The 45,673-nt window shown below is 66.7% G+C and carries 42 protein-coding genes and 1 pseudogene (1 of these 43 only partly in view); 18 read left to right on the top strand and 25 right to left on the bottom strand.

The features are described 5' to 3' along the window. On the bottom strand, nt 1-830 hold an 830-nt coding region (locus DI526_RS03175), incomplete at its 3' end, for an AraC family transcriptional regulator ligand-binding domain-containing protein (protein ID WP_304273941.1). 134 nt (nt 831-964) lie between these two features. On the opposite strand from DI526_RS03175, the gene DI526_RS03170 reads away from it, so the two are divergent. Together DI526_RS03170 and DI526_RS03165 are read left to right on the top strand one after the other, a co-directional pair. Then, nucleotides 965-1,495: a 2,4'-dihydroxyacetophenone dioxygenase family protein gene (locus DI526_RS03170; RefSeq protein ID WP_304273939.1), complete on the top strand. Its 531-nt coding sequence runs from the start codon at nt 965-967 to the stop codon at nt 1,493-1,495. Continuing rightward, nucleotides 1,492-2,265 carry an SDR family NAD(P)-dependent oxidoreductase gene (locus tag DI526_RS03165; protein ID WP_304273937.1) on the top strand — a complete coding sequence of 258 codons (774 nt, stop codon included), beginning with the start codon at nt 1,492-1,494 and terminating at the stop codon, nt 2,263-2,265. Before DI526_RS03170 ends, DI526_RS03165 begins: the two co-directional genes overlap by 4 nt. Nucleotides 2,266-2,384: 119 nt before the next feature. Here DI526_RS03165 and DI526_RS03160 read toward each other — a convergent pair whose 3' ends face one another. Both DI526_RS03160 and DI526_RS03155 read right to left on the bottom strand, forming a co-directional pair. Further along, on the bottom strand, nt 2,385-3,971 hold the full coding sequence (locus DI526_RS03160) for an AMP-binding protein (protein WP_304273935.1): 1,587 nt from the start codon (nt 3,969-3,971) through the stop codon (nt 2,385-2,387). A 301-nt stretch (nt 3,972-4,272) separates the two neighbouring features. Further along, nucleotides 4,273-5,073, bottom strand: coding sequence for a TetR/AcrR family transcriptional regulator (locus DI526_RS03155; RefSeq protein ID WP_304273933.1), 801 nt, complete (start codon nt 5,071-5,073; stop codon nt 4,273-4,275). 162 nt (nt 5,074-5,235) lie between these two features. Here DI526_RS03155 and DI526_RS03150 point away from each other — a divergent pair, with 162 nt between their 5' ends. From DI526_RS03150 to DI526_RS03135, 4 genes are all read left to right on the top strand, one after another. Further along, a complete protein-coding gene (locus DI526_RS03150) occupies nt 5,236-6,303 on the top strand; it encodes an efflux RND transporter periplasmic adaptor subunit (RefSeq protein ID WP_304273931.1) in 1,068 nt (355 codons plus the stop codon). Continuing rightward, on the top strand, nt 6,300-9,392 hold the full coding sequence (locus DI526_RS03145; RefSeq protein ID WP_304273930.1) for an efflux RND transporter permease subunit: 3,093 nt from the start codon (nt 6,300-6,302) through the stop codon (nt 9,390-9,392). The genes DI526_RS03150 and DI526_RS03145 overlap by 4 nt, the downstream gene beginning before the upstream one ends. Next, entirely contained in the window at nt 9,385-10,749 is a 1,365-nt protein-coding gene (locus DI526_RS03140) for a TolC family protein (protein ID WP_304273929.1), read from the top strand. Before DI526_RS03145 ends, DI526_RS03140 begins: the two co-directional genes overlap by 8 nt. Nucleotides 10,750-11,175: 426 nt before the next feature. Beyond that, the gene (locus DI526_RS03135) at nt 11,176-13,986 is read left to right on the top strand and encodes a TonB-dependent receptor (protein WP_304273927.1); all 2,811 of its coding nucleotides are present in this window, start codon (nt 11,176-11,178) and stop codon (nt 13,984-13,986) included. Between the two features lie 61 nt (nt 13,987-14,047). Here DI526_RS03135 and DI526_RS03130 read toward each other — a convergent pair whose 3' ends face one another. Next, a complete protein-coding gene (locus DI526_RS03130) occupies nt 14,048-14,572 on the bottom strand; it encodes a TetR/AcrR family transcriptional regulator (protein WP_304273925.1) in 525 nt (174 codons plus the stop codon). A gap of 404 nt (nt 14,573-14,976) precedes the next feature. Here DI526_RS03130 and DI526_RS03125 point away from each other — a divergent pair, with 404 nt between their 5' ends. After that, nucleotides 14,977-15,900 carry a fatty acid desaturase gene (locus DI526_RS03125; RefSeq protein WP_304273923.1) on the top strand — a complete coding sequence of 308 codons (924 nt, stop codon included), beginning with the start codon at nt 14,977-14,979 and terminating at the stop codon, nt 15,898-15,900. 39 nt (nt 15,901-15,939) lie between these two features. On the opposite strand, the gene DI526_RS03120 is transcribed toward DI526_RS03125, so the two are convergent. After that, a complete protein-coding gene (locus DI526_RS03120) occupies nt 15,940-16,563 on the bottom strand; it encodes a TetR/AcrR family transcriptional regulator (RefSeq protein ID WP_304273921.1) in 624 nt (207 codons plus the stop codon). 100 nt (nt 16,564-16,663) lie between these two features. On the opposite strand from DI526_RS03120, the gene DI526_RS03115 reads away from it, so the two are divergent. After that, entirely contained in the window at nt 16,664-17,188 is a 525-nt protein-coding gene (locus tag DI526_RS03115; protein WP_304273919.1) for a helix-turn-helix domain-containing protein, read from the top strand. 35 nt (nt 17,189-17,223) lie between these two features. Here the strand turns inward: DI526_RS03115 and DI526_RS03110 are convergent, their stop codons facing one another. Then, a complete protein-coding gene (locus tag DI526_RS03110) occupies nt 17,224-17,448 on the bottom strand; it encodes a hypothetical protein (RefSeq protein ID WP_304273917.1) in 225 nt (74 codons plus the stop codon). Further along, nucleotides 17,445-19,694 (bottom strand): molybdopterin-dependent oxidoreductase, encoded by a 2,250-nt coding sequence (locus DI526_RS03105; RefSeq protein ID WP_304273916.1) that lies wholly within the window; start codon nt 19,692-19,694, stop codon nt 17,445-17,447. Before DI526_RS03105 ends, DI526_RS03110 begins: the two co-directional genes overlap by 4 nt. Before the next feature lie 374 nt (nt 19,695-20,068). Between DI526_RS03105 and DI526_RS03100 the strand changes: the two genes are divergently transcribed. Further along, nucleotides 20,069-20,593 carry a TetR family transcriptional regulator C-terminal domain-containing protein gene (locus tag DI526_RS03100; RefSeq protein WP_304273915.1) on the top strand — a complete coding sequence of 175 codons (525 nt, stop codon included), beginning with the start codon at nt 20,069-20,071 and terminating at the stop codon, nt 20,591-20,593. A 7-nt stretch (nt 20,594-20,600) separates the two neighbouring features. Here the strand turns inward: DI526_RS03100 and DI526_RS03095 are convergent, their stop codons facing one another. Together DI526_RS03095 and DI526_RS03090 are read right to left on the bottom strand one after the other, a co-directional pair. Then, on the bottom strand, nt 20,601-21,083 hold the full coding sequence (locus DI526_RS03095; RefSeq protein WP_304273913.1) for a PaaI family thioesterase: 483 nt from the start codon (nt 21,081-21,083) through the stop codon (nt 20,601-20,603). A gap of 73 nt (nt 21,084-21,156) precedes the next feature. Then, entirely contained in the window at nt 21,157-21,786 is a 630-nt protein-coding gene (locus tag DI526_RS03090) for a cysteine hydrolase family protein (RefSeq protein ID WP_304273911.1), read from the bottom strand. 120 nt (nt 21,787-21,906) lie between these two features. On the opposite strand from DI526_RS03090, the gene DI526_RS03085 reads away from it, so the two are divergent. Both DI526_RS03085 and DI526_RS03080 read left to right on the top strand, forming a co-directional pair. Then, entirely contained in the window at nt 21,907-22,416 is a 510-nt protein-coding gene (locus DI526_RS03085; RefSeq protein WP_304273909.1) for a helix-turn-helix domain-containing protein, read from the top strand. Between the two features lie 44 nt (nt 22,417-22,460). Continuing rightward, nucleotides 22,461-22,940: a nitrate reductase associated protein gene (locus tag DI526_RS03080; RefSeq protein ID WP_304273907.1), complete on the top strand. Its 480-nt coding sequence runs from the start codon at nt 22,461-22,463 to the stop codon at nt 22,938-22,940. Nucleotides 22,941-23,080: 140 nt separating this feature from the next. Here the strand turns inward: DI526_RS03080 and DI526_RS03075 are convergent, their stop codons facing one another. After that, nucleotides 23,081-24,259: a hypothetical protein gene (locus tag DI526_RS03075; RefSeq protein ID WP_304273905.1), complete on the bottom strand. Its 1,179-nt coding sequence runs from the start codon at nt 24,257-24,259 to the stop codon at nt 23,081-23,083. A gap of 239 nt (nt 24,260-24,498) precedes the next feature. Between DI526_RS03075 and DI526_RS03070 the strand changes: the two genes are divergently transcribed. The 6 genes from DI526_RS03070 to DI526_RS03045 all read left to right on the top strand — a co-directional run bounded on the left by DI526_RS03070 (nt 24,499) and on the right by DI526_RS03045 (nt 32,046). Next, entirely contained in the window at nt 24,499-25,266 is a 768-nt protein-coding gene (locus DI526_RS03070; RefSeq protein WP_304273904.1) for an ImuA family protein, read from the top strand. After that, nucleotides 25,178-26,713, top strand: coding sequence for a DNA polymerase Y family protein (locus DI526_RS03065; protein WP_304273902.1), 1,536 nt, complete (start codon nt 25,178-25,180; stop codon nt 26,711-26,713). The genes DI526_RS03070 and DI526_RS03065 overlap by 89 nt, the downstream gene beginning before the upstream one ends. After that, the gene (locus DI526_RS03060) at nt 26,710-29,874 is read left to right on the top strand and encodes an error-prone DNA polymerase (RefSeq protein ID WP_304273900.1); all 3,165 of its coding nucleotides are present in this window, start codon (nt 26,710-26,712) and stop codon (nt 29,872-29,874) included. The genes DI526_RS03065 and DI526_RS03060 overlap by 4 nt, the downstream gene beginning before the upstream one ends. Nucleotides 29,875-29,881: 7 nt before the next feature. Beyond that, nucleotides 29,882-30,487: an alpha-ketoglutarate-dependent dioxygenase AlkB gene (locus DI526_RS03055; RefSeq protein WP_304273898.1), complete on the top strand. Its 606-nt coding sequence runs from the start codon at nt 29,882-29,884 to the stop codon at nt 30,485-30,487. An 83-nt stretch (nt 30,488-30,570) separates the two neighbouring features. After that, on the top strand, nt 30,571-31,329 hold the full coding sequence (locus DI526_RS03050; RefSeq protein WP_304273897.1) for an exodeoxyribonuclease III: 759 nt from the start codon (nt 30,571-30,573) through the stop codon (nt 31,327-31,329). A gap of 294 nt (nt 31,330-31,623) precedes the next feature. Beyond that, nucleotides 31,624-32,046 carry a helix-turn-helix domain-containing protein gene (locus DI526_RS03045; protein WP_304273895.1) on the top strand — a complete coding sequence of 141 codons (423 nt, stop codon included), beginning with the start codon at nt 31,624-31,626 and terminating at the stop codon, nt 32,044-32,046. On the opposite strand, the gene DI526_RS03040 is transcribed toward DI526_RS03045, so the two are convergent. The 11 genes from DI526_RS03040 to trbB all read right to left on the bottom strand — a co-directional run bounded on the left by DI526_RS03040 (nt 32,043) and on the right by trbB (nt 41,148). Next, on the bottom strand, nt 32,043-32,270 hold the full coding sequence (locus DI526_RS03040) for a DUF2274 domain-containing protein (RefSeq protein ID WP_304273893.1): 228 nt from the start codon (nt 32,268-32,270) through the stop codon (nt 32,043-32,045). The genes DI526_RS03045 and DI526_RS03040 overlap by 4 nt on opposite strands. After that, complete coding sequence (locus DI526_RS03035; RefSeq protein WP_304273891.1) at nt 32,267-33,439, bottom strand: TrbI/VirB10 family protein; 1,173 nt, start codon at nt 33,437-33,439, stop codon at nt 32,267-32,269. The genes DI526_RS03040 and DI526_RS03035 overlap by 4 nt, the downstream gene beginning before the upstream one ends. After that, nucleotides 33,436-34,230 carry a P-type conjugative transfer protein TrbG gene (gene trbG / locus DI526_RS03030; protein ID WP_304273889.1) on the bottom strand — a complete coding sequence of 265 codons (795 nt, stop codon included), beginning with the start codon at nt 34,228-34,230 and terminating at the stop codon, nt 33,436-33,438. Before trbG ends, DI526_RS03035 begins: the two co-directional genes overlap by 4 nt. Continuing rightward, complete coding sequence (gene trbF / locus DI526_RS03025) at nt 34,227-34,913, bottom strand: conjugal transfer protein TrbF (protein WP_304273887.1); 687 nt, start codon at nt 34,911-34,913, stop codon at nt 34,227-34,229. Before trbF ends, trbG begins: the two co-directional genes overlap by 4 nt. Nucleotide 34,914: 1 nt before the next feature. Next, on the bottom strand, nt 34,915-36,183 hold the full coding sequence (gene trbL / locus DI526_RS03020) for a P-type conjugative transfer protein TrbL (RefSeq protein WP_304273885.1): 1,269 nt from the start codon (nt 36,181-36,183) through the stop codon (nt 34,915-34,917). After that, entirely contained in the window at nt 36,180-36,416 is a 237-nt protein-coding gene (gene trbK-alt, locus DI526_RS03015) for a putative entry exclusion protein TrbK-alt (RefSeq protein WP_304273884.1), read from the bottom strand. The genes trbL and trbK-alt overlap by 4 nt, the downstream gene beginning before the upstream one ends. Further along, nucleotides 36,413-37,126, bottom strand: coding sequence for a P-type conjugative transfer protein TrbJ (gene trbJ, locus DI526_RS03010; RefSeq protein ID WP_304273882.1), 714 nt, complete (start codon nt 37,124-37,126; stop codon nt 36,413-36,415). Before trbJ ends, trbK-alt begins: the two co-directional genes overlap by 4 nt. After that, nucleotides 37,123-39,564: a conjugal transfer protein TrbE gene (gene trbE / locus DI526_RS03005; RefSeq protein ID WP_304273880.1), complete on the bottom strand. Its 2,442-nt coding sequence runs from the start codon at nt 39,562-39,564 to the stop codon at nt 37,123-37,125. Before trbE ends, trbJ begins: the two co-directional genes overlap by 4 nt. 3 nt (nt 39,565-39,567) lie before the next feature. Further along, nucleotides 39,568-39,834, bottom strand: coding sequence for a VirB3 family type IV secretion system protein (locus DI526_RS03000; protein ID WP_304273878.1), 267 nt, complete (start codon nt 39,832-39,834; stop codon nt 39,568-39,570). Beyond that, on the bottom strand, nt 39,834-40,154 hold the full coding sequence (locus tag DI526_RS02995) for a TrbC/VirB2 family protein (protein ID WP_304273950.1): 321 nt from the start codon (nt 40,152-40,154) through the stop codon (nt 39,834-39,836). Before DI526_RS02995 ends, DI526_RS03000 begins: the two co-directional genes overlap by 1 nt. Nucleotides 40,155-40,239: 85 nt before the next feature. Continuing rightward, nucleotides 40,240-41,148 (bottom strand): P-type conjugative transfer ATPase TrbB, encoded by a 909-nt coding sequence (gene trbB / locus DI526_RS02990; RefSeq protein ID WP_304273948.1) that lies wholly within the window; start codon nt 41,146-41,148, stop codon nt 40,240-40,242. Nucleotides 41,149-41,217: 69 nt separating this feature from the next. On the opposite strand from trbB, the gene DI526_RS02985 reads away from it, so the two are divergent. Beyond that, nucleotides 41,218-41,481: a hypothetical protein gene (locus tag DI526_RS02985; RefSeq protein ID WP_304273876.1), complete on the top strand. Its 264-nt coding sequence runs from the start codon at nt 41,218-41,220 to the stop codon at nt 41,479-41,481. A gap of 184 nt (nt 41,482-41,665) precedes the next feature. Here DI526_RS02985 and DI526_RS02980 read toward each other — a convergent pair. The 4 genes and pseudogenes from DI526_RS02980 to DI526_RS02965 all read right to left on the bottom strand — a co-directional run. After that, nucleotides 41,666-42,533 (bottom strand): annotated as a pseudogene (locus tag DI526_RS02980) (heavy metal-binding domain-containing protein); the annotation flags it as partial. A gap of 144 nt (nt 42,534-42,677) precedes the next feature. Beyond that, nucleotides 42,678-44,444, bottom strand: coding sequence for an oleate hydratase (locus DI526_RS02975; protein ID WP_184721696.1), 1,767 nt, complete (start codon nt 44,442-44,444; stop codon nt 42,678-42,680). A gap of 39 nt (nt 44,445-44,483) precedes the next feature. Then, the gene (locus tag DI526_RS02970) at nt 44,484-45,335 is read right to left on the bottom strand and encodes a 3-hydroxyacyl-CoA dehydrogenase (RefSeq protein ID WP_184721698.1); all 852 of its coding nucleotides are present in this window, start codon (nt 45,333-45,335) and stop codon (nt 44,484-44,486) included. After that, nucleotides 45,328-45,673, bottom strand: the 3' portion of a protein-coding gene (locus DI526_RS02965) for a thioesterase family protein (protein WP_297515753.1). 158 nt of this gene lie beyond the right edge of the window; the window shows 346 of its 504 coding nt (coding positions 159-504); its start codon lies off the right edge, out of view; it ends in the stop codon at nt 45,328-45,330. The genes DI526_RS02970 and DI526_RS02965 overlap by 8 nt, the downstream gene beginning before the upstream one ends.

The following is a 45,673-nucleotide window of genomic DNA, read 5'->3' as shown; positions in this document are numbered from 1 at the left end:
GTATTCAAGATCGCCCTGAAGCTCGTGCGCTCGGCTTCCAGCTTCCGTTGCAGCGTTCGCGAGGGCAGCCCCAATTGGTCGCTGATCGCGATGATCGTTCCATCGGCAAGGTTTAGCTGAGAACGCATGGCCACTTCCACCCGCGCGGCGATAAGAGGCTTTCGCGCCTTGTCCGCCTCGAACAGCGCGCGCTCGGCCTCTGAGCGAGGCGGCGACGTTCCAATGCGCCATGGACGATCGAGGGTCTCTCGGTCGTAGAAGACGCCGTTGCGATCCTGCTCGAACATGAGGTTAAGACCAAAGACTTCCCTGTGCGCTGCAAGTTCGCGGGGCGCTGCGTGACGAAACATCGCCGCGGCCGGACGCCACCCTGCCTGGCATCGCTTGGCGACTGCCACCACGTTCCGGGTCAAGGTGAATTCGACCATCTGCACTTCGCTATCGCAGTGCCCCGCCCGCCCCTCGAACGACAACACAGCGCCTTCGCCCGTACGTTCCAGTCCCACCACCGCCGCTTCGCTGAAGGTCTCAAAATAGGTGGTCAGGTCGTGCAGCATCGCTTCGACTGTCCGCGCCGTCTCAAGAAGGACGCCCAGCGGTCCAAGAGGGTCCTCGCTCTCGCGCTCTGCCAGCTTGATGCCAAATACCCGGCAGTCACAGCTCGACGCGGCCAGCTCGAAGAAATCCGTCATCGAGTAGCCTAGAACGGGGATTCCGCTCTCGAACAACGCTGCGGGGGGAATGTTGGCCTGCCGGGCAATATCGAACGGATCTCCGCCTAGCTCGGCGATGAGATCAGCGGCGCCGGACAGCACCGCGCTGTTGAGCATTTCCCCCACGACCGCCCCCTAAAGCCGTCAGATGTTTGGCGCGAACTGTCAAACGCATCCTTGCCCATGTCTCTAATGTTTTTCCATCGCGATCAAGGTCGACGCCAGAGCCGGCCACGCGAGGGAGGATAAACGTGAACCAGGTCGCAGCGCCCCCAGTGGCGCCCCCAACCGTCTTTCCGGTCGGCTTTGCGCCAAGCGCCGAGACGCTCCACCTCGGCGGCGACGATTTGCCCTGGATCCCGGTCGGCGAGGGCGTCGACCTTCAGCTCCTGCACGTGGATCTGAACCAAGGACTGTGGATCAACCGCACGCGCCTCAAGCCCGGCACCGCCGTGCCGACCCATTTCCATGCCGGGATGGTGCTGGCGGTCACACTGCAGGGTCGCTGGTTCTATCAAGAAAGCCCGAACCAGGTGAACTCGACCGGATCGTATTTGTTCGAACCCGCAGGCTCGGTGCATACGCTGCAAGCCGCCGCCGACCAGTCCGAGGACACGATCGCCTGGTTTGCGATCTGGGGTCCCAACATCAACATCGACGGCGACAGGCAGGTGACCGCCGTAATCGACGCCCATGCGATCCTGACCCTCTATCGCGCGCAATGCGCGGGACGGGATCTTGACTGCAGCAAGCTGATCGTTGTCGGGGGACATGGCGCGTGAGGAAGCGTTCGATTTTCATTTCCGGCGGCGCCGGCGGCATCGGGCTGGTGACGGCCAAACTCTTCCTGTCCAAGGGCTGGCGTGTCGGAATCGGCGACATCAAGCCAGACGCCCTGGCGGCGGCCGCCGCTCAGGCCCATGTCGAGACCTTCGTGCATGATGTTCGCGACTATGACAGCTGGACCAAGGCTCTGGACGCCTTTTGCGCCCCGGATGACGGCGCGCTGGACGTGCTGGTCAACAACGCTGGCGTGTTGATCTTTGGATGGCTGGACGACCAGGATCCTGCTTCCTTCGCGCCGCTGATCGACATCAACGTCAAGGGCGTCGTCTACGGCTCCCATGCGGGCGTAAAGCACCTAGCCAAGACCAAGGATTCCACCCTGGTGAACCTGGGCTCCTCGGCCTCACTGCAATCTCCGCCGATCCAGGCATTGTATGCGGCGACCAAGTTCGCGGTCCGCGGCCTCTCCGAAGCCCTGCTCGTGGCCTATCGTCGCCATGGCGTGCGCGTGTCGCTGATCGAGCCCTACTGCGTGGACACGCCGATGCTTGATCACGACACGCCTGACGGCATCAACTATCGCGCGGCGGTCAGCGGTGGAGAGATCCTCGATCCGCAAGACGTCGCCGATCGTATTCTGGAATCGACCCAAAGCGACGACTTCCATTTCCCCGTCGGCGAGCTGCCTCGCGAACTGATTGACGAGATCAGGCCACGCTTCGAGGCGGATAAGGCCAAGTGGCTGCAGGTCTTCGGGATCGCCTGAGACGCCAGCCAGCTCAACTACTACCTCTGACTGGAGGACCGCCCCTTTGCGGTCCTCCTTTTCTTGTCGATCATCATCCTAAACCGGTCGCGCGGACGCGCCGGCTCAGCGCCGCCTCATCAGGCCAGCACGCTGGACTCGGCCACTAAGGCGGCGCGAAGTTCCGCCTTGGCGACCTTTTCCAGGGTTGAGCGCGGCAGGCTGTCGACCAGACGGATTTGGTGGGGGCGCTTGAACGTCGCCAGCGCACCTTGGCAGCTTTCGGCGATGCGCTCCGAGAGCCCGACCGCGTGGCCCGGTTGCGGGATCACAAACGCGACCGGCACCTCGTCGAGCATCGTGTGACGCATGGCGACCACGGCCACCTCAGCCACGCCGGAAACCGCGGCGATGACGTGTTCGATCTCCGACGCGGCGACGTTCTCACCTCCGACTTTCAGCATGTCCTTGCTGCGATCTGAGAAATAGAGGAACCCGTCCTGGCCCAGTCGAACCCTGTCGCCCGTGGCGAACAGGCCATCGGCCCTGAACGCCGCAGCAGTCGCGGCCGGATCGCCCGCGTACTCCAGAAAGAGGGACACCCCCCGCTCCCCGCCGACGAACAGGTCGCCCACCTGACCAGGCTGCACGGGCTGCCCGGCCTCGTCCAGCACGTGGATGGCGTAGCCCGGCGCCGGCCGCCCCATAGACATCGCGGCGTTCGCCTGGTTCATCGAACCGACCACGCCGTGGGTGATGGTTTCGGTCATACCCCACCAGCCAAGCGTTCTGACGCCGAAATGGGCGTCCCATGGCGCATCGCAGACACCGTTGCCCCATTGGCGATAGCTGTGGTTGTCCGGCACGGGCTGGGTCAGCAGCGCGCGGGCGCAGAACGGCACCATGGACGTCCAGGTCGCGCCGTGTTTGAGCGAGACAGGCCAGAACCGCGACGCCGAAAACCGCGGCGCCAGCACTACGGTCGCCCCGACCCATAGCGAGGCCAACACCGAATAGGACTGTGCGTTGGTGTGGAAGAGCGGCAGGTAGGTGAAATGGACGTCGTCAGCGCGCAGGTCTTCGTTTTGAGCACAGGCCCGCGCGCCCCACAGGGCGTTGCCGTGTGTCCAGACCACCGCCTTCGGCCGCGCGGTCGTTCCGGACGTGTATTGGATGCCAAATGGGGCCCAGGGATCGTGCGGTCGTGCCGGCAGGTTTCCGACGTCTCCATCGATGGCGGCGAAGGGCTCAAAGCCATCGACCCTTTTCGTCGGGGCGACGCCGCCGTCGGTGTCAGTGACGACGCGCCAAGCCAACTCTGGCGCAGCCTCGGCGACCAATCGAGCGAAGGCTGGTTGGGTCACGGCTGCGACGGCCTGACTATGCTTGGCGAAATAGGCCAGCTCGTCGCGCGCGGATTTGGTGTTGGTGGTCACGGCCACCGCGCCCGCATAGGCGCAGCCCATCCAGGCGATCACGAACTCAGGGCAGTTGTCCATGTGGATCAGGACCCGCTGACCAGGCTCCACGCCCCTAGCGTGCAGCCCCGCCGCGAAGCGACCAACGGCTTCGACGAAGGCGGCATAGCTCCAGCGTCGCCCCTCGCCTTCCAAAGGCTCCCAGATCAGGAACGGGTGGTCAGGGCGACTGGCCGCGCGCGCGTCCAGTATGGAGCGCATATCCATGCCGGCGAAGGGGTTGATCGGGCGTGTCGAGATGGGCGTCATGATGTTCCTCCGCGTCATGGCGCCCCTGACCCTGGGGCGTCCTTTCTCACGTCGACGATGGACGACGTGCTTGACGGCTCCCTTAGTGGCTAGGGTCGGCGGCGCCTGACATTTCGCGCCAAAGACTGGCAGCGTGGCGTCGCGCGGTCTCCGCCCTGGTTGGGTTGCGCGAAAAGCAGCCCTTCCGGATTGCGAAGGCCAGCGGACGGCCGAGCATGAGAACGCCCGTGCGCACGGGCATGCCTCACGCATTTCCACACGCCCCCCTTAATCCCCCGCCACGGCGCGCGGTTCTGCTAGCTTAGGCCGCCACCCGACCAGCCAGGATTTCATCACAGCACCTGGCCGACAGCGCATCGGCCTCGACGCTGCTGAGGCCTAAGCCCTGCAGTGTCATGGTCACGACTTGCTGGCTCAGAAAGATCGCCGCGGAGGCGTTGGGCTGGATGAGCAGGCGAAACATCAAAGCCCAACTGGCGCCCACGATCGCTACAGCGCCGTCCTCGCGCGTGGCGACCCGCAATCGACCCGAAGCGATGCCCGCGCCGACGTCCGGGGCGAACCCCGTCGAGTCAAAGGCGTCGGAAGCCAGGTCGAGGGGCGCGTTGTGGGACAAAAGCCGGCCCTCGACGGGATCCATCATGGCTAGCCGCGCATAGAAGCAGATGCCTCGGGCAATTCTCTCGGCGGGATCGGTCACGTCGATGTTGAGCGCCGCGACCCCCGCGTCGGCCCGCGCCAGGACCCTTCTCAGGACCTCCAGCGAAAGGGCCTCCTTGTCGGTGAAGTGATTATAGAAGGTGCCCTTGGCCAGTCCTGCGGCCTGGATGATGTCTTCGATGGTCACCGAATCTGGATGGGACTGGCTGAACAGACGAGCGGCTGTCTCGATCAGAAGCTCGCGCGTCTTGGCCCGACGCGCCGCCTGCGGCTTGCGGGTGGCCGCTTTGGGCTTCTGAGGCGTCCGGGGCGCTTCCTGCTCATCCATGGACACCTTTTCCCCCTGTTCGCGTTTCAACACCACGCCCTGATGAAGCCGTCTGCCCGAGGGGCGAGCAGGTGCCCGCCCGTCGAAACCTTGGCGCTCGCCAGATTGCGACATACTGACTTTATCGTCAGTTTAATCATAGCCGACCATATCGCACCGCAGCATTCTCTGCTACCACGCCTCATATCGCAGACTGCCTCGGCGCTTAAAATGACCAGCACGAATAGTTTTATCACGCCTTCAAATCCAAGGGCGGAGACGCGACTTGCCGGATCCGTGCTGGCCGTCGGCGCCGTGGTGATCCTGACGGGGTGTGGGCCGCAGAAAACGCCCGCCCCGCCCTATCGGACTGTGGAGGCGATCGTCGCCGCGCCCGCCACGGGCTCGCTGCGCAGCGTTTACTCAGGTCAGGTGGTCGCCCGCTATTCGATCCAGTATGGCTTCCGGGTGCCGGGCCAGATCGCCTCACGGCCTGTCGAGATCGGTCAGACGGTCGCCGCAGGACAGGTCTTGGCCAGCCTGGATCCAAAAGACCTGGCGGCCAATGCCCGAGGGGCCGCTGCGCAAACGTCGGCGGCTGACGCCCAAGCCAACGCGCAGTCGGCGGACCTTCAGCGGGCGCGAAGCCTTCTGGCCCAAGGCTTCATCTCCAAGGCGGAATTCGATCAGACCCAGGCGGCCGCCAAGGGCGCGCAGGCGCAGCTAAGGGCCGCCCAAGCCCAGCAGACCGGCGCCGGCCAACAGTTGTCCTATTCATCGCTCAGGGCCGTGCGAGCCGGTGTGGTGACCGCTGTCGCCGGCGAAGCCGGACAGGTCGTGGCCGCCGGACAGCCTGTTGTCACGGTCGACACCCCTGGAGAACTGGAAATCGCCGTCAGCGTGCCCGAGGGCGAGGTCTCGGCGTTCCGTGGCGCCAGCCTGGGCGTGCGACTGTGGAATTCGAGCCAAGTCTTTCCCGGCCAGGTGCGCACGCTCTCGGCCGCCGCCAACCCCCAGACCCGCACCTTCGATGCTAGGGTCGCCTTCAAGCCGCCGCCGGGCGTGGCCGCGATCGGCGGCACGGCCGAAGTGATCGTCCAGCAATCGGCCGCCGACGGGGCGACCCTCCGTGTCCCGTTGGCGGCGGTGACCGAGCGCGACGGCCATAGCGTCGTCTGGGTGATCTCGGGTCAGCCTCAACGCGTTCAGCCGCGGATCGTGACAATCAAGGCGATGCAGGACAACGCGGTGCTGCTGGCCGGCGGACTGGCGCCCGGTGAGCGCATCGTTAGCGCCGGCGCACACCTCATGCGACCTGGTCAGGCCGTGACGGCCGTATCCAGCAGCGCCGAGCGCGACCAATGAAAGGGCCCAATCTCTCGTCGTGGGCCCTGGCCCACGAGGCCATGATGCGGTTCCTGATCGCCGTAGCGGTGATCGGCGGTCTCTACGCCTACGCCGTGCTCGGGCGCCAAGAAGACCCTGACTACACCGTCAAGAACATGCTGGTCTCGGCCACCTGGCCGGGGGCCAACGGCCAGTCCGTCGCCGATCAGGTGGCCGAACCGATCGAGCGCGGGATCCAGACCCTGCCCGAAGTCGACTACATGCGCACCAACATCCAGGCCGGTCGCATGATCATCAATGTTCGCCTGCGTGACGACCTTCCGCCCTCGCAGGTCAACGGGGTCTGGACCCGCATTCGCCAGCGCGTCAGCGAGCGCGCCGCCCAATTGCCCGAGGGCGTCCAAGGCCCCCAGTACAATGACGATTTCGGCGACACATACGGCAATATCTACGCCCTCACGGGCGATGGCTTCACCCTGCCCCAGCTGAAGGCCTTCGCAGACCGCCTGCGCGATGACCTGCGTCGTCTTCCCGACGCCGGGCGCATCGAACTGGAGGGTGAGCCGCAGGAACGGATCTACATCGAGTACCAGTCGGCCAAGCTGGCGAGCCTGGGCGTGGATCCCCGCTCGATCATCCAGACGCTGCACGAAACCAACACCATCTCCTCGGCTGGCGAGGTCGACGCGGTTGGCGAGCGAATCCAAATCGACGTCACCGGCGCCTTCGACTCGGTGGAGAGCATTCGACAGCTTGGGATCACCGCCAACGGACGCTCCGTGCGCCTGGGCGATATCGCCACGGTGCGCCGAGCCTTGGTCGATCCGCCGACCTTCAAGATGCGCGTCAACGGCGCCGACGCGGTCGGGGTCATGGTCTCCTTGCGCAAGGGCGGCGACGTCACCCGACTAGGCCATCAAGCCCATGAGGTGATCGCCGCGTTCCGCGCTCGACTTCCGGCGGGGGTAAGCCTGCACGTGATCGCCGACCAGCCGGAAGTGGTGAAGGAGTCTATCGGCGAGTTCACCCGCTCCCTGGCCGAAGCCGTCGTGATCGTGCTGGTGGTCAGCTTCCTGTCCCTGGGCGTCAGGCCCGGCGTGGTGGTGGCCCTGTCCATACCGATCGTCCTGGCCGCCACTTTCGCCACCATGCTGATGCTGGGCATCCCCCTGCATCGGATCTCGTTGGGGGCGCTGATCATCGCGCTTGGCCTGTTGGTTGACGATGCGATCATTGTGATCGAACAGATCGACAGCCACCTGGCGTCAGGATGGGCCAAGATCAAGGCGGTGACGGCGGCCTACACGGTCACCGCGCAGCCCATGCTCATCGGAACACTGATCACGATGCTGGGCTTTCTGCCCATCGCCTTGGCCAACTCCGCGGCTGGCGAATACTCGCGCTCGATCTTCTACGTCGTGGCCATTTCGCTGCTGTTCTCCTGGATCGTGGCGGTGTTCGTGACGCCCTATCTCGCCAACAAGATGTTGCGCGAAACGCCGGCCAAGGCCTCGGCAGAGGGTGAGGCAAGGGGTCATCACAGCGCCCATGACGGCGCCTTCTATCGACGGTTCAGAGGCCTGGTGCGCTGGAGCCTGGACCGCCGTTGGGCGGTCATCGCTTCAGCCGCCGGCGCCTTCATCCTCTCGATCGGCGTCTTCGCCGTCGCCGTGCCCAAGCAGTTCTTCCCCGCTTCGGATCGCCCGGAGCTAATCGTTGACCTACGCGCTTCTCAGAACGCTTCGTTCGAGCAGACCTCAGCCGTCGCCCGCCGACTTGAAAAGGCCCTGGCCGGCGACCGGGACATCACGTCGATCGCGACCTATGTCGGCGGCGGCACGCCGAGGTTCTATCTGTCCCTGGACGTGCAAACCCCCAACCTTTCTCTGGCTCAGGTTGTGATCCAGACGACGGGCGGAAAGGGCCGCCAACGTGTGCATGATCGGATCGAGGCCCTGCTGGCCAGCCAGTTCCCCGAAGTGCGCGGGCGTATCAGCACCTTGGAAATGGGACCGGCGATCGGCCAGCCGTTCAAGATCCGCCTGACGGGCTCGGACTACGCCCAGCTCGCCCCGGCGGCGGAGCGGATCGAGGCGCTGATGCGCGCCAACGGACGCTTGAGCGACGTCAACACCGACTACGGCGATGCGCTCAAGACCGTGAAGGTCGATGTGGACCAGGACAAGGCCCGCGCCCTTGGCGTGACCTCTTTGAACATCGAGCAGGCCCTTCAGGCTGCGCTTGAGGGCGCGCCGATCACGCGATATCGCACCGGCGACAAGAGCCTTCCGGTCGTGGCCAGACTGGACGCGGCCGAACGCAATCGGCTCGATCGGCTAGCCCAAGTCAACGTCGCCACGGCGTCGGGCAGAATGGTCCCCCTCTCGCAGGTCGCCCGCCTCACCCCGGCCTTCCAAATGGCCGAGCTGAACCGGCGCTCGGGCATGCCGACGATCACCCTGCAGGCCGACACGGTCAAAGCCCAGCCTGCGGACGTGGCGGCAGGTATGAAGAAGGACCTGGATGCGATCAGCGCCAGCCTCCCGGCCGGCGCCACGTTGATGCTCGGCGGCTCGATCGAGGAAGGCGCGAACTCACAGGCCTCCGTCATGAGCAAGGCCCCCATCGCGCTGGTGCTGATCCTGTTGCTCTTGGTCATGCAGCTTCAGAGCCTCAAGAAGGTGGCGCTCGTGGTGCTGACAGGCCCACTGGCCCTCATCGGCATGGCCTTGATCCTCAGTATCTTCCAGATCCCGTTCGGGTTCGTGGCCATGCTGGGCGGGTTGTCGTTGTTTGGCATGGTGATCCGCAACTCGCTGTTCTTGGTGACGCAGATCGACCAGTTGGAGTCCGAGGGCGTGGCGCGGTTCGACGCCATCGTCGAGGCTACCGTTCAACGCTTGCGCCCGATCATGCTCACCGCCCTAGCCGCCATCCTGGCCATGATCCCGCTCACGCGGTCCGTCTTCTGGGGACCGATGGCCTGGGCGATCATGGGCGGCCTGATGGCGGCCACGCTGTTGACCCTGATATTCCTGCCTGCCGTTTATGCCGCCGCCTATGGCGTGCGCGAGGCGGCATCCTCGCCGGAGGCTTCTCATGCTTGATCACAGCCCTCGAGCCTTGGCGTCGTTGGCCGGGCTTGTCTTTGTCGGACTCTCCGCCGGACCAGCCCTGGCTCAGAATTTGACGCAGGCCTACGACCTGGCTCTCCGGCATGACCCCGATCACGCCGAAGCTCTGGCCAATCGGGACGCCGCAGCCGCCAACGGCGATCTGGCGCGCGCCCTCTGGCTTCCGAAAGCCCAGTTGCAGGCGTCATCCAGCTACAGTCGCGTCACCCTCCATCCGGACACGACGCCGGCTGGGCTTTCGAATGACGGCTCTGGCGGCGCGGTCTTGGTGGGCATCGAACAGCCGCTGATCGATGGCGAGGCGCGCGCCCAGTCCCGGCAATTGCGTGCTGGCGTCCAGGCTGGACTGGCGGTCTACGACGCACGTCGGCAGAAACTCGCCTTGGATGTCGCACAGGCGTATTTCGACCTGCTCAAAGCTCAAGATCTGGTGGCCAGTGTGTTGGCGCAACAGGCTCTGACCCAACGCGAACAGCAAGCCGCCCAGGCGCGCTTCGACGCTGGCCGGGCCAAGATCACCGATGTCTATGAAGCACGAGCGCGCGCCGACGCCCTGACTGCGCAATTGGTAGACGCGCGTGCGCAGCAGGATTTGGCCCAATCACGCCTGGCGGAATTCACCGGTTTGGATGATTTTGCGCCGCTGCGCCCCAGAACCGATCTAGCGGCGGCCGCCCCATCGGAGGCCTTGAGCCTGTGGCAGGCTCGCGCGGAAGACAACGCCCCCAGCATCGCCGCGCGCCGCGCGCAGCTCGCCGCCAGTCAAGCCAAGGCCGACCAATATCGTTGGTCGAGCCAGATCAAGATCTCGGCCACGGCCACGGCGGGCGAACTGTGGCGGGGCGGTTCAGATTCCGCCCTGCTCGGCGTCGCCCTGCCTGATCGCGCGGAAGGGTTCACGGCCGGCGTGCGCTTGAAGGCGCCGCTGTATACTGGAGGGTCATTGACGGCCCAGCGTAGCCAGGCCCAGGCCCAGGCCAGGGGGGCGGACGCTCAGTTGGCCGCCGCAAAGCGCGATCTTCGCCTGGACGTAGAGAAAGCCTGGCGCGCGCAGCGCAGCGGCGCCGATCAGATCCTGGCGCTACGCGCGGCCCTAGCCTCCGCCCAGTTGCAAGAGCAGGCCGCTGTCACGGGCCGCGAAGTCGGCGTTCGCACCCAAACTGACGTCCTGGCGTCTCAGGCCCAGAGCTTCGAGACCGATCGGCGGCTGCGCTCGGCCCTCTACGACTATGAGTACAGCCGCTTAGCTTTGTCGGTGGCGGCCGGATCGCTGGACGACAAAACCCTCGCCCAGGCCGACCAAGACCTGACCGAACCGGCCTCGCGTTAAGGCGACTACGTCCCTCCCACCGGCGTCAGCCGCCAGGACAAGCAGTCTCGCCTTCCGATCACTGCGCCGCCGCGTCCTGTCGGACGCGGCGGCCTCCTCACCACGATTCCACGGTTTGGAAACGGTCCGCCAACCGCACGCTCCGGCGGATCGGGCATGAGCGCGTCTCGGCGCCATGACGCCCGCAGCGCGTTCATCGCAAAGCCCAAGGCCCTCGACCGCAATACCGCACGTTCGAAAACTCAAGTGACTATGAATTTCGAACTTGCAAAAAATGGGACAAACGTCCAATTCAGAAAAACAACGATCTCTGACATCGCCCGGTGGTTCGCCGCACGCTGCGGGCGCTCGAAAAAGTGCGGTCACGACAAAAGACGCCTCAAGGCTCCGTGAACAGGAGCCATGGCGTCGAGGGAGGGAATCGAGATGATCCAACGCCTAAGCCTGCGTGGCCTTCTGGCTGTCACCGTGTCCGCCGCCGCGATAGCGGCCGCCACGCCCGCCTTGGCGCAAACCCAGCAGGACTCGGTCCTCGAGGAGCTGGTGGTCACCGCTCAGAAGAAGGAAGAGGCCCTTCAGGACGTGCCGATCGCGGTGTCGGCGTTCAGCCAGAACACGCTGGAGGCTCAGAAGATCGATGGCGGCCCCAACCTTCAGCAATCGATCCCCAATGTCAGCTTCGCCAAGGGCAACTTCACCAACAGCTTCAATTTCTCGATCCGCGGCATCGGCAACAAGTCTGTCGGCGTAGCGGGCGACGCCGGTGTGGGCGTCCACCTCAACAACGCGCCGATGCAGGCGGGAAACCTTTTTGAAGCCGAGTTCTTCGACGTCGAGCGCGTAGAGGTGCTGCGAGGCCCTCAGGGCACGCTCTATGGCCGCAACGCCACCGGCGGTGTGGTCAACATCATCACCGCCAAGCCGGTGGACACGTTCGAGGCCAAGATCCGGGCCGAGGTCGGCAACTACGGCGCCGAGAAGCTCAGGGGCATGATCAATGTGCCGCTGCTGGACGGCAAGCTGGCCATCCGCGCCGCCGGCAACTATCTCAAGCGCGACGGGACGGTGACCAACACCTACAACAATCGCAAGGTCGACGATCGCGAGCTTTATTCGACCCGCGTGTCGGTGATGTTCAACCCGATCGACACCCTGCGCACCAGCTTCATGTGGGAGCATTTCGACGAGGACGACCACCGCGCCCGGATCGGCAAGCAGCTGTGCACCAAGGATCTGGGTCCGGCGACGATCGGGGGCGTGGCCACCGGTTCGGCGCGTCCGTTCCTGACCCAGGGCTGCCTTCCCGGTTCGCTCTACAGCGCTGCGGCCTACGGGACGGTCAACACCTCCGGCACGCTCAACGGCATGCTGGGCAATCTCTTTGGCTTCACGAGCGGCGACGCCAACCAAGGCGACACCACAAGCCGCAACCTGCGTGAGATCGAAACGCTGTTCGACCCCATCTACCGCTCCAAGTCCGACGTCTACCAGTTCAATCTAAACTACGAACTGACCCCCGCCCTGACGTTCACAGCGATGACGTCCTACTCCCGCGTCAAGATTTCCAGCAGCATGGACTACAACCGCAATGTCACTGCGGTGAGGTTCAATTCTACGGCGCTGACGCCGGGCGGAGTCTTTACGGACCCTCAGCTAGGCACGCGCGACCGCATCGCGAACCTGGACATCTCCTCCGACGACGCCAAGCAATTCAGCCAGGAGATCCGGCTGCAGTCGAACTTCGACGGGCCGCTGAACTTCAACGTCGGCGGGATCTATTTCGACTACAAGACCGTCAACGACTACTTCGTGGTGGGCAACTCCCTGACCCTGGCGGCCTTGGCGCTCAACTACACCGCCACCGGCAATCCCAATTGCAGCCCGACGGCCCTGCCGGCCAGTTGCATCGGCATCGACACCAACCCCACCCCGACCGGCTCTGGCCACAACTACTTCGACAGCCACTCGCCCTATCATCTGCGGTCCAACGCCATCTTCGGCGAGCTCTACTGGCAAGCCAATGAGAAGCTGAAGTTCACGCTGGGACTGAGACAAACCCACGATGACAAGCGTCTGGAGGTCTTCGACACCGTCCTGCTGTCGCCCGGCCTGGGCCTGCAGGCCAGCACCACCAGTCCGGAGCTTCGCTCCAAGTTCAGCGAACTGACTGGGCGGTTCGGGGCCGACCTCAAACTCTCCGACGACAATCTCGTCTATGCGTTCTTCTCGAAGGGCTACAAGGGCGGCGGTTCAAACCAAGCCGCCGCGGCTGGCTCAGCCGGGATCAAGGCGAACTTCGACCCGGAGTTCGTCAACGCTTTCGAGCTGGGCTCGAAAAATACCCTCGCGGGCGGTCGCGTGATGCTCAACGCCACCGGGTTTTACTACGACTACCAGGGCTATCAGATCTCCAAGATCGTCAATCGCACGGCGGTCAACGAAAACGTCGACGCCAGCGTCTACGGCCTGGAGCTGGAAGGGCTGTGGTCACCGGTGCGCAACCTGAAGCTCAACGCCAATCTGGGCTATCTCAACACCAAGATCGGCAAGGGCGTCAGCTCGATCGACACTATCGATCGCACACAGGGCAATTCGGACTATGTGGTGGTCAAGGTGGGCCCTGGCCTGCCCAACGCCGCGGTTGGGTCCAATTGCGTGCTGACCTCGTCGGGCGCGGCCGCGGTGATCAGCGCCGGCGCGGGCGCCACCCTACCCTTCGCCTGTGGCGGGGCGGCGGTTTACCAGGCCTTCCTGTCGACACCGCTGGCGTCCGGTGGCGCAGGCCTGACACCCGCCGCGGCGGCTTATCTGGCCAACAACACGGGCCTCTACGCCTATGGGGCTGGCTATTCGCTGGAAGGCGTGGCGGCGGACCTCTCAGGCCATGAACTGCCCAATTCGCCCCATTGGACGACGTCCGTGGGCGCGCAATACACCTGGGATTTCGCTGGCGGCTGGTCGGCCACACTGCGCGGCGACTACTACCGCCAGTCCAAGCAATATGCGCGCATCTACAACAGCGACTACGACCGGCTGAAGCCCTGGAGCAACGCCAACGTCACTTTGAAGATCGAAAAGCCCGAGTGGGGCCTCCAGATCGACGCCTACGTCAAGAACATCAGCAACAAGACCCCGATCACGGACGCTTACACGACCGACGATTCCTCGGGGCTCTTTGCCAATCTGATCACGCTGGAGCCGCGCCTCTACGGCGTCAGCCTGACCAAGTCCTTCTGATTTAAGAGAGCCTACCTCGACTAGGGCGGCGGCTTTGTCGCCGCCCGTCTTTTATCCGCGCTCAGGACCCGTCTCGATATCGCCGCGCCAGGGCCGTGAGTTGCTCACGCATCACCACGTCGGCGTCGGCCGCGCCCAGCAAGGTCATGCGCACGGCGTGAAAGAACAAAGCGTCGATCATGCTGCCGGCCAGAGGCAGGATTTCGATCGCGTCACGCTGAGGATTGATCATCCTCAGCACCCTCACCGTGAGGGCTTCCAGATCGGCCACGACCTCTCGGACGATCTCATGGTAGGTCGGATCGAATAGCGACTGGTTGCGGATGTCGTACCAGAAGCGGTGCATGGTCGCGTCCTTGGTGGCGGCTTGGACCAGTATTTCGATAATCGCATCGACCGTACTGTTGGGAAGGATCGCTTCGGCCAGTTTGGCGCCGAATGTCTGCTTGAAATGCCGGACCGCGAAGATGATCAGGTCAGGCTTGTCGGCGAAATAGTAGTTCAGGCGGCTGACGTTCATGCCAGCCGCGGCGGCGATGTCGCGCATGGAGGTGTGGGCGTAACTGAGGCTAGCCAGCTGCTGCATCGCCTGCTCGGCCAGGCGCCGTTTGGCGTGTTCCCCCTTCGCAGTGCTGCCAGGCGGGGCCCGCCGTCTAGGCTCCGGCATCGTCACAGGTCCGTGTGCGCCGGGACGCCCCTGATCTTCCGGCACGAAGTCAAATTCGCTTTTCCCAAAACCATGCCTCCCCCCCCCCCCGGCGCCGCCGCAGTGGGTCCACACCCGTGACGGCAGGCTCTCTGCCAGGTCGGCATCATGGGCGCGCCGACCGATTTCGCGCAACGTGCAACTGCGCGGGCCGTCATGCGCCAGACGCGCTCGGCACGGAAAGATGACACCCGCGTCATTTATGTTGCCGACTTCAACTTTGGAAGTTACGAATAGGTCAAAGAACGCCAGTCAATGACGTCTCAAGGGAAGGATCCGACGCAATGGATGACGCTGGCGCGCTGCGCGAGTCTGCGGCTCAACGTCCAATTTCCCGGGCCGAGGAAAAGCAGATCGCGCGTGCGCTCTCGCCCGATGTCGCCTGGCCGACCCTGGCCTTGGCGCTCGCGCTCCCCGCCGCGCTCATCACCCTGATCACGCTGGGCGCGCGGCAGATCTGGCCCCTGTGGGCCTGCACGCCCCTTCTGACGCTATTCTCGTATGCGCACTACACCCTGGTGCATGAAAGCGTTCACGGAAATGTCGTGGCGCGAAATCCCCAGTGGGCCTGGATCAACACGGTGGTGGGTTGGATCGGCGCCACGGGCATGGGCCTGTCCTGGCCCTATCTGCAGAGGACCCATGTCCTGCACCATTCCCATACCAACAGCGACCGGGACCCGGACATCTTCGTCAAGGGATCTCTGGCGCAGCTCGTCATCAAGTGGGCGGTCAACATCACGCTGGGCCTGATACCGCTCAAGCTGCTGAAGTATCTGGCCCCGCGGATCTATGCGCGCGTGGATTATATTTTCACCGCCAGGGAGATGTTGCAGATTTCGGCGATCACGACGGCCCATCTAATCGCCATGACAGCGTTCGCCGTAAGCGGTCATTTCCTGGACTGGCTGATGCTGTGGTTCCTGCCGACCCGACTGGGGATCCTGATCCTCAACATCTTCTTCCAGTGGCTGCCCCACTATCCCTTCGATCGCACCGATCGCTACGGAAATACCCGTGTGAGCCTTTGGCTAGGCGGGACATGGCTCACGCTGCAGCAGAACCTTCACCTGATGCACCACCTATGGCCCAGCGTGCCGTTCTATAATTACGCGCGTCTGTTTCGCGCCTTGCGCCCGGTGCTGATCGCCGAGGGCTCGCGGATCGAAGGGCTGGGCGTTGGACCCTGGCAGAAATCGAAAGCCTGAGGACGCGGATGGCTCGAGCGTGGTCGCCCCCGGGTGACGTCATCGATCACGGCTTGAGGCGAGCAACGCGTTCACCAGGTCGTCGACGAGCCCCCCAGGATCAACCCGGGGCGCATCGGGTAAGATCAACGCCTGCTCGGCCAGGATCAGACCATGAAGCCCCGTCAGGAGCCGCATGGCCAAGCGCCGCCGCTGATCGTCGTCGAGATCGGGGTCAAATAGGGTGAGCAGGAGATCGAAGGCGGCCTTGGCGGCTCGGTGCAGATCGCAACCGACCGGAGCCTGCTGAATATAGGGCGCGACGAAGAGCAGCCGGTAGAATCCCGGTCGCCGCAGACCAAATTCCACGAAGGCGTGAGAGAAGGCGCTCATGGCCTGGGGCTTGGGCGCCTGATCGATGCAGGCGGCGATCGCCGTGGTCAGCTGCCCAATGCCTCTTGCGCAGGCGGCCGCCAGCAGCGCGTCCCGGTCGTCGAAGTGCGCATAGGGCGCCGTCGCGCTGACCCCGGCCGCGCGTGCGGCCGCCCTTAGGCTTACACTCTCGGGACCTGCGCGCTCGGCCAGCTCCATGGCGGTGTCGATCAGGGCTTCGCGAAGATCGCCGTGATGATAGCCGGACGGCTTGCCCAGCCGCCCTATCCGGCCGCCAAGACAGGGTCTCATGACGGGGCGCCCTCATGTCTTCTGGCGTGGACGAGCGGCGCTTTGACCCCTAGGACGGCCTTCTCTATCATCGGCGACAGGTTTTGACTGGGTTGGTGCTTTGAAGATCGAACGTCTGAGCGACCAGGTTTGCTCGATGGCGCGGGCCGTGGCCGTTGTCGGCGACCCTTGGACTTTGATGATCCTGCGCGAACTCTTCCTGGGAAGCCGTCGTTTCGAGACGATCCGCGAACAGACCGGCATCTCCCCGCAGTTGCTTTCGCGCCGCATGAAAGATCTGGTCGCAGAAGAGATCGTGCAGCGCGTCACCTACAGCGAGCGTCCGGTCCGGCACGAGTTTCGATTGACCGCCAAGGGCGCGGATCTTTGGCCGGTGCTGATCACTCTCAAGGCCTGGGGAGACCGGCATCTGTCGAGTCCACAGGACAACTACCTGCTGGAGCTCACCCACCGCGACTGCGGCCACCTGGCCAATCCGCACCTGGCCTGCCCCGCTTGCCACGCTCTGGTGAGCCCCATGGACATGGATGCGACGATGTCGCCGGCCATGATCGAAGACCGCCAGGCGCGGGGCGCAGCCAACAGCCAAACCCTGGCGCGAACCCGGCGCACCAAGGCCGGCTGAGGCTTGGGCGAGGCCTGCGCCAACGATCGCCAAGTTCATGGCGTCTCGCCACGCTCGTAACGCGCCAGCTCGGCGGGGTCATACCCCCGATCGTCGACAACCCGTTCTTCTTGCCCTGAGACGGGCTTGATCATCTTGTCGAGCATGAGCCTGGCAAGCTTGTCCAGGAGCGTGCGATTGCGTGTGGCGCGCGTGGCGAGCGCAAAGCCGAGTTCGGCGCCCTTGACCCGCTTTCGATAGGCCTTTTCCCGCTCGTTCATGCGGCGGTCTCGGCAGGGTCTAGCTTGTCGATCCGGCACGGAATCCCCTTGAGGTGGGGGATGCCTTGCTCGCGATCGAGATAATCCTCGTCGTCGGGGCAAAGCATCGCGTCCGAGTATTTCAGCGCACCGGACAATGTCTCGCCCCCTTGCGGCATCTCAGGCTTCCACCAGCCATGCGGGATGCGCACCAGGTCGTCGGGCATGGAGTCGCGCACGCCCACCTTCATGTGGATCTTGCCGGTCGGATTGGAGACCTGAACCCACTCGTCTTCAGCCACGCCCAAACTGGCGGCTAGCTTCGGGCTGACGAACAACACCGGTTCGGGACAACGCTCGCGGAGTTCGGGGATGTGACGTCCGCCCGTTTGAAAATACTCTCCCTCCCGCACGCCGGTGAACATCTTCAAGGGGTAGTCGTCGGTCATGTCCGGATCGAACCGGAAATAGGGCAAGGGGTCGAAACCCAGGCCCTCCAGGATCGAAGATTTCAGCTCCACCTTGCCGCTGGGCGTGGCGAACCCGGTTTTCTCGTACTTCCGAAAGGCCGGCTTGGGTGCGTAGATGTCGTAGGTCTCGGCGAACTCCTCAAATCCCATGCCGACCTTGTCCAGCCGCCAGTCGTAGAAGTCCTCAATGGTCTTCCACGGCACGACCTGCGGCATGTCCATGGCCGCGGCCAAGGTGCGCCAGAAATCGAACGTGCTGCGGCATTCCTCGGGCGGCTCCATCGCCTTCTGGGACGGCCGGTAGATCGACACCCAGCCATAGCCGTCCATCATCCACGGGCGTTCCAGCCAGCTGTCCGCCGGCATGACGTAGTCGGCCAATTGGGCGGTCGGCGTCATGAACTGTTCGTGGACGACGATCAGATCCTGATTGAGAAGCGCCCGGTGGATGAGCGGCATGTTGGCGAAGCTCATCAGGGTGTTGTTGCCCAGGGCGAAGAAGGCCTTGACCGGATAGGCCCCCTCCCCGGCCATGGCGCGGAAGGTGGCCGAGGGGTTGGCCATGAAACAGCCGGTGACCTGGTTGGCGTAGCGGTGTCCCCAGACCCGCTCGCAGGCGTCCAGCAGCGGCGCCTGCCCCCGGTAGGTGAAGGCCGGATGGGTGTCTGATCCGAGCTGCTTGGCCTTCTGCGCTTCATCCAGCACGTGATGCATCTCAATCTCGGATTCCGAGACGATCATCGGATTGAAGCCGTGCAGAACCTCGCCGCCCGGGACGTCGAGATTGCCGCAGATCGCGCGCAGGATCGATTGCAGCCGGATCGCCGAGGTGCTGTTGCGCTGCATGTCGGTGATCGGGGTCCAGGGAATGATCGAGGGCCCTTGAGCGTAGATCCGCGCCGCCGCCCGGATCATCTCGGCCTCGCACCCGGTGACCGCGGCGACCCGCTCGATCGGCCACTCCTGGACGCGCGCCTTGAGGTCCTCGAACCCAATGGTCCACTTGGCGACGAAGTCGTGATCGTAGAGGCCTTCGTCGAGAATGACCCGAAGCCAGCCAAACAGCATGACCGTATCGGTGCCCGCCTTCAGCGGCAGCCAGATGTCGGCCTGCTCGGCGTTCTCGCTGCGGCGAGGATCCAGAACGATCAACTTGGCGCCGCGCGCCTTGGCGCGCTGGATCTGGTTGTGAACCGGCACCCAGCTGTCGCGCTTGGGATTGTGACCGAACAACACGATGCAGTTGGTGCTGGAAAAATCCGCCATCGGGTACCAGCCGTAGGTCAGCCGGTTGATCGCCGCGGTGTTGCCCGCACAGAGCGCCACGCCGCTGATCCAGTTGGGCGATCCCACATGGTTCATCAGCCGCCGGCCAAGGCCGTGATCGGTCCCGGTATTCCACTGACTGGTCGAGACCGCCCACGCCTCGGGCCCATGCTGCGCGACGATCGCCTTCAGGCGCGCGGCAATATCGGCCATCGCTTCGTCCCAGCCGACCTCCTGCCACTGGCCCGAACCGCGCTCGCCCACGCGCTTGAGGGGGCGGCGGATGCGGTTGGGATGGGCGAACCCCTTGGGCGCGGCGATGCCCTTGATGCAGATATTGTCGCGGAAGATCGGATTGTCGGATGAGCGCACGCGCACGACCCGCCCGTCGACCACCTCGCTGACCACGCTGCAGGCGATATCGCATGTCGCGCAGAGGGTTTTTCTGGTCGTCACTCCCGCCTGTCGCGGCGTACGCGGCACGCCCTTCACGTCGGCCTGGTCCGCGTGCAGATCTGGCAACGCCGGCATCGGGAACTCCCTGCGTAATTATCGTTTTGGGGAGCTTACGGTGGGGGCGCCATGAGTCAATTCACAAACGGAAGTCAAGAAATCTCTGAGCTTTCATCGCCAAAATCATGACGGCATAAGGCTTGAACGTCGCGCCCGGGAAGGGCGGTGGCAAAGCGCTCAATTGACGCTTGAGGCGGTCCTGACACTTGGCCGGGACTAGCCTTCGACAAGCAGTGTGGGTTGAACTCTTTGCCGTGAACGGCTCTCACCAGCTTGACCAGGTACGCAGTCGACAAACCATGGACCTCCCCGCCACTGCCGCCCCGCGTCGACACCGGTCGCCTGAACAGCGGGCCGCCGAGCGCCTGCGCGTGGTTACGCGCGCTATCCCCATGATCGCGAGCTTCGGGCTGGCCCAGTTCGTCCTGGCCGACGCCTCCAGACGTGCGGGATTGCCGCGGTATCGCGCCAGCGCGCTCTTTCCCTCTCGCGCGGCCTTCCTTGTGGAGGTCGCCCGCACCATCGCCGAGAGCTTCCGCCAGGCGGTGGGTCCGGTCACCGGCGCTGCGGGCCTGCGCGCCTTCGTCGACCAATACTGCCGACAGTCCCGCGCCTATCCGGACGCCGCGCGCACCATGCACCTGATCCTCAACGAATGCGCCGTGGACAGCGTGCTGGGTGAAGCCATCAGAACGCTGTCGGACCGAAAGACGGCGATGCTGGAGGAGTTCTTTCGGGACGCAGCGAAGGAAAGCGGGCAACACACCGAAGCGCCCCAGGCCGACGCACTGCTGTTGCTGGCGACCTTGCGCGGCCTCGTCGCCCATTGGCTGGCGACCCGTGACGACGAGGCCCTGGAGGCGGCCCGAGGGCGGCTCCTGGACCGCCTGACGCTCGCCCCGCCCCTCGCCGCCTGACAGCCGCCTAGCCGATCGTCTTGAGCTGCTTGATCGTCGACGAAAAGGCCATCACCGGCTGGTCGTCGCAATAAATCGTGCCGCGCACGAAGCGCAGCGATCGGCCGCCCCCGGTGATCTCACCACGCGCGGTGAGCAGGCCGTCGATTCTGGCAGGACTCAGAAACTCACTGCTGAACGTCACGGTGAGACTGCGGAACTCCCGCTCCAAGCCCCGACCGATCATTGAAAGCGCGTAGTCGGCGAACGCCATGAGCGCCCCGCCATGAACGTTTCCATAGAGGTTGGCGTGATCTGGCCGCGGGCGAAAACCGCAAACCACCCGACCTTCCTCGAAGAAAACATAGAACGGACCGGCATAGTCTTCGAAGGCGATGGGCAGGAATCGATACCACCCCAGCCACTCGCTGTCGGTAGCGGCCTTGAACTCTTCGCTCGGCGCGTCTTGGCCACGGATCGAGGAGACGGCCTGAGCCGCGTTTGAAGTCATCCGATTTCTCGTCATGGGCGCGCTTGCGCGCCGGTCTTTAGGGGCAGTCCAGAGCGGGGTCTGGCGGAACAGGTCAGTCGGTCGACTTGAGGCCGGCGGCGAGGGCCTGAGTGGTCAAAATCGCATGCGCATAAGTCGGGCCATCGAGATCATGCGCGGCGTGCATCATTTCGGGGCTGAAGGCGGCGGTGGCGTCGCGCACGAGGGTCACGTGATAGCCCAGCTCCATGGCGTAGCGGGCGGTCGAGCCGATGCAGGTGTTGGCCAGAAGGCCCGCGAGGATGACATGGCTGATCCCGTGCTGCTTGAGCTGGAAGTCCAGGTCGGTGTTGGCGAAGCTGCTCTGGGCCCAATGTTCTTGGACAACGATCTCCCCCTCCCGGGGCGCAAGCTCGTCCCGCCAGTCTCCGCCCCAAGTTCCGCGCGCGAAGGTCTGGAACTTGGCGATGCTCTGCTGGGAAGGATTGGGATGGCTCCAGCCTTCGTAGTCGCCGGGCTCCCAGCGCCGGTGCGGCGCGTAGATCACCGTCAAGCCCGCATCCCGCGCGGCGGTCAGCAAGGCGCCGAGGTTTTCCAGCAGGTCGACGGACTCGGCGACAGGTCGCACCAGGGGCCACAGCTTGCCGCCCTCGGAGAGGAAGTCGTTGAAGACGTCGACCAAAATGAGCGCGGTGCGGGAAGGTACGTAGGCGCGGTCGGCCATGGCGAATTTCCGTCTCTGCAGATGGGCGCGACGCACCAATCCGGCGCCGTTTTGACGGCCGAGGCTATGACTATGAAAATCATAGTGTCAAATGAATATGAAAATCATAGTCTCTGATCCATGACGCCCCCGCTCGACACCACCCTGTGCCCGATCGACCGTTCAGCCGAGCTGATCGGCGACCGCTGCGCGATCCTCGTCCTGCGGGAACTTGCCCTCTGTCCGGCGCGCTTCGGCGAGCTTCAGGCCCAGACGGGGGTCAACGCCCAGCTGCTGTCGGACCGCCTAAAGCGCCTCCAGACCGGCGGGCTGATCGATCGGCGCGCCGACACGCATCACCGAAGCGGGTCCTATGGGCTGACACCCAAGGGCGCGGCCTTCATCCCAGTGCTCCTGGCCCTGCGCGCCTGGGGCGAAGCCTGGGTCAAGGACCCGTCCGAAGGCCTGGCGGTCGAGACGCGGCACACCGATTGCGGCGGTGAGGTCGACCTGGAGGGCCGATGCGGGCGCTGCCAGGCAGATGTCGACTGGCGCGCGCGGACAAGCTTGCCGACGGCGGCCTATGCGCAGGAGCGCGCCGCCCGGGCGACGCTCCCCGCCGGACGCCCCCGCCCCACCCCGACGCGCTAGCCGCTTATCCTTCCCATCCCAGATCGATCGTTCGGAGCCTATCGGTGCATAATCAGACCTTCGCGTTCGAGAGCGATTTCGTGGACACGTTGCGCTGCATTCCCATGGCTGTGCGCCTGAAACTGGACGAAGCGCGGATCAAGCTGACGCTTCGCCAGTGGAGCCAGTTGTCCACCCAAGCCCGTCGGGCTCTGCTCGACCAACCCTGTCGGACCCCCGCCGAGATCGTCGCCTATCAGGTCGAGCTGGGCCGCCATGTCGCCGAACAGAGCGATAGCCAGTTGCGGATCCTGCCAGACGACCAGGCCATCCCCCTGCCGCCTGTCGATGCCCCGCCCGAGCAAGTCGTCGCGTTCGCCGCCAGTAAGGCGGTAGCCCCGATCGCCCTAGAGGCTTGGGGCAACCTCTCGGACCTGCAGCGCTTCGCCCTAGTCAAACTCAGCCGGGACAACCACGACAACGTCAACTTCGTCCCGGCGCTGGCCGAGTTCGGCCTGCTGAGCCCTGCCGCCGCGCCCGGTTGATCAGCACGTCCGACCACACTCTACGCCCGCCGGACCCATTCCGCCCGCGCCAAGAAAAGACCGTGACCGGCGCCTTCCGCGCCTTGCGCCTGTCTCGACCGACACCGGCCAGACGGGCTCATCCACCTACCGGCCGCATGCTAGGCCACCATCCGGAAGCCGACCCCGCCCCTCTCAAGGGTGGTAAGGTATTTCCAGGGGCTGTCGGCCTCGCGCCGGACCACCTGGCGCCAGGACTTCAGCGTATGTACGGCCAGACCGATCGCGCAGCCCGCGGCCGCTCCGGCCAGGGTGTGCGCCGTCAAGGACCCCATCAGCACGCCGCTCGCGGCCGGCCCGCCGACCTCTGGGGTGAAGGCCTTCTCGGCGATCTTCTGCAACAGCGACTTGGGTTCGTTGATCGCCTCGTCGCCGAACACCGCCTTGGCCAGGGGCGTGAACCCCGCGCGGTCCTTTTGCCATTGGCCCAAGATCGCGTTGACCGTGTCGTCCAGGTACTCCTGCAGGATCCTGGGATCGCCGACCTGGGCCGGCAGTTCCTTGGCCTCGGCCTCCAGCGCCTGGCGAAATCGCGCGAAGGCGGCGCGCTCGTCGCGCAAGGCCACCAGGTCCTCGGGTCCCAGGCGGCTGACATCGCAGCGCTGGTAGACGATCACCTCGGCGATGCGCTGGGCGTTGACGGCGGGGTCAGGCAGACGATCCTCGGCCAACCGGTCGAGCAGGCCTTCGGCGCCGTCGGCGATCACCTGGCCATGAAGGTCAGGAAACTCGGTGACGACCGTCAGGCCCTCGTTCTGCGCCGCCGCGAACGCCAAGGTGGTCATGACCGCCGTGCCCAGGCGCGGGTGCAGCTCGATATAGGCGGGCCCATGTGGCCGCTCCGGCCGCCACGCCAAGTTTCGCTCCAGAAGGTAGTCCCGCAGTTGGGTCACCACCTTGTGGCGGTGGATCTGGAAGCCGGCGTTGGGCTGCAGCCTCTGGCCCCAAAGGTCGTGGCCAGCCGTCGCCGGATCGTAGCCCTCGTTAAAGGCTTCGCGCCCGAACCGCGATCGGAAGCCGACCTCATCGGCCTGGAAGCGCTTTTCGATGTTCCTGATCAAATCGTCCTGAGCGCGCCAGACGCGGCCAGCCATGAGATCGACCGGACGCAGGAGGGGGTGTCGCCCACCGGCCTCCCAACAGTAAGGCTCTATTTCGGGCGCGTCGGGCGGCGCGTCGAACTCCGGCGTCATGCGCGCTACGTGCGGAAAGAGCAGCAAGGTCTGCTTGAGCCACTCCACATCCCGCACGCGGATGTACGGATAGTTCAGCGCGTCCATCGTTCTGCCCCAACTCGTTGCCGCCACCTTAAGCGTGAGCACGAGCCAAGACCAACCCGAAGCTGCGACGCGAACGTCAGGATCGGACGTCCCCTTCGCCTCTCCAAAACTTCCTGAGTCCCGCCAAACCCTTACGCAACAGGCGTATCGCGTCGCCGCGCCGCTGCGTCGCACCGGCAAGGCCGTTGACTCCCCATCGCCAAAGGGAACAAAGGTGGAACAGATCACCTATCATCACCATGCTCTCGCCCACTTCCCCCACAGCGCTCGACGCGCTTCGCCGCAAGGTCCGCGCCCTGGAAAGCCAGGACCGCATCACCCGCGCGGTGCTGCCGTTCGGCATCGCGCCACTGGACGCGCGCCTGCCCGGCGGCGGCCTTGGCCTGGGCGCCCTGCATGAGGTCGCGGGCGGGGCGGATGAGGCGCTTCATGGCGCCTCGGCCGCACGGTTCGCCGCCGGGATCCTGGCCCGCGCGCAAGGCGAAGTCCTCTGGTGCCGGCGCCAGGCCGACCTCTTCGCTCCCTCCCTGGCCCAGGCCGGCCTGCCCCCAGAACGAGTGATCTTCGCCGACGCCGGCGACGAGGCCGGCGTCCTGGCGGCCATGGAGGAGGGTCTGCGCTGGCCAGGTCTGGCGGGGGTGGTCGGCGAGGTCGGCAGGCTTTCGATGACCGCCTCGCGCCGCCTGCAGCTGGCCGCCGAGAAGAGCGGCCAGATCGCCATCGCGGTCAGACGGTGGAAGCGGGTCGCCGACGCGGCCGATCTGGGCCAGCCGACGGCGGCGGAGACACGTTGGCGGGTCTCACCCCTGCCCTCCTCTCCGCTTCCGCCCCTCATTCCCGGCGTGGGTCGTCCTCGCTGGTTTCTCGAACTTCTCCGCTGCCGCGCCGGCGACGCCTTCGACATCGAGCTAGAAGCCTGTGACGCAAAGGGTCATCTCCGTCTTCCTGCCCCGCTGGCCCACCGACCGGCTAGCGCGCCTGCAGGGCAAGGCCGCGCCGTCGCCTGACACCCCGATCGTCATGGTCGGACGGGTGGGCAGACGTCGCGCGGTCGCGCACATGAATCTGGCCGCCGCCAGGGCCGGCTTGCGCCTGGGCCAGGCCGTCGCCCACGCCACCGCCCTTGTCCCGGGCCTTGCGCTGCATGACCTGGACGCCGCAGGCGACAACGCCGCCCTGCACCGGCTGGCGCTCTGGGCCCAGCGCCTCTACTCGCCCACCGTCGCGGCCGACCCGCCCGATGGCCTGGTGATCGACGCCACCGGCTGCGCCCACCTCTTCGGGGGCGAAGAAAAGATGCTGGTCGATATCCGGCGACGGCTGGAAGCGGTCGGCCTGTCGGCCAAGATCGCCATCGCCGACAGCTGGGGCGGCGCCCACGCCCTGGCCCGCTTTTCCCTGCGCCCGATCTTCGTGGTTACCCCCGGCGCCTTGGGCCGGGAGTTGAGCGACCTGCCGATCGCGGCCCTGCGCCTGCCGCCCGATCTCGTCCAAGCCCTGGCCAAGCCCGGCTTCGACACGATCGGCGAGCTGGAGGCCACGGCCAAGGGGCCGCTGGCCCATCGCTTTGGCCTGGAGCCGATCCGGCGCCTGGACCAGGCCTTCGCTCGCGAGCCAGAACCGATCGAGCCGGTGTTCGCCCGCCAGACCCTGCGGGTGGCCAAGATCTTCGCCGAGCCGATCGGCGCCCCCGAGACCATGGCCCGCTACCTGGGCGAACTGACTGTGGAGCTGTGCGCGGCCCTGGAGGCGGCCAGCCTCGGCGCCAAGGCGATCGACGCCTGGTTCTACCGTGTCGATGACCGCATCGAGTCCGCCCGCATCGGGCTTTCGGCGCCGGCGCGCGATGCGCCGCGGCTGGCCAAGCTGCTGTGCGAGAAGCTGGAGACCGTCGATCCGGGCTTTGGCGTCGACAAGATGGTTCTGGCCGCGCCGGGCGCCGAGCCCCTGGCCTACAAGCAAGGCGAGGCCCAGGCGGCGGGATTGGCCGGCCAGTCCGCCGCCGACCTTTCGGGCCTGATCGACACCCTGGCCGCGCGCCTGGGGCCCTCGTCCGTCTACCGCCTGACCAGCGCCGACAGCGACATCCCCGAGCGCAGCGTGCGCAGGGCCCCGGCGATCGAACGCCCGGCGGCCTTCTCCTGGCCGGTCGACTGGCCACGGCCCACGCGGTTTTTCCCGCGCCCAGAACCCATCGACACCGTCGCCCTCCTGCCCGACCAGCCGCCGGCCTCGTTCACCTGGCGAGGCGTGCGCCGCCGCGTGCGACGGGCCGACGGGCCCGAGCGGGTGTTCGGGGAATGGTGGAAGGCCGACCAGGAGCTGGCGCGCAGCCGGGACTATTTCCAGGTCGAGGACGAGGCCGGCGGGCGCTACTGGATCTATCGCGACGGCGACGGCGAGGACGCCGCCACCGGCAGCCAGCGCTGGTTCATGGCCGGGGTCTTCGGATGACCTCCGCCCAAGGCGCTCCGGAGGATCTCGGCGACTATGTCGAGCTGCAGTGCGCCTCGCACTTTTCGCTGCTCCGCGGGGCCTCCTCGCCGGGCGAGCTCTTCGACGAGGCCCAGCGCCTGGGCTACAAGGCCCTGGCGATCTGCGACCGCAACAGTGTCGCGGGCCTGGTGCGCGCCCACATCGCGGCCAAGGCGACCGGCGTGCGGCTGATCGTCGGCTGCGAGCTGGTGCTGCGCGACGGCATGACGGTCCTGGTCTATCCGACCGATCGGCCCGCCTACGGGCGGCTGTGCCGCCTGCTCTCCCTGGGCAAGGGCCGCGCGGGCAAGGGCCAGTGCGACCTGGACCTGGCCGACCTGGCCGCCCATGCCGAAGGCCTGATCGCGGTGCTGGTCCCCGACCAGCCCGACGACCTCTGCGCCCAGCAGCTGACCCGCCTGGCGGCGATCTTCGGTGCGGACGCCCATGTCGCCCTGACGCTTCGCAGGCGACCGGGCGATGCGCTGCGCCTGCATCAGCTTCAGGAGCTAGCTGAGGCGGCCGGTGTCACCCCGGTGGTCACCAACCGCGTTCTGTTCCATGACAAGGACCGGCGTCTGCTGCAGGACGTGGTCACCTGCATCCGCGAGAACACCACGATCGACGACGTGGGCTTTCGGCGCGACCGCCACGCTGACCGCTACCTCAAGCCGGCGGCCGAGATGCAGCGGCTCTTTCCCCGCCAGGCCGACGCCCTGGCCGCCTCGGTGGCGATCGCCCGGCGCTGCCGGTTCTCCCTCTCCGAGCTGAGCTATCAATATCCCCGCGAGGTCGTGGAGGCGGGCGAGACCGCCCAGCAGACCCTGGAGCGCCTGACCTGGGCGGGCGCGGACCAGCGCTTCCCCGACGGGCTCACCCCGGAGGTCCGGCGCATCCTCGACCACGAACTGACGCTGATCGGCCAGCTGGGTTATGCGCCCTACTTCCTGACCGTCCATTCGATCGTCCGCTACGCCAGGAGCCAGGACATCCTGTGCCAGGGCCGCGGCTCGGCGGCCAATTCGGCGGTCTGCTACGTGCTGGGCATCACCAGCATCGACCCCGAGCGCAACGACCTGCTCTTCGAGCGCTTCGTCAGCGCCGAGCGCGACGAGCCGCCCGACATCGATGTCGATTTCGAGCACGCCCGCCGCGAGAGCGTGATGCAGTGGATCTTCGAGACCTACGGGCGCCATCGCGCGGCGATCGTGGCGGTCGTCCAACGCTTTCGGCCGCGCGGCGCGGTGCGGGACGTGGGCAAGGTCCTGGGCCTGCCCGAGGACATGACCAAGGGCCTCTCAAGCCAGGTGTGGAGCTTTTCGCGCGAAGAGATCGAGGAGAAGCACGCCCGCGACATGGGGCTGGACCTTTCGGACCGCCGCCTGCGCTTGACCTTGGAGCTGGCCCAGCAGCTCCTCAACACCCCGCGCCATTTCTCCCAGCACCCGGGCGGCTTCGTCCTCACGCAGGAGCGGCTGGACGAGTTGGTGCCGATCGAACCGGCCCGCATGGACGGCCGCCAGATCATCGAATGGGACAAGGACGACATCGACGAGCTGAAGTTCATGAAGGTCGACGTCCTGGCGCTGGGGATGATGACCTGCCTCAAGCGGGGCCTGGACCTGCTCAAGGACCACAAGGGCGTGGCCCTGGACCTGGCGACCATCCCACCGGAGGATCCGCGCACCTATGCGATGATCCGCAAGGCCGACACCCTGGGCGTCTTCCAGATCGAGAGCCGCGCGCAGATGGCCATGCTGCCGCGCCTGAAGCCTCGATCCTTCTACGACCTCGTCATCGAGGTGGCGATCGTGCGCCCCGGTCCCATCCAGGGGGACATGGTCCACCCCTATCTGCGCCGCCGCGAGGGCAAGGAGCCCGTCAGCTACCCCAAGCCCGAGCTGGAAAAGGTGCTGGGCAAGACCCTGGGCGTGCCGCTCTTTCAGGAACAGGCCATGCGCGTGGCCATCGAGTGCGCCGGCTTCACGCCCGGGGAGGCCGACCAGCTGCGCCGGGCCATGGCCACCTTCAAGTTCACAGGTGGGGTCAGCCACTTCAAGACCAAACTGGTCGGCGGCATGGTCGCGCGCGGCTATCCGCAGGACTTCGCCGAGCAGACCTTCGCCCAGCTGGAGGGCTTTGGGTCCTACGGCTTCCCTGAAAGCCACGCGGCCAGCTTCGCGCTCCTGGCCTACGCCTCCTCCTGGCTCAAATGCCATCACCCCGAGGTCTTCTGCGCCGCGCTGCTCAACAGCCAGCCGATGGGTTTCTACCAGCCGGCCCAGATCGTCCGCGACGCCATCGAGCACGGCGTCGAGGTCCGGCCCATCTGCGTTAACGCCTCGCGCTGGGACTGCACGCTGGAGGAAGCCGCCGACGGCGCCCTGGCAGTGCGGCTGGGCCTGCGGATGGTCGGTAAGCTGGCGGAGTTGGACGCCGCGCGCCTGGTCCTAGCCCGCCATGAGGCGCCCTACCGCTCGATCGACGACCTCTGGCGGCGCGCCCAGGTCGGGACCGGGGCGCTGTCACGGCTGGCCGAGGCCGACGCCTTCGCTCCCAGCCTGAAGCTCGCTCGCCGCGAGGCCGGCTGGGCGATCAAGGGCCTGCGTGATGTGGCCCTGCCGCTCTTCGACCAGCCTGGCGCCAGCGACCTCAACGAGCCGCCGCCGGCCCTGAAGGCCATGACCGAAGGCCGCCAGATCGTCGAGGACTACAGCCATGTCGGCCTTTCCCTTCGTCGTCATCCCCTGGCCCTGCTGCGCGACGATCTCCACGCCCAGGGCTACGCACCCTGCCAGGCCGCGGCGCAGGGGCGGGACGGCCGGTTCATCAAGACCGCCGGCCTGGTGCTGGTGCGCCAGATGCCCGGGACGGCCAAGGGGGTGATGTTCATGACCCTGGAGGACGAAACCGGGGTCTCCAACCTGGTGATCTGGCGCACGCTTTACGAAAAGCAGCGCCGGGTCGCGCTCTCGGCCCATCTGCTGGGCGTGGAGGGCCGCATCCAGCGCGAAGGCGAGGTCGTCCACCTGGTGGCCTACAAGCTCCACGATCTCAGCGGCCTGCTCTCGACCCTGCAGGATCGCGGCGCCGACGCCGGCGATCTGGCCTGGGCCCGCCGCAGCCGCAACTTCTGCTAGGACCCCCATGAGCGACCAGCCCAGTCTCTTTGCCCTGACCGACGCGCCGCGCGCCGCGCCGGCCGCAGGATTGCCCGAAGGCTTGCTCTACCAGGCCGACGCGATCGGGCCTGCCCAGGAAGCGCAGGTCGCTCAAGCCATCGCCGCCCTGCCCTTCAAGCCGTTCCAGTTCCACGGCTATGAAGGCGCCCGTCGCGTGGTCTCATTCGGCTGGGCCTACGACTTCGCGCGGCAGGTGCTGGAGCCGGCCGAGCCGATACCCGCCTTCCTGATGCCCTTGCGAGACCGGGTCGCGGCCTTGGCCAAGGTCCCGCCCGAAGCCTTCCAGCAGGCCTTGGCCATCGAATACGCTCCGGGCGCGGGGATCGGTTGGCATCGCGATCGGCCGCAGTTCGACATCGTCGCCGGCGTCTCGCTGCTGTCGAGCTGTCCGTTTCGTTTCCGGCGCAAGGTTGGCGAGCGGTTCGAGCGGGCCACTTTGCGACCCGCGCCGCGCTCGGCCTATGTGCTGACCGGCCCCGCGCGCACGCAGTGGGAGCACTCGATCCCACCGGTGGAGGCCCTGCGCTATTCGGTGACATTCCGGACCGTCAGGCGTCCGCTCGGCCGCTAAAAGACGAGCGGCCCCAACCGTTCCGTCCCTAGTGGGAACGCAGTCTGCGGCGTGCAAGTTGTCGTGGCGTGCGGATCGCGACCTTGAACATCAACAACATCAGAAGCCGCTTCGACGCCCTGATCGAATGGCTGGACGACGCCCAGCCCGACGTCGTCTGCCTACAGGAGCTAAAGACCGAGCAAGGCCGCTTCCCGTTAGAGCCCTTGGAGCAGATGGGCTACCGCGCGGCCTGGAAGGGCCAGCGGACCTGGAACGGTGTGGCGATCCTGGCCCGCGACATGACGCCCGTGGTGACCCGCACCGCGCTTCCCGGCGAGCCTGATCGCTCCCAGAGCCGCTATATCGAGGCGGCGGTCGGCGGCGTGCTGATCGGATGCCTCTACCTGCCCAACGGCAACCCCGTCCCCGGCCCGAAGTTCGACTACAAGCTGGCCTGGTTCGAGGCCTTTATCGCCCATGCCCAGAGCCTGATGGTCAGCGGCGCTCCGGTCGTTCTGGCCGGCGACTACAACGTCGTGCCCACCGAAGCCGACATCTACCCCAACCATTCCTATGGCGGCGACGCGCTACTTCGCCCCGAGAGCCGCGCGGCTTTCAAGCGCCTGCTCGATCAGGGCTGGACCGACGCCCTCAAGGCCAAGCATCCGGACGTCACGCCATGGACCTACTGGTCCTATCTGCGCGAACGCTGGCCCAAGGACAAAGGTTTGCGCATCGACCACCTGCTGCTCCCCCCCGATCTGGCCGAAGACCTCATCGACGCCGGCGTCGACCGTTGGGTGCGCGGCCTGGACGGCGCGAGTGATCACGCCCCGGCCTGGATCGAGCTGCGTCTTTGATGCACCGCTGCGGCGGCGCCCCCAGAACGGCTTTGCGTCGGTCTTCGGCCACGCCTAGCCTCGCCAGGACCCAGGCCCTACAATCGGCGACATGCCACCACGTTCACGTCCGAGGGGCCGCCTTCTGACGCCCGCTGGATGGGCGGGTTTGGTCGCCCTAGCCCTCCTGGCGATCGGCCTGATCCTCACCGCCGCGCAATTGGCGATCCGGTAGCCGCCAGAAAATTCGACCGACGTACTACCCGGCACAGGGGGCCGGCGTGTCTGCACTCCACACATCGTGGAGCAAAGCCTTTGCCGTCCGGTCCCTCGCCGCACCCAGTCGACCAGCATGTCGGCGCCAAGATCCGACTGCGCCGCAAGGTGCTCGGCCTCAGCCAGGCCAAACTCGCCCAGGGTGTCGGGCTGACCTTTCAGCAAGTGCAAAAGTACGAGCGCGGCTCCAACCGCATCAGCGCCTCGATGCTCTACCGGGTCGCCGCGCTGCTGCACACCAGCCCCGCTTGGTTTTTCGAGGGTCTCCCCGCCACCGACGGCGACCAAGCGCCGACGATAGAACAACTGGAGAAGGCCAAGGCGATCACCGCCCTGTTGGCCAGCCCCGACGGGCTGGCTCTGGCCGTCCTGCTGTCCGGTCTGGATCGGCGTCGACGTCGCAGGGTCCTTGCTTTGATGACGGCGCTGGGCGAACCGACTCGGGAGGATCAGGCGGCTTAGGCGGCTTTGCCGCGCCGTCCGCGGACGAAGACCCGGTCGGTCGCCATGAACCGCTCGAGCATCCGGGTCGCCAGCTTGGCCGGCTCGCCCGGTTTGCCGCCCGTCTGGTCGGCCAGCATCTTGGCATAGGCCTGGAGATCGCGATGGACGCTGGCCGGCAGGTCCAGCGTCACCTTCACGGGCGTATCGTCCTCAAGGGCCCCCAGCTTCAGCTTGCCGCTCATGGCGCCTTCCTTTCATCGACATAGGGTTCAAGCACGAGGTCGCGGGTCAGGAGCACGCGCAAGGGCGCGCCCGGCCGGATCGTCAGTGTCGGCGCCAAGTTCAGGCTCTTGCCGACCATCTGCTGGCCCACCGAACTGGCGGTGTCGGCGCCGGCGCGGCGCAGGGCGCGGGCGAGGTCGGACTCCTCGCTGGAGGAGCCGGCCTCGGACCCGATCGCCAGCAGGGTCGAAAGCCCCGCCGCCGCCAGCACGCGCCCACCATGGCGGTCGACGCCGTCCTGTAGGCCGGCCATCCCTTGCGCGTCGGCGCCGGGCAGCTTGTCCAGCACGATGGACCGCCCCGACGGCAGGGTCAGGCGTGTCCAGACCACGGCCAAACGGCTCTGGCCGTTCTTGACCGCAGCGTCGTACTCGCCAATCAGCCGCGCGCCTTTGGGGATCAAAAGAAAGCCTCCGCCGAGGCTGTCGAACACGTCCTGGGTCACCTGCGCGATGGCCAGGCCCGGCGTGTCCGAACGCAAACCGGTGACCAAGGCCGCGGGGATCACCGCGCCGGCCTGGAGAACATAGGGCGAGGCCGGCGCTTGCAGACGCTCAACGCTGGTCAGGCGCGGATCGCCCCCATCCGGCTTGCTCTGCGCCAGCACCAGGGCCGGCGCAGCGCTCGACAAGATCGACGCTTCATCACCGGACGAGACCGCGGCGGTCACGAACAGGCCGCTCTGGATCGCGGCCTGATAGGCCTGCCGACGGGCCTGGATCCGCGGGTCGGGTGTCGCCGCCGGCTGCGGCGCAGCGACGGGCGGCGGATCGGCGCCAATCGGTGCGGACGCCGCGTCTTGCCGTGCCCGGGCCGCGCTCAGCATCGGGCGGCCAAGATCGCCCGGCAGCGGCGGTCCCAGCGCCGGCGTCCCAGCCGGGCCAACATAGCCGCGCGGCAAGGCGGTGACGGTCTCGGGCGGCTGGGCCATGGCGACCTTCGGCTCCTGGGGCGAGGCTTTGCGCTTTTCCATCAGCGACCAGCTTATCGCCCCAGCAACCCCCGCGATCAGGACGGCGCCGACGATGACCAAGGCGCGCCGGGAGACACGGGCGACGGGGCTCGGCGCGCCACGCAGGCGCAGGGTCTGGGCGATGGTCTTCTCGGCTTGATCGGCGTCTTGGCTCATCGGCCCGCCTCCTGGATCGGGGTTGTGCGGGCGATGCGCACGGCCAGGCCGGCCCGCTTGGCGCCCAGGCGCAGTTCGGCGCGCTCGAAGAGCCGATCGACGATGATCCGGCGGCCCTCGACGCGATAGTTGACCAGCTCGGCGGTCTTGCCGTCCGGACCGATGCGGTAGAGCGGCGGCAGGTCGTCCATGGCCACGGCCGGGCCGAAGTCGACAAACACGCGCTGGCCGTCGTCCGAAACGGCGACGGGACGCCAGTTGGGGTACGGACCGTTGATCTTGTAGGCGAGGTTCAGCGGCCGGTCCGGCTGCTCAGGCGGGACGATTGGCTCTGGGCCGGGCCCTCGGATCGCGGCGGCCGCCAGGACCGGCGGCGCCGCGTCGGCATAGCGCCAAGCCACTTGCGATAGCCAGGTCCGGGCCGAAGCCCGCAGCTCCAGGTGATAGGTGCGCCGATCGGTATTGATGATCAGGTTCGTGGCCAGGCCCGAGGCCGTCGGCTTGATCATCACATGCACGCGCCGCTGCGCGCCCTGGCCGCTGGTGGTGTCACCGATCACCCAGCGTGCGGTGTCGCCGGCCGCCACGGGCCCAGAGCCGACCAGGATCTCACCGGGCTCGAGCACGATGTCAGTGATGCGGCCCGGCGTGGCGATCACCGGATAGACCGTCTCGTCGCGGTAATCGAAGCGCTTGGCGCCGCCAGGAACCTGTAGTTGGACGGAGGGTTCGGCGGCGGCTATGCCCGGGCAGGCAAGAGCCAGGCACGCCATCAGGAGTGAGCGGGTCATGCGCCGAACTCCTTGGACCAGGCGATGCCGGAGACGTAGACGCCCAGCGGGTTGGCCCGCAGCCCCTCGGGCGTGCGCGGTGGAACGAGGTTGAGGGTCAGGATGGCGCTCCAGCGCTCGGTGGCGGCCAGCTGGCCGTCGGCATAGCGCTGCTCGGTCCAGGCCACCCGGAAACTGCCCGGCGTGGCGCGCACGACGCTGGAGACGCTGACCACCACCTGGGCGCGGCCGACCTGGGCGAAAGGATCGGCCCGGCGGGCATAGTCGGACAGGGCCGCAGCCCCGGCCGCATCAGTGAAGTCGTAGGCCCGCAACCAGGCCTGGCGCATCACCACCGGGTCGGTGGACACCGCGCGCACGTCGGTGATGAAGCGCGCCAAGGTCCAGGCGATCATCGGATCGGTCGGCCTGGCGCCTTGAATGGCCGGCGCAGCCACCCTCGGCTCGCCGAGCTTGTCGACCTCGACCACCCACGGCGTCACCGAACCTCGGGTCGCCAGCCAGGCCAGACTCCCGCACAGGGCCGTGTTGGCCATCAGCAGGCCCAGGGCCGCCAGGCGCCAGTTGGCGGCCTGAACGCGGGCCGAGCCGATCCGCTCGTCCCAGGCCTGACCGGCCCGCTGATAAGGCGTTTCCGGCGCGGGGGTCGCGCCATAGCGCGCCGCGCCCTTGAAAGGGTTCATCCTAGTCCTCCTTCAGGCTGGGGGCGGCGTCGCCGCCGGAGTGGTCGCCGCCGCCGGCGGCGTGGGCGGCGATCTCCGCGCCGCGGGTCAGGGCGTGGCGGTCGGCAAGGGCGTGGGCCCAAGCTGGGGCCATCGGTGCGCCGCCCCCGCCCTCCCCGCCGCCGCCCTCGTCGTCGCTGGCTTTCGGCGGCGGCATCGCGAAGCCTGCGCCGCCGCCACCGCCATTGCCGCCAGGCGGTGGGAGGCGCGGCGCCCCGGAGGGCCCGCCATCGGGCGGCGGCAGAGACCCACCGCCGGGCGGCGGAAGTCGACCGCCGCCCGCGGCGGCCGCGCCAGCCGCGCCGCTGCCGCCAACGCCGCCGAACGACACCCCCGAGACCGCGCCGGCCGCCATCTGGGCCGCGCCGGCCGCCGCCATGGCCATGCCGCCGACGACCAGGCCCGTGCCCACCGCAGCGCCCGCGCCGAGCTGCGGCGCGCCGGAGACGAGGCCCGATGCGACGCCGGGCCCGAAGATCGACAGACCAAGCAGGGTCAGGGCGGCCAGGGCCATGGCCAGGACCTCTTCCAAGGTCGGCTGGCCGGTGGCGGCGCTGGTGAACTGAGAAAACAGGGTCGACCCGATGCCGACGATCACCGCCAGCACCATGACCTTGACGCCCGAGGCCATGACGTTGCCCAGGACCTTCTCGGCCAGGAAGGCGGTGCGCCCAAAAAGGCCGAACGGCACCAGCACGAAGCCGCACAGGCTGACGAGCTTGAACTCGATCAAGACCACGAAGATCTGCACGGCGATGATGAAGAACGAGACGATCACCAGGATCGCAACGACCAGCAGGATCAGGATCTGGACGATGTTCTCGAAGAAGCCCGGGAAACCACCCAGGTCGCTAGCCGCCTGCAGGATCGGCTTGCAGGCTTCGATGCCCAGGGCCGCCAGCTTACCCGGCCGCAGGAAGTCCTCGGCCGAGGTCCCCACACCCCCCGCCTTCAGGCCAAGGCCCGAAAAACTCGCCAGCACGATGCCGGTCAAGGTGTGGAAGTTGCCGATCAGGAAAGCGAAGAACCCCACATAAAGGGTCTTCTTGACGAGCCTCGCCAGCACATCCTCGCCCTGGGACCAGGCCCAGAAGAGCGCGGCCAGGGTCACATCGATGGCCACCAGCGTCGTGGAGAGGAACGCCACCTCCCCGCCCAGCAGGCCAAAGCCGCTGTCGATGTAGCTGCCATAGACGTCGAAGAAGCGGTCGATGACGCCGGTGTCGTTCATGGCCTCCGCTCCCCGAAGAAGCGAGCGCGCGCGACGGCCCAGGCCCGCCGGCAGGCGTCGTCGTCCTGGGCCGCCTCGCCGAGATCCCGGCAGCGACCGAGCTGATCGTCACGTTCAGCGACCGCCGGGGCCGCCGATGGCGGCGGTGGCGGCTCATGTCGGCCGCGCACGGCGACGACGACGACGCCGATCAGGATCCAGGACGCCGCAGCCAGACCGATCGCCCACCTCATTGCGAGCCCGTCCCCATGAACTTGGCGAAGCGCGCCTTGGCGTCGGCGCGGGCGGCGGCTTGACCAGCGGCCTCCAGCGCCTGGGCTCGGCCTTGAGCGGCGGACAGAGCGATGAGGTCGGCGAGCATCTGCGATTGGAGGGCCAGGAGCTGGTTGCCGGCTTGGGCCGCCTGCAGCCCGCCGACCGCGCCTTGGCTGGCCCCGACCAGAGCGGTCAGCTGATCGCGGCTGGCGCCGAGACCCTCCACGACGCCGGCCTGAAGCTTCAGGGCGTCCTGAAAGCCGGCCATGGCCGTGGTCCAGCGGGCGTCGGCCCGGGCGGTCAGCGCCGCATCCGACGCCGACAGGGAGGCTGCGCCATAGTTGGTGGTGAACGCCTGCTGGATGGAGGCGACGTCGTAGGCCAGGGCCTGGGCCTGGCCCAAAAGCTGCCGCGTCCGGTCGACCTGAGCCTGAAGTGTGGCCAAGGTCGAGTACGGCAGGCTGGCCAGGGTCTTGGCCTGGCCGATCAACATCTGCGCCTCGTTTTGCAGCGACGCGATCTGGTTGTTGATCGTCTGCAGCGTGCGCGCGGCGGTCAGGACGTTCTGCACGTAGTTGGTGGGGTCGAAGACCACCCACTGCGCCTGGGCGGCGGGCGCCGTCAGGGCAATGGCCGCGGCGGGCGCGCAGAAGAGCGCCGCCGCCAGGCGGCGTCGGGATAAGGTCATGGCAGGCTCTCCGATGAAGAAGGCGAAGCGCCCGCCGCCCCCGAGGTCAGAAGATCGGCTGCCCAGGTCAGGCCGCGCAGCCGCAGCCACGCGGCCGCGAAGCCCATGCGCCCAGCGGCGGCGAGCACGGCGCTGATGGCCGCCTGGTCTGCCTTGGAAGACGCCGCGCAGAACGCCAGGGCCACGGGCCCCAGACCCAGGTCGAAGAGGCGGTCGCCCAGGCGCGATTGCAGGTAGTAGTCCCGCGTCGGGGTGGCCCGGGCGAGGATCTCGATCTGTCGATCATTGAGCCCGAACCGGCCGTAGGCAGCCGCCCCTTGGGGCTCCAGGGCGCGGGGGTTGGGCAGGAAGATCCGGGTCGGGCAGCTTTCGACGATGGAGGCGGCGATGGGGCTGTCGACCACGTCGGCCAGCGACTGGGTGGCGAAGATCACCGAGGCGTTCTTCTTCCTCAGGGTCTTGAGCCATTCGCGCAACTGCGCGCCGAAGGCTGGATCATCCAGGGCAAGCCATCCCTCATCGATGACGATCAGGGTCGGACGGCCATCCAGCCGACGGCCGATCCGGTGGAAGAGATAGGTCAGGACGGCGGGCGCCGCGGCGCTCCTGGCCAAGCCCTCCGTCTCGAACACCTGGACATCAGCCTGGCCCAAGGCTTCGCCCGCACCGTCCAGCAGCCGACCAAAAGGCCCGCCCAGGACGAAGGGCGCCAAGGCCGCTTTCAGAGGCTGACTGGCCAAGAGCGCCACCAGCCCCGTCAGCGTGCGTTCGCCGACCGGCGCGCTCGCAAGACTGCCCAGCGCGGCCCAGAGGTGGTCACGGACGGCCGGTGTGATCTCGACGCCTTCGCGGGCCAGGACGGCGGCCAGCCAGCCGGTCGCCCAGGCGCGCTCGTCCGGTTCGTCGATCCGCGCCAGCGGCTGGAGGGCCACCGCCCCGCCCTCGCCCGACAGGTCATGGAAGTCGCCGCCCATGCCGAGCGCTGCGGCCCGACTGGACGCGCCGAAGTCGAAGGCGAAGACCTGTGCGCCGGTGTAGCGGCGAAACTGCAGGGCCAGCAGCGCCAGGAGCACGCTCTTGCCCGCGCCGGTCGGCCCCACCACGAGGGTGTGGCCGACGTCGCCGACATGCAGACTGAGACGGAAGGGCGTCGAGCCGGCGGTGCGCGCCAGCAAGAGCGGCGGGCCGTGCAAATGCGCGTTGCGCTCGGGCCCGGCCCAGACCGCCGACATCGGCGCGATATGGGCCAGGTTCAGGGTCGAAAGCGGCGGCTGGCGGACATTGGCGTAGACGTGGCCGGGGATCGTCCCGAGCCAGGCCTCCACGGCGTTGACGCTCTCACGAATGACGGTGAAGTCGCGGCCCTGGATGACCTTCTCGACGAGGGCCAGCTTGGCCTCGGCGACGGCGGGATCGTCATCCCAGACCACCAGGCTCGTGGTGACATAGGCGTAGGCGACCGCATCGCCGCCGAGGTCCTGCAGGGCCAGGTCCGCCTCAAGCGCCTTGTTGGAGGCGTCATTGTCGACGAGAGGCGACGGCTCCTGGGTCAAGGCCTCGCGCAGCAGGACCAGGACGGACTTGCGCTTGGCGAACCACTGGCGACGGATCTTGCCCAGCAGGCCCACGGCGTCGGTCTTGTCCAGGCACAGGGCCCGGGTGCTCCAGCGATAGGCGATGCCGAGGCGATTGAGCTCGTCGAGCAGGCCCGGCGTCGTGGCGGCCGGGAACCCGGTCAGGGTCAGCACCCGCAGGTGCGCGCGGCCCAGGCGCGGCTCCAGGCCGCCGGCCAGCGGCTGGGTGGCCAGCAAGGCGTCCAACTGCATCGGGGTCTCGGGGGCGGCCACCCGCTGGCGCACCGTCGAGACGGCGCCGTGCAGCACGCTGAGGGTCTGGCCGTCGTCCAGCCAGGCGACCTTGGGCATCAGGCCGTCGAGCAGGGCCAGAAGGCGATCGGAGCGATCGATGAAGCCGGTCAGCGCGGCGCGCCAATCGAGACCGTCCCCTGCCCGCCCTTCGACGAACAGGCCTTCGATCCGGCCGCGACGCTCGGCCGGCGGCAAATAGGTCAGGGTCAAATAGTACCGGCTTTCGAAGTGCTCGCCGGTCTCGACGAAGGCGGCCTTGCGCTCGGCCTCGACCAGGGCCGAGACCGGGTCGGGGAAACGGCTTTCCGGGTAGGCGTCGGCGGGGTCGCGCCGGGCCTCGACGAAAAGCGCCCAGCCTGAGCCCAGCCGGCGCAGCGCCCCGTTCAGCCGGGCGGCGACGGCGGCGACCTCCGCGTCCGTGGCCGAGTCCAGGTCCGGCCCGCGAAACTCCGCGGTGCGTTGGAAACTGCCATCCTTGTTGAGCACCACGCCCGGCGCGACCAGGGCCGCCCAGGGCAGGAAGTCGAAGAGGCGCGCAGGGCGCCGGCGGTATTCCCGAAGATCGAGCATGGCTCAGACCTCCAGGTGGGCGGGCAGCCGCACGTGGCGGCGGCCGACATCGAAGATCTGGGGGTCGCGTCGAGCCGCCCACACAGCCAGGCCATGGCCGACCAGCCAGACGGCCAAGCCAACCACCCACAGCCGAAGACCCACCCCCAGGGCCGCGGCCAGCGTGCCGTTGACCAGGGCGATCGCGCGCGGAGCGCCGGCCAGCAGCATCGGCTCGGTGAGAGCCCGGTGAACGGGCGCGGGCAGCCCCATCGCGCGATCGCCGGCCATCAGACCAGCGCTCCGCCGCCGAAGCTGAAGAACGACAGGAAGAAGGAGCTGGCCGCGAAGGCGATCGACAGACCGAACACGATCTGGATCAGCTTGCGCGAGCCGCCGGAGGTCTCGCCGAACGCCAGGGTCAGGCCCGTGACGATGATGATGATGACGGCGATGATCTTGGCGACGGGTCCCTCGATCGACTCCAGGATCCGTTGCAGGGGCTCTTCCCAGGGCATGGAGGAGCCGGCGGCCTTGGCCGAGGAGGCGGCCAGGAGGGTGGCGATGGTCAGGGGCGCGGCGGCCCCGATGTGGCCCAGTCGGTCGAGCATGGAGCCCGACAGCAGGCGTGCGCGCAGGCGCGAGGGTTCTCGCGTGGACATCGAGTAAATCTCCGGGGGTTTAGGGGCTAAGATCTCAGGCGGGGCTGAGCTGGTAGGCGCCGTCGGCCCCGAGGCCGTCGAGGCGCGAAAGGTCCGCCAAGCGGCGCTGTCGGCCCCGCCCCTGCAGGACCGCGATAAGGTCGATGGTTTCGGCGATCAGGCCGCGCGGCACGATGACCACCGCTTCCTGGATCAACTGCTCCAAGCGCAGCAACGCGCCCAGGGCCGAACCGGCGTGAAGCGTCCCCACCCCGCCGGGGTGGCCCGTGCCCCAGGCCTTGATCAGGTCCAGGGCCTCGGCTCCACGCACCTCGCCGATGACGATCCGGTCGGGCCGCAGGCGCAGGGACGAGCGCACCAGGTCCGAAAGGCTGGCCACGCCGTCGCGCGTCCGCAGGGCGACCTGGTTTTCCGCCGCGCACTGTAGCTCGCGCAGGTCCTCGGCGATGATCACGCGATCACCGCTCTTGGCCACCTCGGCCAGGAGCGCATTGACCAGGGTGGTCTTGCCGCTGGAGGTGGCCCCCACGACCAAGATGTTGGCGCGGATGGCCACGGCGTCTCGCAGCACCCTGCCCTGCGCTTCGCTCATCACCCCGGCGCGCACGTAGTCGGCCAGGGTGAAGACCAGGCTGGCGGGCTTGCGGATCGAGAAGGTCGGGGCGGCCACCAGCGGCGGCAGCAGGCCTTCTATGCGCTCGCCGGTCCCCGGCAGTTCGGCCGACAGCCGCGGACGGCCCGCGTGGATCTCGGCGTCGACGTGGTGGGCGACCAGACGCAGGATGCGCTCGGCGTCGGCGGCGCCGACAGACAGCTCGGCATCGACGAGCCCGACATCGAACCGGTCGATCCACACCCGGCCATCGGGGTTGAGCATGACCTCGGCCACGCCCGGGTCCTCCAGCCGCGCCAGCAGCAGCGGCCCAAGCGCCGTGCGCAGCATCTGGCGGCTGCGCTCGCGTCCAAGATCGGTTTCGGAAAGGTCCACGGCGGGTCCCCGTTGCTTACGGGGATGAGTAAGAAGACCCTGTTCGACGCGATCTCAACAGCCAAATCGGCGCGTCGTACCCTGGCGTACAAAGACAGGGAAACGGCGGCCTCGCGCCAATTGCTGCCCTTGGCGCGCCTCCAGAAACACGACGTTCAATGGAGGCGTGGCGTGCTTTCTGGCCGCACTAAAGGTGATGAGCTGGCAGCCTTAAAGGTCAATCTGCTCGGACATCTCCAGCGCATCATCGACCTCGATGCCAAGGTATCGAAGGCACTGTCAGTCTAACGGCAAACCGTCTCCCCATCCCGGCCTCCTTGTCTCCTAGCTTGGAGACTGGGATTGAAAGCACTGTCGTTTAAGCGCCACCGCTTCCCTGCGGAGGTCATAAGACACGCCGTTTGGCTCTACTTCCGCTTCAACTTGTGACGCCGGCGCTGGCCGAGCCCTTGAGGCCGGTGAACTTGGTGTCGATGTCGTCTTCCGATCCGTCCTCGGCGATCCGGCGAGCGGTTTTCGGGGCCAGATCGACCAGAGCGCGGATCGCTCCTGAGGTCTGCTCCCGGCCCGCATTTCCAGGACTTGGCCCAGCAGGGCCAGGACGACAATCACTGCGGCCGCCTCGTAATAGACGGCGATCATGCCGTCGGTGGTCTGGAAGGCCGGCGGAAAAATCCGCGGCGCCAGCGTGGCGACGACGCTGTAGGTCCAGGCACGCCGGCGCCCATGGCGATCAGCGTGAACATGTTCGGGCTGCGGTTCACCAGCGAGACCCAGGCCCGCTCGAAAAACGGCCATCCCGCCCATAGGACGACTGGCGTCGCCAGGAGCAACTGGATCCAGACGGAGACCCCCATCGGCACAAGATGGTGCAGCCCGGGGAAGATGTGCCCCCCCATCTCGAGCAGAAACACAGGCAGCCCGAGCGCAAACCCGCCCCAGAAGCGCCGCGTCATGTCGATGAGTTCAGGGTTCGGTCCCGTGTCGGGCGCCGCCACCAACGGCTCCAACGCCATGCCGCAGATAGGGCAGCTTCCCGGCCCGTTCCGGCGGATTTCCGGATGCATGGGGCAGGTCCAGATCGCGCCCTGCGCACTTGACGCCTTCTCGGCGTCGGCGGGACCATGCGGGTGACAACTGGCGGCTGGCTGGTCACGCCCCGGATGAACAGGGTCTCCATGTGGCTTGGCGAACCCTGCATCATCGCCCTCGATACCCGCCGCCGCGCGATAGGATTCAGGGGCGGCATCGAACCGCGCCTTGCAGCCGGTCGAGCAGAAATAATAGCGCACGTCCTCATGGTCGCTTCGAAGGGTCGCGTCCGACGGCGTTATCATCATGCCGCAGACCGGATCACGAACGCGGTCTCGGCGCGGCGCCGCGTCGCCGTGCGCGCCCCCACTGGCCGCCGCGCTTTCGCCCGCCGTTCCTCGTTCGTGATCCCTGTCGGCCATTGGCGTTTCCCCTAAGGCCTGTTGTCCTGCCTATTCCGAAATCAGATGAAATTCGTCGAGAAGCGCGGCGATCTCTGTGCCTTCCAGTTTCTTCATCAGCAGCTTGCGCAGGAATGCAGGGCCCGGAACGTCAATGCCCTTACCGTCTCTCAACGGTCCGATCGCCGCCAACAGCGTGCGGATGTCATAGGTGGAGTTGAACACCTCCGGGACACCGCGCTCAACGTCCAGCAGGGTGTAGACCGCCTCCATGGGCGTACGCACCGAGTACTCGGTGGTGAAGATGCAGTCGCGCTGCTTGGACTCGGCGAACTGGCCGATGAAGGCGAAGTTGACCGCGCCTTTAGGCACCACGTCAGGCCGGTCGCCGGCTTGGCGCGGCATGAAGAAGGCGGTGATATAAGGCATCATCACCGGCACGGTCCTGGCGCCGGTCGCGGCCAACTCCGGGATGTCCTCGACCGGCACGCCGAGGTGATACAGCCATTCCTGGGTAATCTCCTCGCCGGTGCAGTCCTGCATCGGCTTCTTCACATAATCGCCAGGCTTGTCGACGAAGAGCGCATAGAACCAAGCGATCATCTGGTCCTTGGGCTGCTTCTTAAAGTGCGGTTGGCGGTGAACGGTCCAGCTGAGCAGCCAGCTGGAGTCCTTGACCGTCACAATCCCAGCCGAGACGATCTTGCCGGTGAACGGGTTGCGCTTGGTGATCTTCTCGACCTGCTGGGCGATGCGCGGGTCCAGCGCGGTGATCGACGCGGAGGCCCACTTGGTCTCGGGAATATGGGCGCCGAAAACGTCGGGGCGGCCGAAGGCGGGATCCTTGGCGGCGATGCGACGCCAAAGATCCCAAGCCGGCGCCGGGCCGTCCTTCAACTTGGCGGGCGTGTGGTGGTCGCCATTGTCGGAGTTCTCCGTCAGAGATCCGATGGTGATGAAGACCAGGTCGTCGGGACCAAGATCGACGCCGCCGGCCTGGCCCTTCTCCGTCCAGTGAATGCGCGTGGCCTGCTTGCGGTCGGCCTGGATATCGAAGTCGACATCGGTGACCTCGACACCGTAGCGGAACTGGACGCCGTGCTCCTTCAGCCATTTGACCAGCGGAAGGACCATAGATTCGTACTGATTGTAGCGATTGAACTTGAGCGAGGAGAAATCGGCGAGATGGCCGACATGGTGGATGAAGCGATGCAGATAAAGCTTCATCTCCAGCGCCGAGTGCCACTCCTCGAAGGCGAACATCGTGCGCCAGTAGAGCCAGAAGTTGCTCTTGAGGAAATCTTCGCCAAAGACCTCGTTGATCCGCTTGTTCTCCATCTCCTCGCGCGTCGCCAGGAAGACGGAGATGAGGTCCTTCTGCGCCCGATCGTTAAGCGTCAGCAGCGCCTTGTCGGGAACGTCCTGGCCCTGGTTCTGGGTGACGCGTTGCAACGAGACGTTCGGGTCGTCCTTGTTGAGCCGGTAGAACTCGTCCAGGACGCTGGCGTCCTCGATCTCCAGCGACGGAATCGAGCGATAAAGATCCCAGAGGCATTCGAAGTGCTCCTCCATCTCGCGCCCGCCGCGAATGACGAAGCCCTTTTCCGGCACGTCCAGGCCGTCGAGCGCGCCGCCCGGAATGTCGAGTTCCTCCAGGATGGTGATCCGCTCGCCCGCCACGCCGGCGTCGCGGATCAGAAAAGCCGCGCCGGCCAGTCCGGCCAGCCCTGCGCCCACGAACCAGGCTGACTTCTTGTCGGCGTCCTTGGCTTTGCGCGGACGGACAAAGGCCTCATAGTTTCCGCTGCTGTAGTGCATGGCGAAGTCCTTTCGGCTGAACTGAAAATCTTGTGGGGACTAGTATCGGTAGAAGCCTTCGCCGGCGGCGACGCCCAGCTTGCCCTTGTCGATGTAGTTTTCCTTCAGCCAGGCGGCGAGCGAGCGAGCATGCTCGTCGCCGTGGGAGAGGATGTTGTAGGGCGTGGAAAGACCGATGATGTCGTAGATCTGGAACGGGCCCATCGGCGCACCGGTGGCGATCCGCCAGACCTTGTCGATGTCGGGGGGACCGGCGTAGCCGCCGGCGGCAAGATCCGTCGCGGCGTTGAGAAACGGCACAAGCAACGAATTGAGGACGTAGCCGGCCTTTTCCTTGCGGAGGGGAATGGGCGCCATGCCGATGTCGGTGGCGAATTTGATCACCGCATCGAAGACGACCGGATCGGTGTCGGACGTGCCCATCACCTCGGCGGTGTTGAACTTCCAGATGCTGTTGGCGAAATGCAGGGCCAGGAACCGGTCTGGACGCCCCGTGAAATCCTTCAGGGCGCTGGGCAGCAAGGTCGAGGAATTGGTGGCGAAAATAGTCTTGTCCGACGCGACCCGAGCCAACGCCTCGTAGGTCTGCTGCTTGATCGCCAGAACCTCCGGCACAGCCTCGATCACCAGGTCCGCTTGTGCTACCGCGTCGGCCAGATCGGCCGACAGCCGGATTTGGCCGAGCGCCTGCGCCGCCTTACCGCCGGCGGCTTGCGGGATCTCCTTCTCATAGGTCGCGACCAGACCATCCAAACGCGAGCGGGCCTGGACCAGGGCCTCGTCGCTGATGTCATAGGCGACAACGTCAAAGCCGCGAAAAGCGGATTGGAAGGCGATTTGGCTGCCCAATACGCCCGTGCCCAGCACGGTGACCTTCTGGATATCAATCATCGCAAGCGCTCCCGGGTTCGGCGGCATCGTGGAGAAATGGGGCGGACACCTGGCGGGGGACGCGGACCAGTTTGCCTGTCGCCTTATCGATCAGCGCCCATTGGGACAGGGCCGCGACGAGACACCGGCCGCGCACGTCGATGAACTCGACGCGCCGGGCGTAGCGCGCGCCACGCGGCGGGCCATCGAGCCAAGTGACCGCAGTGACGTGCGCGCCGGCCAGGACGTTGCCGCGATAGTCGACCTCGTGCCGGAGCACCACGGCCGCATAGCGATCCGCATCCTCGGGTCGGGCTGCGGCGAACCAATGCGCCACCGAAGCCTCCTGAATCCAGACG

It is taken from the genome of Caulobacter segnis, from assembly GCF_003243465.1.
Taxonomy (GTDB): Bacteria; Pseudomonadota; Alphaproteobacteria; order Caulobacterales; family Caulobacteraceae; genus Caulobacter; species Caulobacter segnis_A.
Note: the sequence above shows the minus strand (reverse complement) of the source record. Positions and strands in the feature narration are given on the sequence as shown.

Excerpts from the sequence above, each read along its gene's own strand:
- DI526_RS03135 (WP_304273927.1), top strand. The coding sequence starts at position 11,176 with ATGATCCAACGCCTAAGCCTGCGTGGCCTTCTGGCTGTCACCGTGTCC.
- DI526_RS03125 (WP_304273923.1), top strand. The coding sequence starts at position 14,977 with ATGGATGACGCTGGCGCGCTGCGCGAGTCTGCGGCTCAACGTCCAATT.
- trbG (WP_304273889.1), bottom strand. The coding sequence starts at position 34,230 with ATGACCCGCTCACTCCTGATGGCGTGCCTGGCTCTTGCCTGCCCGGGC.
- DI526_RS03100 (WP_304273915.1), top strand. The coding sequence starts at position 20,069 with ATGATCGCGAGCTTCGGGCTGGCCCAGTTCGTCCTGGCCGACGCCTCC.
- DI526_RS02975 (WP_184721696.1), bottom strand. The coding sequence starts at position 44,444 with ATGCACTACAGCAGCGGAAACTATGAGGCCTTTGTCCGTCCGCGCAAA.
- DI526_RS03160 (WP_304273935.1), bottom strand. The coding sequence starts at position 3,971 with ATGACGCCCATCTCGACACGCCCGATCAACCCCTTCGCCGGCATGGAT.
- DI526_RS03120 (WP_304273921.1), bottom strand. The coding sequence starts at position 16,563 with ATGAGACCCTGTCTTGGCGGCCGGATAGGGCGGCTGGGCAAGCCGTCC.
- trbF (WP_304273887.1), bottom strand. The coding sequence starts at position 34,913 with ATGAACCCTTTCAAGGGCGCGGCGCGCTATGGCGCGACCCCCGCGCCG.
- DI526_RS03000 (WP_304273878.1), bottom strand. The coding sequence starts at position 39,834 with ATGGCCGGCGATCGCGCGATGGGGCTGCCCGCGCCCGTTCACCGGGCT.
- DI526_RS03130 (WP_304273925.1), bottom strand. The coding sequence starts at position 14,572 with ATGCAGCAGCTGGCTAGCCTCAGTTACGCCCACACCTCCATGCGCGAC.
- DI526_RS03085 (WP_304273909.1), top strand. The coding sequence starts at position 21,907 with ATGACGCCCCCGCTCGACACCACCCTGTGCCCGATCGACCGTTCAGCC.
- DI526_RS03040 (WP_304273893.1), bottom strand. The coding sequence starts at position 32,270 with ATGAGCGGCAAGCTGAAGCTGGGGGCCCTTGAGGACGATACGCCCGTG.
- DI526_RS03155 (WP_304273933.1), bottom strand. The coding sequence starts at position 5,073 with ATGTCGCAATCTGGCGAGCGCCAAGGTTTCGACGGGCGGGCACCTGCT.
- DI526_RS03075 (WP_304273905.1), bottom strand. The coding sequence starts at position 24,259 with ATGGACGCGCTGAACTATCCGTACATCCGCGTGCGGGATGTGGAGTGG.
- trbL (WP_304273885.1), bottom strand. The coding sequence starts at position 36,183 with ATGAACGACACCGGCGTCATCGACCGCTTCTTCGACGTCTATGGCAGC.
- trbK-alt (WP_304273884.1), bottom strand. The coding sequence starts at position 36,416 with ATGAGGTGGGCGATCGGTCTGGCTGCGGCGTCCTGGATCCTGATCGGC.
- DI526_RS03055 (WP_304273898.1), top strand. The coding sequence starts at position 29,882 with ATGAGCGACCAGCCCAGTCTCTTTGCCCTGACCGACGCGCCGCGCGCC.
- DI526_RS03140 (WP_304273929.1), top strand. The coding sequence starts at position 9,385 with ATGCTTGATCACAGCCCTCGAGCCTTGGCGTCGTTGGCCGGGCTTGTC.
- DI526_RS03060 (WP_304273900.1), top strand. The coding sequence starts at position 26,710 with ATGACCTCCGCCCAAGGCGCTCCGGAGGATCTCGGCGACTATGTCGAG.
- DI526_RS02985 (WP_304273876.1), top strand. The coding sequence starts at position 41,218 with ATGAGTAAGAAGACCCTGTTCGACGCGATCTCAACAGCCAAATCGGCG.
- DI526_RS02995 (WP_304273950.1), bottom strand. The coding sequence starts at position 40,154 with ATGCTCGACCGACTGGGCCACATCGGGGCCGCCGCGCCCCTGACCATC.
- trbJ (WP_304273882.1), bottom strand. The coding sequence starts at position 37,126 with ATGACCTTATCCCGACGCCGCCTGGCGGCGGCGCTCTTCTGCGCGCCC.
- DI526_RS03090 (WP_304273911.1), bottom strand. The coding sequence starts at position 21,786 with ATGGCCGACCGCGCCTACGTACCTTCCCGCACCGCGCTCATTTTGGTC.
- trbE (WP_304273880.1), bottom strand. The coding sequence starts at position 39,564 with ATGCTCGATCTTCGGGAATACCGCCGGCGCCCTGCGCGCCTCTTCGAC.
- DI526_RS03095 (WP_304273913.1), bottom strand. The coding sequence starts at position 21,083 with ATGACTTCAAACGCGGCTCAGGCCGTCTCCTCGATCCGTGGCCAAGAC.
- DI526_RS03110 (WP_304273917.1), bottom strand. The coding sequence starts at position 17,448 with ATGAACGAGCGGGAAAAGGCCTATCGAAAGCGGGTCAAGGGCGCCGAA.
- DI526_RS03070 (WP_304273904.1), top strand. The coding sequence starts at position 24,499 with ATGCTCTCGCCCACTTCCCCCACAGCGCTCGACGCGCTTCGCCGCAAG.
- DI526_RS03145 (WP_304273930.1), top strand. The coding sequence starts at position 6,300 with ATGAAAGGGCCCAATCTCTCGTCGTGGGCCCTGGCCCACGAGGCCATG.
- DI526_RS03105 (WP_304273916.1), bottom strand. The coding sequence starts at position 19,694 with ATGCCGGCGTTGCCAGATCTGCACGCGGACCAGGCCGACGTGAAGGGC.
- trbB (WP_304273948.1), bottom strand. The coding sequence starts at position 41,148 with ATGCTGCGCACGGCGCTTGGGCCGCTGCTGCTGGCGCGGCTGGAGGAC.
- DI526_RS03035 (WP_304273891.1), bottom strand. The coding sequence starts at position 33,439 with ATGAGCCAAGACGCCGATCAAGCCGAGAAGACCATCGCCCAGACCCTG.
- DI526_RS02970 (WP_184721698.1), bottom strand. The coding sequence starts at position 45,335 with ATGATTGATATCCAGAAGGTCACCGTGCTGGGCACGGGCGTATTGGGC.